The sequence below is a fragment of the bacterium genome (assembly GCA_024226335.1).
Classification (GTDB): domain Bacteria; phylum Myxococcota_A; class UBA9160; order SZUA-336; family SZUA-336; genus JAAELY01.
Map to the genome: position 1 here is coordinate 1 of JAAELY010000316.1, position 57671 is coordinate 57671.

The following is a 57671-nucleotide window of genomic DNA, read 5'->3' on the forward strand; positions in this document are numbered from 1 at the left end:
AGCGAGAAGCGGGAGTCGCCGCCTGAGCAAGAAGGGTGATCCGATCGCAGATCCGTAGATCTGCAGAGGGTCGCGCGACGCAGCGCAGGCGGATGCATCGCGCTTCGCAGCCGCAGCCTCCCTGTGCAGAGGTTCCCTAGGGGCTCAGGAGCAGATCTGCGTTCCCGCGCAGGATTGCCCGGCGCCAATCCGGCCGGTCCTCGGTCACCATCAGAACCTTCGCCAAGCTCATGGCCAGGTGGTAAAACGGCCAGTCCGTGCCGAATAGCAGACGCTGGCCGTCGGCGCGCTCGACGATCTGCCGCAGGACCGTCACGCCCTGGCCGTGGATCTCGAACCAGCAGTTCGGGTAGCGCTCCAGCAGGGGGATCGCCCCGGCCACATCTCGGGCACCGCCGTGCCCGAGCACGAAGGGCAACCCGGGAAAGCGCTTCAACGCGGGCTCGTAGTGTCGGATCAGATTGAAGGGATGCGCGTATTCCGGCTCGATTCCCGCCCGGCCACCGTGAAAGAACACGGCGATACCCAGATTCTGGCATTCCTCGTAGATCACCATAGCTTCGGGGGAGTCCGGGAAAAAGCGCTGACCGGCGGGATGCAGCTTGATGATGCGGGCGCCGGCCGCGGCGTAGCGGCGCAGCTTCTCGATCGCTCCGTCATCTCGCGGGTGCACCGAGCAGCCCGGAATCAGGCGATCTCCCACCCCCGCGGCTTTGATCGCCGCGCCGAACCGTTCGGTCAGGTCATCGCCGAAGGGAAGCCCGAATGCGATCGGGTGGATTACGGCCTGCGCAATGCGCATCGCGTCCAGTTCTTCTATTAGATTGGGAATCGTGTGTGTCGCAGCCGCCGAGCTTCCGATGCTCAGCTGCGCGACGGCTCCCCTGCGAAGCGCCCACAGATCTGCAGCCGTGAAATTGGCGTTGGCATACACGTCCAGATCCAGCCGACAGCCGGGATCCTGGGCGTCGCAATCGAGGATGTGTCGAACGGGCGGTGTGGGGCTCAATAGATCGATCTCGGGCGCGAACAGCATGGACATTCCCAGATGAGCGTGCATGTCGATCACCGGTGGCAGGTCTTCGACCGTGCAGATCAGCCGGCCAGCGTCGTCGAGGTCGAACCACGGCATCTCCGCCAGGCCCCGGTAGCCGCGGTAGACTTGTGGCCCGTAGGGACCCGTCCCCGAAGCTTCCAACTCGTCTCGTCGATGCGCCTCGAGAGCCGCCGCGTCTGCTTCGCTATAGCGGTCGTCGTCGGCGCCGCATCCGGGGAACGCCAGGCCGATGGCCGCTGCGAGAATGGATTGATTGAAGGAACGCCGATCGAGTTCAGCAGCCATGGGGGTGCGATCTCCTCCGAGTATGCGCAGTCTGTATCGGTCCGTTTTATCGGTCAAGATGGAAGCCCACGGCGAAGGCCCAGGGCTGATTGCGAGATCGTCGCGTTCGATATCCACCCGGCTCCGACGCGACGTGCTGCGACGACCGGTCCATACTGTGAATGTGATGCAAGGTGAATTCCCGGCGCTCGCCTCGCTTCCCGAAGCGAACGAGCGCAACGTAACGGTCCGAGTCGATCGCAGCGGACAGCGCGCTCTGCGCAAACGTCATCCGTGGCTTTTTGAATCGGGTATTCGCGAACAGAGTCACGAGGGCCGGCCTGGAGATCTCGCGGTCGTATTCGATCGCGCGCGCAAGTTCCTGGCGATCGGTTTGTACGACCCGGGATCGCCGATTCGCGTGCGCGTTCTACACGCGGGCAAGCCCACTCCGATCGACGCTTCCTTCTTCTCGAGGCGCTTTGCCGAGCTGGCTGCCCGTCGCGCAGATCTCCAGCGACAGGGCACCGACGCCTACCGTCTGGTGAACGGGGACAATGAGGGCATGGCCGGTCTGGTCGTGGATCGCTACGCGCAGACCCTGGTCGTCAAGCTCTACACTCCTGCGTGGCTTCCGCATCTTCGCAGTGCTCTGCACGCACTCCTGCAGGTAACGGCGGCTGAACGCGTCGTGCTTCGACTCAGTCGGGACGTGAGTTCGCGGACGAGTGAACTCTACGGTCTGGCCGATGGCACCTTGATCTACGGTGCCGAGCTCGACGGACCTTTGACCTTCCAGGAGAATGGGCTGCGTTTCGAGTGCGATCCGGTGCGCGGTCAGAAGACGGGGTTCTTCCTGGACCAACGGGACAATCGCAGTCGACTCGAAACTCTGGTTCGAGGAGGAGAGTTGCTGAACGCCTTCTCCTATACGGGTGGATTCTCGCTCTACGCCGCGCGCGGCGGGGCGCGAAACATCATCAGCCTGGATCAGAGCGCTCCCGCCCTGGCGGCCTCCGAGCGGAACTTCGCACTCAATCGTTCAGATACGTCCATCGCGACGGCGAAACACCAGACGATGGAGGCTGATGTATTCGAGGCCCTGCCGCAGATGCAAGACGCAGGGAGACGTTTCGATGCGCTGGTCATCGATCCACCGGCTTTGGCGAAGCGTCAGGACGAGGTCGATCGTGCGCGCGCTGCCTATGCGCGTCTGGTCGCGAACGGAGTCGCTCTCCTGCGCCCGGGCGGCCTGCTGGTCATGGCTTCGTGCTCGGCGCGGATCGATCGCGAGAGCTTTTTTGAACTCGTGCACAGGGCTGCACACGATTCCGGCCGCCCAATCGATGAACTGGCGCGCGCGACCGAACCGATAGACCATCCCGTCGGTTTCTCAGAGGGAGCCTATCTGAAATGCCTGTTTGCGCGGGTGCGCTGATGAATGAACCTCTGGACAAATGAACCCACTGGCCAAGCCACTGCATCACGCCCTGTTCATCGCGAGTATCTCGCTAGTGGTACTGGCCGCTTCGAAGGACAGCCTGTTCCTTGCGGTGGACTCCGTGACGAAAGTGGCCTCGGGTACGGAACAGAACCTGCGTTTCCTGTCGGGTCGAGCGTTCACGAAGACCGGCGATGCCACGCGCTTCGACATCGTCTTTGCAATTGATGTTTCCGGCAGCACGGCCCGACAATCGGGTGCCGATATCGATGGAGACGGCAAGACCGGAGGCGGTTTCGGTATCGGGAGACTGCTCGGCGGCGATCGCGGTAGTGGTGACAATATTCTCGCTGCGGAGGTCGCCGCCGTACGCGGGCTGCTGGGAACTTTCGACCCGCGCACCACACGCGTCGGAATCGTTGCCTTCGCCGGTAGTGAGAACCCGGGCGAGAACCACGCCTGGATCGAGGTGAGTCTGACGTCGGACTACGCGGAAGTGCGAAGATCGCTCGAAGCGGTTCAGCTGGCCGGCTCCTCCGGCGGAACCAATATGTACGCCGGACTGCGAGTTGCGGGAAAGGCACTGCTCGGTAGTCGCCTGAGTGCGAAGCGAAGTCGCGCACAGAAACACATGGTTCTGCTGACCGATGGAATCCCTACACTGCCCAAGCCTGGCCGCGGCGGATCGGCAGATGCGGCGGATCCTTCGGATCGGGCGATCGCCGCTGCACGCAGTCTCGCAAAGCGGGGGATTCGCATCCACACGTTTGCCATTGGCCGCGACGCCGTAGCCAATCCGCGCGCGGCCGCCGAGGTGGCAAAGGCGAGCGGAGGCTCCTACGAAGGTGTTGCCAATCCGGCTGAACTCGGGCGCCTGCTCGCCCAGATTCAGTTCGCTTCGCTGAAGGAACTGCACGTGAGGAACCTGACCACGGGAGCGCCCGCTCTCGAACTCGTGCGCAACGCCGACGGGAGTTTTGCTGCGTTGCTCGAGATGGCGCCCGGTGTCAATCGCATCGAAGTAGTGGCGCTGTCGAGCGATGGATCGAGAAAGCGAATCGAGGTGAGTCAGGAAGTGGGATCGGGATCACTTACGCTTCGTCAGCAAACCGATCGGGCGCGCCTGCTCGCCGCTGCGCGCGCCAGTCGCAAGCTCGGTCGCCGCCGCGAGTTGGAAATCGGCATCGACCCGAATTCCCCCGAATGAGTGCAGAGATGCCAGCTCAGCTATGAGACCATGGAGACGTGTTCCCAACGTGACCGGGGAGGTCAGATGCTCGACGGGTACGAAAAGTCCGAGTTCGCCGCACCGATCGCCAGCGGAGATATGGTTCACCACGACGTATACACGCGGGGCAGCGGACCGGTCGTCGTCATTGTCCAGGAGTTGCCCGGGATCGGACCGGAAACCCTGAGTCTGGCCGACCGCTTCATCGAATCGGGGTTTCGCGTCGCCCTCCCGCATCTCTTTGGGCCACTTGGAAAGGTCTCACTCGTTGGAAATATGCTGCGTGTCTTCTGTATCCGACGCGAGTTTCATCTTTTCCAGAACAACGCCACGAGTCCGATCGTCGACTGGCTGAAGGCGTTGTGTCGGAAACTGCGAACGGACTACACCGTATCGGGCGTTGGCGTGATCGGCATGTGTCTCACCGGAAACTTCGCGATTTCACTGATGGCCGACGATAGCGTTCTGGCCAGTGTTGCCTCGCAACCTTCGCTGCCGCTCATGAACAAGCACGCGCTACACATGTCTGAAGCTGAAGTCGATCAGGTTCGGACCAGGCTCGATGAACACGGCCCCATGCTCGCATACCGTTTCGAAGGCGACGTGCTCTGCAAAGCCGACAAATTCGACGCAATCGACAGTGCGTTCAACGACGATATCGAGCGAGTGCGCCTGACGACCCTGCCGGGCAAAGGACACTCCGTGTTCACGCTCGACTTTGCCGACGCCGGGGAACCGACTCGCGTGGCACTCGAAGAGGTCCTGGCCTACTTCCGTGACAAGCTGGCCTGAAGCCGGTCTTACGACAGCCCTGCCCGGAAGTTTGCGAGAGCCGTATAGCCCGCTACTACGACGGTGAGAATCCGGACGGCGGTCGGATGCCTCAGGGGTTCGTATCCATCCAATTGAGCAGCTCACGAGCTTCGATCATTGAGAGTTCGGGCTTGTTCATCAGTTCCCTGATGCGCGTCGAGGTTTCTCCTGAACTCCGAGGAGAATCGTAGTTTCGCCCCAGACTGCCCGGTGTAAAGATGTCGAGCCGGGAATCGCCCCAGCCCGCGCTCGTCAGAACTGCACTGGCCGCCTCGGCATCGGCTGCGATCACGCGACCTTCGTGCAAGGCGATTCCCTGGGGGTAGTCGACGAGTACGCGTTTGTCGTCCAACAAGCTTCGGACCTGAGCGACTCTAGCGTCATCACCGACGATCACGACCACAACGGAGTCCTCTTCTTCCTGGATCGATGAAGACAGAACCTTCGGTCCAAGTGCAGCCAATGAGCCCAACGCCGTCGCCAGCGCGAAACCCCAGAAGAAAACCGTCATGCGACTGCGTGGGTGCACGACGAGGGGATCGGTCTGCCGACGATCAGACCTGAGAAGCGATGCAGCCGAGTTCGGAAGCAAGCCAGAGATTCTTTTCCATGCTTGGCTTGTACGCCCAAAACGCGCAGGAGGCTCGCAGACGGGCTACCATCCGGATCCCGATGACAAAGGCGACGACTTCGATCTATCGACGAGTTCTTCTGGACCACCCCAGGTCCGCGCTGACCGTACTGTGTTTGCTACTCGCCTTCTTTGCCTATCACGCCAAGGACTTCAAGCTCGATGCCTCGGCGGAGTCGCTACTGCTGGAAGACGATCGCGATCTGCAGCTCATGCGCGAGGTTGATGCGCGCTACGAGACGCAGGAATTGCTCATCGTCACGTTTACGCCAGAGGGCGATCTGTTCAGTGACGCTTCTCTGGAACTCCTCCGCGAGTTGCGAGATGCTCTTCGCTCCGCGGATGGCGTCGATTCGGTCATGAGTATCCTGGACGTACCACTGATCAACAGCTCCGACGTTCCGCTTCTCGAAATGGCCAAGAACGTGCCGACGCTGGAGTCTCCCACTATCGATCGGGCGCGTGCCAGATCGGAGTTGCACGACAGCCCGGTCTATCGCGAACTGATTCTCAGCCGAGATGGCAAGACCACGGCCCTGGCCCTCAATCTGGAGCGCGATCAGGAATTCGTCCAATTGATGGCGGAGCGCAACCGGCTTCTGATTCGCCGCGGCGCCTCAGGATCGGACAGCGAAGGTCTGGAGGATCTTCCCGCGGTCTCGGTCGCCTACAATCAGGCCCGCGAACTTCTCGCCGAGAGGCGTCATCATCAGATCGCGAACCTGCGCGAGGTCATCGAGCCGTATCGCTCCAAGGCACAGGTGCACCTCGGCGGCGTGGCCATGATCGCCGATGACATGATCACCTTCGTGCGCAATGACCTGATCGTCTTTGGCACAGGTGTATTCCTGTTCGTGATCGTCGTGCTGGCGGCGATCTTCCGAGAGGTCCGGTGGATCGTCCTGCCGCTGGTGAGTTGCGCCTACGCGGGCCTCGCCATGATCGGGATTCTCGGGCTTGCGGGCTGGCCGGTGACGGTGATCTCGTCGAATTTCCTCGCACTGATGCTCATCATCACCATCTCGATGAACATCCACCTTTGTGTGCGTTTCCGTCAACTCCAGTCCGAACAACCGGAGCGCGAGCACATCGATCTGGTTGCAGATACGATCACGCTCATCGTTTCTCCCTGTCTCTATACCGCGCTGACGACGATCATTGGTTTTGGCTCACTCGTATTGAGTCAGATCAAACCGGTGCAGGACTTCGGATGGATGATGAGTGCAGGGCTTGCCGTTTCGTTCATCACGTCGTTCACGCTCTTTCCCGCGCTGCTCGCCTTGATGCCCAAGGGCAAGACGGTGAAAGTCGATGACGAGCTTCCATTCACGGCAGCCTTTGCCCGCCTGGCGGAGCATCGCGGTGCGCTGATCTATTCGAGTACAGGTCTGCTCCTGCTGGTCAGCCTGCTAGGTGTATCGAAGCTGACCGTGGAGAACGCCTTCATCAGCTACTTTCGCAAGAGCACCGAGATCTACCAGGGCATGGAGCTGATCGATCGCAAACTGGGCGGCACGACGCCTCTCGATATTCTGATCAGCTACGAATCCGGCGATACCGCAGAAGAGATTTTCGACGATGAGGAGGAAGATGACTTCGACGACTGGGACGTCGGTGCCGCCTCCGGACCGGAGAACTGGTTTACGCCGTTCAAGATCGACGTCGTCAAGCAAGCCCACGACTACCTGGACGATCAGCCTGAAGTTGGCAAGGTACTTTCCCTGGCCTCCGCGATCCGTGTTGCAGAAGAGGTCAACGATGGAGAAGAGTTCGACGGTGTCCAACTCGCGGTACTGTATCGCAAGCTCCCGGCCGAAGTGCGGGAGCCTCTGATCGATCCGTACTTCTCATTCGAGCACAATGAGGCGCGTATCCAGTTGCGAATCATCGACTCGCTCGACGGGCTTCGCAGAGTTGCACTATTGCAACGGATAACGGATGGCCTGATCGAGACGCTGGGTCTGCGCGAGGGAGCCGTCACCGTTAGCGGAACTCTCGTCCTCTACAACAATATGCTGCAAAGCCTCTATCAATCTCAGATCTCGACGCTGGGCGCGGTCCTGCTGGGGATCGCTCTGATGCTACTGGTCCTGTTTCGCTCGCTGAAACTCGCGCTGATTGGAATCATTCCGCAGATTCTCGCGGCGACGTTCGTGATGGGCGTCATGGGCCTCGTCGGAATTCCGCTCGACATCATGACCATAACGATCGCCGCGATCACGATCGGCATCGCCGTCGACAATGCCATTCACTACATCTATCGCTTCCGGGAGGAGTTCGCGCGCTCTGGGGACTACTCCGAGACGCTGCGGATCTGCCACGCGACAATCGGCCGAGCTGTCTTCTACACCTCAGCGACCATCATCTTCGGATTCTCCATCCTCTCCTTTTCGAACTTTTGGCCCACGATCTATTTCGGCGTACTGACGGGTCTGGCGATGACCCTGGCGCTGGTCGGAGTTCTGACGCTTCTGCCGCGGCTGATCCTGCTCGTGAAGCCCTTCGGTAACTCGGCAACTGTTTCCTGATTTCAGTCGAGTGCTGCGAACAGTAGACGTTCAACCAGCGCACCGCCGAGCCACGAAGTCAGGGGAATGGCCAGATACAGGCCGAAGCGGCGTATGGCGGGAGCGTCGAAGGGCCACTCGCGCACGGAGATGATGAAGTCTCGATAGGCGAGAAGGTCCGAGAGTGAAACGTCGCTGGCTCGTTCGCGAATCGCCGATTCGGATAACGCGTCACCGTTTCCTCTGATCGCCGCGTCCACGCGTTCCAGTTCCGCTCGCTTGGCTTCTCGCAAGCGCTCGTGAATCCCGCGCACGGGAAGCATCAATGCGCTCGCTCCGAGCAGTAGCGCAAAGACACCAGTGGTAGCGAACCAGGCTACGTCGACTGCATTGAGCGTGATCGTACTCGCCAGCACGAGCCAGACCAGTGCAGAACGCAGACCGTGGCGTGAAAATGGCGACAGAGCTTGCAGATCGAACAGGTCGAGGCGTCGTAAGTGCGCGGCGAGTTCAGAGAAGCGATTCGAGAAGCTCAGCGTCGAGTAGATGAGGATTCCCAGGTTCCATGTGACCCAGCCCCCGACGAGCCAAGAGAAGATCTGTTCGCCATTCCAGTACTCGCTCTGCAAGTAGAGTCCGGGATCCCGATCGATGGCGAGCGCGGTGAGCGGTACGATCGCCAGACCGGCGCAGCCCGCAAGCTGAATCGAGCGGGTGTCGAGCAGACAGAAGCGCTCCACCGCCGAGGGGGTCAAATCGATCTGGCCGCGCAAGGCATCGAAGTCGCGTTGTGCACCTTCCGCGAGCAGTTGTCGCGCGCCGGGAAGGAAGCCCGCCAGAACCGCGACCAGAATTCCAATGCGGGCCTCTCGATACTCCCAGAGCCCGGCCTCGCCGTTCAGGAACATGTCCAGACTTCCCTGGATCCAGGCGATGGTTGCGAAGATTCCGAGCATGAGCGCTGCGATCAGGGCACCAGTCCAGACGGAACCAATGCCCGCTCTGGAGAACAGCGCCACGCTCTTGTTTCGAGTTCCGCTCATTCCATTGCTCCTTCGATCATCCAACGCAGTCGGGGCTCCAGAAGCCAGCCAATGGCGATCAATGTTATGCGATCGACCTCTACTCCGTTACGGAAGACGATGTAGTCAGGGACTCCTGAAGAACCGAAGGCTTTTGAGAGCGTGCCTTCTCGGTCGAGGTGTACCATGACGAAGCGCGCCCGCCCCGAAAACTCCTCGGCCAGGGATTCGATGACCGGCAACTGCCGGCGGCATTTCCCTCACCACTCAGCGTAGAGATCGACGAAGACGATGCCCTCGCTGGCACGGATATCCGCAACCGCGGTCTCGGAAGGCAACGTCTCGAGTTCCTTCGCATTGGGAGTGCCGTTCGGAAAAGCCAGCGCAAGACAAACCAGAGCGATGTTGAGCAGCGTCAAACGGATGGGCGACCTCATGTTCTCACCGTGGCCGCCGCCGAAAGGCCGAGCAGGAATCCGACGAAGCCCAGCAGTTGGGCGAGATCGCTGAGCCACAAGACGACGATCGCAAACCCGGCTTGTAGCACGACGGCCCCATGAGGAACTTCATCTCCGCTTCCGATCCAGCGCGGCAAAAGGCCGTCGTCCGCCATGCGCGCATACACGCGCGGTCCCGTCAGGACCATGCTCGAGATCGACGTGAATAGCGCGAGCGCCATGACCAGCGACAGCGCGCGCTGTAGCGGGATTCCGGACCTGTCCTGTGACGGCAACGTTTTGGAGTCGGAGTCCTTCCCTGAGGGAAATCCCATGTACCAGGGCCGCAGCACCGATGGCCATCGTGCCGATCCACTCTGGTCGCAGCGTTGTTTCGAAGGAACTCGCGAGATACGCTTGAAGCCCCAGTCCTGCTGCCGCGATGGGTGCCGTGAAACCACCGAGTAGCGAAACCCAACCCGCGAGAAAGCCCGCCAGTGGGTGCACCGTGACCGAGAGGAAGGTGTACTCACCACCGGACTCCGGCAGGCGCCGCGCAAACGCGCCGTAGCAGAGCGCCCCGGCCATCGCGAGTCCTCCACCCAGGACCCACGCCAGAAGCACGGCTTCGCGACTCCCGAGGTCGGCAAGCGCGAAGCCCGAAGTCGTGAACACACCCACACCGATCATGTTGGCGATGACGATTCCGCCCGCGCTCAGTGGCGAGATCTGAAAGTCGACCTGATCCTCTTCAGTCGTTCTCGGTCTTTCGGCTCTTGCAAGCGATTCGTTCAGGGCAATCACGGGCTGGCCTGTACTGGATTGAGCAACCCCTCGATCGCGAACTCGATCACGGTGCCTTTCGTACGGATCGGATCGAAGCTCTGCGGGTTGCGATCCCACTTGATGTGAACTGCCCAGGTCGTGCAGATCTCGAGCGAAATGCGCATCGACAAGCCCGGGTCGGTATGCCTGGGGATCTGTCCGGCGGCGATTCTGGATTCCAGGTAGGCGACCAGGTGATCGTTGTAGGCCCGGCGGCCGAGAACATTCCAGGCCCCGTCGACTTCGGGATGATCTGAGCAACGGTCCAGGAGCTTGATTCCACGGCAGTTGCGTTCCAGGGTCTCGTAGAGTTCGCGGAAGATGACATCGAGTTCTCTGTGGATGTCATCAGCACGAGGTTTCTCGAGTGCATCCATGAGCGACTTTTGCGTCTCGCGCGCGACTGCATTCTTCAGGAAGGTGGAGAGATCCCCCTGTCTGGGTGTCGAGATCGGGAGTTCGCTCGGAACCGCAACCGGGCGGGTGCGGGAGGATTGGAGCAGGCAGAGCGCGAACAGCGCTTCCTTGCTTTCGACGTACACATACAGTGTTCCTTTGGATACGCCGACGGCTTCGGCGATCTCGGCCATCTGGGTGTGCCGGAAACCGCGCGCAATGAACACCTCAGTCGCGTGCTCGACTAGCTTCTCGAAGCGATCTTCTGGGATCTGCCTGGCCACGTCAGTCTTGTCCTGGGTCGACTGCGGACGTCAGGTCTTCCGCATCGGGAGAAAAGACTTGCAAGCTCTCCATGGGCAGGAAATCAAACGAGGTTACGCGCTGGTAACCCGCGGATCGCATCTCGTTGTTCATCGCGTCGATGTTGGACCAGTGGCCTTTCGAGGCGAGCCAGCGAAATGGAATGGGAAGATCATCGCGCCCATCGAGGTGCACGACCCGCCCTCGAGGTGAGAGATCCTGGTGCAGGGCCGTAAAGTATTCGGGTCGGTCTTCGATGTGATGATAGGTCAGGGAAGTCATCGCCACGTCGATTGATGCATCCGGCAACAACGGATCCTCGTAGCGACCCAGGACGACTACGATGTTCGACAGCTCCCGCTCGGCGACAAAGGAGCGCAACTCTTCGACGAGTTCGTTTTCGACCTCGACTGCGTAGACGCGGCCGTGCTCTCCGACGGCTTCTGATAGCCGGACCAACCAGTAGCCGCTCCCCGCCCCGATTTCCGCGACCGTATCTCCGGGTTTCAAGCCGATCGCCTCGACAACACGATCGGGGTGTTGCCAACCATCGCGTCCCGACGTCACCACGCGCAGGATGTCGATTTTCGAGAGCGTTCCGCAGCCGCTCGTGAGCGAGGCCAGTACGAGGAGTAGAACGAAATCCCGGGGCGTGTTCATCAATGGATCTCCTGTGATTCTCTCTGAATCATAACTGACCTGGTCAGTCATTTACAGAGGAGATCATGGAATTGAATATAGATGAGCAAAATCAGCTATTTGGAAGATTCGTCGGGTCATCCGAGCGATGCGCAGCGCGGATCGGTAGCATGTGGACCGGGAGTTCCCTCTGAAATCCGTTGAACGCAGACTCGCGGCGATCCTCAGCGCCGATGCCGTGGGCTACACGCGCCTGATGGCCGATGACGACGAGGCCACGGTCCGTGCGATCACGAGTTCGCGGGCGCTGATCTCCGAGTGTGTCGAGCGTTACGGGGGGCGCGTGGTCGATGCGACGGGGGACAATCTGCTGGCGGAGTTTCCCAGCGCGCTCGACGCCGTGCACAGCGCCATCGATATCCAGAAGAGGATCGCAGGGCGTGACGATGGGGTTTCACCGGAGCGCCGCATGCCTTTTCGCATCGGCCTGCACATGGGCGACGTGATGGTCGACGGTGAGCGCGTTTACGGCGACGGTGTGAACATCGCAGCTCGGCTCGAGAGCCTGGCCAACCCCGGTGGCTTGTGTCTTTCGTCCACTGTGTACGAGCAGGTCCGCGGTCGACTTGCTCACGAATTCGATGATCTTGGACTGCGGGAATTCAAGAACGTTCCGCATCCCGTGCACGTGTTCCGCGCCCAGATCGGTCCCCATGAAGCAGATGGAGCCTCGAGTGCGTACGAGCTTCCGGCGATCGCGGTGCTGCCTTTCGACAATCTGTCTTCGGCCAGCGATCAGGAGTTTCTGGGAGATGCGATTGCTGCGGACTTGATCGCGTTGCTGTCCGCATGGCGCTCATTTCCGATCATTGCCCGCAACTCCAGCTTTACTTACGGAGGTCGATCGGTCGATCTGAAGCAGGTGAGTCGAGAACTCGGTGCCCGCTACGTCGTTTCGGGGAGTGTTCGCGCCGCCGGGAACCGCGTACGCATCAGCGCGGAGGTTGCAGATGCGACCACTTCGCAGACGGTCTGGGCGGAAAAATTCGATCGCCTGCTCGAAGAGATCTTCGAACTCCAGGACGAGGTTACCGAGGCGATCGTCACCGCACTGAAGCCCGCGCTGCGCATGGCGGAAGCGGAGCGAGCCCGTCGTCAACCGACAGAGGACCTGGAAGCCTGGGCGCTGGTAAACCGCGCGTGGACCGAGTTGCAACGCGATATCTCGAATCGCGACGTGGCGCGCACCGCGCGTGATGCGACCGAACGCGCACTCGAGATCGATCCCGAATACGCACTGGGGCACGCAGTGCACGCATTCGCACACTCGTTGCTGATATTCGATTCACTGGGACCCGATTCCGGCGAAACCAACGAGAAGATTCTCGCGTCGATTCTCGCGTCGATTCGACGCGCGACTTCGATCGCGCCCGACGATCCACAACTCTGGCAGGTCCAGGGTGCCATCATGGGTAATCTGGGTCGCACCCGCGACGCGATTCGCGCGCACACTCGCAGCCTGGAACTCGATCCGAATAATGCCCAGGCGCTTGCGTGCCTCGGCGTCGCGTTGATTTTCGATCAACGCTCAGAGGAGGGCCTGCCTCACATCGAACGCGCGATGCGCTTGTCTCCCCGGGATCCGCTCTTGTACAGCTGGCTCGCCTATCGCGGGTTGCTCTGCATGGTCCTGGGACGTTTCGAGGAAGCGGCCTCCGACGCGCAGAACTCCGTCGACAGAACACCGAGTGCGACGGCCTGGATGACCCTGGCCACTTCGCTCGCAATTCTCGGACGGGTCGAAGAGGGTCGCGTCGCCCGGATCGCCTATGAGGAGATCGCTTCCAATCCGTCGGTCCGTATTCTGGAGCCGCAGATCCGTCTGCTCGCCCGCTCAGAGGAGGAGGCCGAGCGCCTCATCGAGGCCATGCACAAGGTCGGATTTCACGATTGATCACTCGTCGAGTGTCTCCAGGAGCGCCAGTCGGGCGCGTACCTGGGCGACCTGACGCGCAAACTCGTGTCCGGTGGGCTCGAATCCGGCCACTTCGATAAAGCGGCGATAAGCGGGTGCCGCCTTGTCCAGGTGCCCCAGTTGATCGAACAGGAAGCCCAGGTTGAACAGAGCTTCTGCGTTGGTCGTGTCGGCCTGAACGGCGCGTTGCAGATAGTCGAGTGCTCTCGCGTGGTCCCGGATCGCCAGTGCCGCCGCACCCGCTTGCCCGAGTGCGCGAGAGTCGGAATTGCGGATTGCGATGGCCCGTTCCAATGGAGCCAGCGCTTCAGCAAACATCCCCTGCTTGCCCAGATTCGCTCCGTATTCGTAGTGGGCTCGATAGCTCTCCGGGGATTTCGCCGCCGCGTCCCGATAGAAGGCGACCGGGTCCACCCACACTTCGTTGCGAGCGTTTGCTGCAAACGCCAGGGGGAAGGTCAGTGCGATCAACCCGAAGCACCCTCCCCAGCGGATTCGCGGAGGTGCTTCTGCGATGACCATTGCCACCAGCAGCACAAGGAAGGCCATGGACGGATAGAAGCGATGTTCGAAAGTGAGTTCGATCGGCAAAGGGCCGGATTCCACGATGTTGAACAAGAAGAAGCCGAGCGCAGCGAAGCCGTGGCGAGGCCTCTTCCAGGCAAGCACCATGGCCAGGGTGAGCAGGACGAGCCAGCCCGCGCTGGCCAGCAGGGTCGAGACTGGATCGAGCAGGCCTCGCGAAGGTTCGAACACGTGCTCGAGGTTCAAGCGCGACGGCGCAGGCCAGAGGAAAAGGGAAACGTAAAAGAAAACGACGCGCGTCTCCGTGAGGATTCGTTCGAACGGTCCGAAGTCCCTGTCTGGAATCCGGTAGTACTGGATCCGCTCGAACGCGGTTTCGAGCACGGGCAGTGCCAGTATTCCCAGTATCAGCGTTCCCAGCATCAGACCGATCCAGACCGGCGGTTGCCTCAAGCGTTCAAAAAGGGGCGCCAAACTCTCGTGCCAGGACTTCTGGTGAAAACACGCTTCGTACAACAGGATGGCCGGCGGGAGCATGACCGCGATCTCCTTGGTGCCGACGGCCAATAGTCCGAATACGAAGCTCAGCAGAAACCACGCCCTGTGCCCACGACCCTCCGGCGGGCGCGCATTTGCGTAGGCCGCCAGCGAAAGCAGAATAAGCAGTGTTGCTAGAGAGGCCATGCGTTGAACGACGTAGGTGACGGCCTGAGTCGCGAGTGGATGAGTCAGGAAGACCGCAACTGCCGAACCTGCGATCGCGGCCCGAGTGACTCGATCGCGCTCACGCCCAAGGAGTGTGAAGATCAGCCAGTAGAGAGCCATTCCGTTGCCCAGGTGCACGATCAGATTCGTCCGGTGGTAGCCACGTGCCTTCAGACCGGAGTGGAGATGATCCAGAGCAAAAGTCAGGTTGGCGACGGGGCGAGGCTTCAAATGGCCTTCCAGCAACGCTCGCCAAACGCTCTCGCTCGAGAGTTCGGTCATGTGCACGCCCGTGGCATGGACGATGTTAGGTGCATCGTCCATGTAGAAAGGCGCACGCAGCGCGGGTTCGTAGGCAAGTACGGTCAAAACGAGGCCGAGTACGGGCGCGAGCCCGGCTACGAGCCAGATGGACCGTCTGCCGGTCACCTGTGTTGGAGTCGAAAGCGGATGATCCACTTCAGGCAAGGATCTCTCCGCACGGACCGGGTTTCAAGTCCAGAAGTCAGGTGACGGGCCGCGCTGCCCAGCACTCGGGTTTCAGTCCCCGAGGCAGGTGCCGACGTCGCGCGCGGCCTGGACCCAGGCGTGATCAGTGGGTACGAGCTTCTTGACTCCCGCCACCTTGCTCAACGCGATGGGTCGCAGTTCATCGCCCAAGACCGCGAGCATGACGCCTGTCTCGCCATTGGCTGCCATCTTCGCGGCTGTCGTGCCCAGTCGCGTCCCCAGAACGCGATCCGTCGCGGAAGGAGTCCCTCCGCGCTGAAGATGTCCCAGTATCGTGAGCCGAGACTCCTGACCGGTCTGCTCCTCGAGTTGATGGGTGAGCCGAAGTGTGTGATCGGTGTGGTCGCGGTGGAACGCTTCGAGTTTTGCGCTGAGCTTCTGGCGGTCCCGCTTGCTCTCCGCCGTGCGTCTTGCCTCGATCAGTCCCGTGATTTCCTCGGACTGGTCCGCGTTCATGGCTCCTTCGGCGATCGCCACGATGCTGTAGCGTTTTCCAGCGCGAGCCCGTTCGCGCACTGCCGCGGCCACCTTGCCCACGTCGTAGGGGATCTCCGGGATCAAGATGACATCGGCGCCTCCCGCCAGGCCCGAGGCCAGTGCGAGCCAGCCCGCACGATGCCCCATCACTTCGACCACGATGATGCGTTGGTGACTGGTGGCCGTCGAATGCAGGCGGTCGATCGCCTCGGCTGCGATCTGTCGCGCGGTATCGAATCCGATGCTTGCTTCGGTGAATGCGATGTCGTTGTCGATGGTTTTGGGAAGAGTCAGGATATTGAGTCCGGCTTCCTGAAGCCGTAAGGCGTTCTTCTGGGTGCCACCGCCGCCGATGCAAACCAGACAGTCGAGTCCGTGTCTTTGGTAGGTGTTGACCGCATCACCGGTTCGGTCTTCGCTTCGACCGTTTGTCGGCATCTTGTGTGGCTTGTCGCGGCCGGTCCCCAGGATCGTTCCACCGTCCGTCAGGATTCCCGACAATTCATCCGACTCGAGCCGTACGAAGCGGTTTTCGACCAGACCTCGGAAGCCGTCCAGGAAACCGAGGGTCTCGATCCCGTGCGTGCCAAGCGCAGCCTTGCCGAAGCCGCGGATCGCAGCGTTCAAACCCGGGCAATCACCCCCGCTCGTCAACAGACCGACACGTCTGGCCATCGAAACCCCCAGGAATCAGTTTGCAGTGACTCGAGGTTTCGCGCCAGGGGTGGTGGGCGGAAGCGTCGCGGCTTTCCGGGCCTGACGGGACCTGGCCGCATTCGGGCCGACCCAATACGCGTCTGTTCTACTCCGCTCCGTCTTCTGAGGTATCGCCGCTGCCGTAGGTTCCCAGGTAGTGGGTTGAGAGTGGCGGGTTTTCGTCGAGCCTACGACTCGACTCGTAGATGCGCCGGTACTGTGTGTCCTTGACCTGCCAGCGCCCGTCGCGTTTCAGGTAGCGGTCGTAGTAAAGGGCCGTTCCGGTCGTGTGGAAGTTGTGCTCCAGGATCCACATATGATCGGCCAGATACCAGATACCGGTCGCTTCATTCTGGTTGAGAATCTGGATCTCTGGATGATGGCCGTTGTGATGCCCAATGGCCTGTTTGGTAAACGCCTTTGAGACGGCTTCGATGTACTCGGCTCTGCCCTGCAATTTCCACTCGTACGCGCCGCCAATGAAGTGAACCGAAACGTCCTCGTGGAACAAGTCGGCCATTTCCTCGAAGTTCGCTGTGTCCAGACAGCGGAAGTAGGCGTGCTTGAGCTGTTTGATGGCCTCGATATCCATCAAGGTCTGGATGCCGCGTCGCAGGTCTTCGATGCCATCACCAGAGAGATTCAGGGGCAGTCCTTTGGCTATTCCCATGGTCTCGCGGGTCAGCGGGGTGTCGGGTCGTTTGCTCATGGTCTACTCCTCCGGGCACTCGAGCAGTTCGATCACGCTCTTGCCCATTTCGGCGGGTGATTCGAGATAGGCGAATGCGATCGTGGGTCCGAAACGCTTGAAGAAGATCTTCTCGAAGCCGGCAGATTCGAGTTCCTTCAACTTCGCGTCGATCTGCGCAACACGGAAACGCACGTGATGAAGCCCTTCGCCGTGCTTCTTCAGGTGCTCGCTATGCGTGGTCTGCCCCGCGAGGACCTGGATCAATTCGATTTCCAGCGGGCCAGAGGAATTGACTGCGATCTTGAGCTTCACATCTGCCTGCACCCGGCGAACCGTGCAATCCGGCAGCGGTGTCTCGCCAATCTTGAAGGGACCGAAAAGGGCTTCGTATCTGGGTAGGGACTCCGCCATATCGGTGACCACATAGGAGACCTGATCAATCGCTCCCAGGCCGAAGTGATGTGCCGTACCCGCGTCCATTCCGACTTCTCCCATCGGGATTCTTCCCATCGCGCCGAGCATACTGCATTGCGCAGAAATCGATCGCCTCTGCGCGGATTCGGGCTTCTTGCACTGTGGGGTCGCGCTCGGGATCAGGCGTTGCGCGGGCGAGTGTCCAGGATGTATCCCATTCCCTTGACGGTGTGCAGGAGCTTCGGCTCGAAGTCGCGGTCGATCTTCTTGCGCAGATGCGCAATGTGCACGTCGATGACGTTCGAGTACGAATCGAAGCTATAACCCCAGACCTTCTCGATGATCATCGTGCGCGAAAGGACCTGGCCGGGGCTTCGCATCAGGTATTCGAGAAGTGCGAACTCCTTGCGCGTCAGTTCGATGATCTGGTCGGCCCGACGTACGATGTGACGACTCAGGTCAAGCTCCAGATCGGCCATCTGCAGTACTTCGCCGACGGGTGTCACCTGTGTCCGTCTCGAGATCGCATCGATCCGGGCCAGGAGTTCGGCGAATGCAAACGGCTTGGCCAGATAGTCGTCTGCGCCGAGATTGAGGCCGCGAATCCGTTCCGAGACTTCCGTACGGGCCGACAGGAAGAGCACGGGAGTGGGAATGCGGTCATCGCGAAGTCGAGTCAGTACTTCGAAACCGTCTATTCCGGGAAGCCCGACATCGAGGATGATCAGGTCGTAATTCCCGCTCAGGCCGCGCTCGAGTCCTGTTTCTCCATCCGCGGCGGTGTCGACGACATGGCCGTGTTCCTGCAGGCCCTTGTGAATGAACTCGCGAGCCGTCGCGTCGTCTTCCACATAGAGAACCTTCACACTCCAACCTCCGCGCTGCGTGGCAGCCAGACTGAGAGTGAGGTTCCCTCGCCCCGTACACTCGCAATCTCGAGCCGACCTCCATGGGCGACGGCGATTGCCCGCGCAATCGCCAGGCCCAGGCCGAACCCCGTTGAACTCGCCACGGAGTCCGCGCGTTCGAAACGATCGAAGATCCCCTCGATTCGTTCTGGCGCAATCCCCGGTCCCGTATCCGAAACCACGACGACCAACCAGTCGTTTTCGAGATGGCCTTCGATCTTCACCAGGTCCCCGCTCGAAGAATACTGAACGGCATTGGACACCAGGTTCGAGAATAGCTGGTGAAGCCAGGAAGCGTCCGCAAGAATCGGCTCGGCGGGGAGTGCAATGGTGTTGAGATGCACGCCCTTTTCTTCGGCGACGGGTTCGAAGAACTCTCGAACCGTTTCGACGATTTCCGTGATGAGCGTCGGCTCGCGACTGCCCGCATCCAACCCTGCCTCGAAGTGTGCCAGGCGCAGCATTGCGTCCACACCGGTGGATAGCTGCTGGACTCCGGAAAGGACTTGCTGGAAGACTCGGCGGTACTCCTGTGGTTCGCGTTCCTTTTCCAACGTGACTTCCAACTGACTCGACATGGCCGTCAGTGGCGTGCGTAGCTGGTGCGCGGCATTGGCATTGAAGCGGCGCATTTCGACCAGCGTGTTCTGGATTCTGCCGAGCATGTCGTTGAGTGTGGCCGCCAGCTGGTCCAATTCGTCTCCCGACCCGGATTCGGGTACGGATTCGTGAAGGCGTGTACCGCTGATGCGCCGCGCGGTATCGGTGATCTCCGCAAGGGGCCTCAGGCTTCCGCGCGCGAGCAGCCAGCCAATCGCAGCCGTCGTTGCCAGTACGATCGGGAGCGACCAGAGGAACACGTCGCGGATATTGCGCACATTGTTTGCGTAGCGTTCGGTGTTCATCAGGACCCGCACCGCTCCGCCCGGGACCCTGGCGGCCATCGACAGATACGGTCGCGACTCTCCGATGTTCACCGCCCGGAGCAGAGTCTGGCGGCGACCGTCGAGAACGGCCTGAGAGACCGGAGGCGTCCGGAGATCGATGGATCCCGCGAATACGAGTCGCTTCCCGCGATCCGAAACCAGCTCTACACCGAGAGCGAGTTCGGGGTCGGTATTTCTCGCCAACTGTCGCGCGCGCTCATTCATCCACCGGGTTGCCGATTCGAAGTCGCCCGCGACGACCTGGGAGGTGAAGTCCTGGGCCAGTTCGGTCGTCTGTACCTCTATGAGTAGCTTCGCTTCGCGGTTGACCCTCTGCGCGACCTGCGCGTAGACGAAAAGAGCCACAGCACTCAACGTCACCGAAACCGCTGCGGTGTACCGAAGCGTCAGCTTTGCACCGATCGAGAGTCGTCTGAAGCCGGGCACGGACTCAGACTAGCGAAACGGGCATGAAGCGCAGATGAAAAAGGCTCGACAAGGTCTGGATCCGGAAGCCCGGGCGACCGAGACTGTGTTTCCGTCCGAAACCGCAGAATCCCGCCACATCCAGAACAGAGGCATGCCTTGCCAAGACGCGCATACTTGCTCCTACTGGTCTGCTGGCTGCTATTTGCACCCGCGACCGCCGGCGCAATCGATTGGAAGATCGGTCGGACCCCTGATGTGTTTCGAACCCATCCGGATTCGATCACAACCCGGGTCGGCGGATGGATGGACGCTTCCTATGAGGACAATGACAGTCCCGGTTCGGCACGTTCCATCAACGTCAATCACCTGAATATCTTCCTGGACACTCGCTACGGCGAGGAGTGGCAGGTATTTGTCGAAGCGGAGTTCGAGCACGAAAGCGATCTGATCGGCTTTCCGCTGGAACGCGAGTACGAACTCGAGCAGGGGTATGTGCGCTACCGCCTCGGCGATGCACTCGAGGTCCGGCTCGGCCAGTTCAACACACCGTTTGGCTACTGGACCCCGGTCCACTGGACCATCGTGATGGAGACGATCCGCCCCCCACTGCACGAACAAGAGAGGATCACGCCCGAACAGCAACAAGGGCTGGGGCTGATCGGGCGTTGGTTCCCCCGGGATCCCGCCCCAACGGATCTCGAGATTCGCTACGCGGCCTATACCAGCTACGGAAACAGCTCTTCCTTGCTCCAGGAGTCGAAGACTGACGGCTGGTCCCTTGGTGGCGATTTGCGTCTGGGAATTCGCGAAGAGCATTTCGCTGGCGTGTCCTACTTCCAGCGACAACGCGAACTGCCAAAGGATCGCTCCGAACGCAGCATCGCGTTTTACGGTCAGACGCAGTTGACTTCCACGCTCCTGCTCAGAGCCGAGTACGTTCGCCAGCAACGCGATAGCAACACGGTTCCGGAGTTGTCGCGTGATATCAACATCGCCTATGCGAAGCTGCGCTGGCGTTTTCATTCGCGCTTCTATCTGAACTATCGTTTCAACTGGGGGGACGACGACTCGACGGGAATCGCCTTCCAGCGCAGGGTCAATACCTTCACTCTGGGCTATCAGCCGAAACCGTGGCTCCGGCTCAAGGCTGAGTATTCAGATCACGATTTTGACGACGCCCCGCGTCGTGATTTTCGCTACTGGGGCCTGTCGATCGGGACCTTGTTCTGAGCATGGTGAGCCTTCTTCACTTCGTGCGCTGCCTGCTCGTCGGGTCGATGCTCGCACTACCAGGTGCGGCCCACGCGGACGATGCGCTTGCGTTGATCATCCACTCAGAAGGCGCGGTGATCTCAGAGATCTCGTTACCTGCACTTCGTCGAGTCTATCTGGGAAAAACGACTCGGCATGCGGGATCTCGCATCGAGCCGCTCCATCTGCGCTCGGGTAGTTCGGCTCGTCAGGTTTTCACCCGCGCCGTCTTCGGCAAGTCGGAGCAGGAGATGCAGGACTACTGGATTCAACAAGCGCTGTCCGGCGGAGATCTTCCGCCTCGCGAGTTTGGATCTCCGGAGTCGGTCATCGAAGCGGTCTCACAGAAACCCGGTGTGTTGGGATACGTGCCTCTGAAGGCCTTGAATCCGCAGGCTCTAGAACGCGTGCGGGTATTGCGCGTGGGGAAGGGTGAGGCCGCCCCATTGCCGGGCGAGAACCGCTATCCAATCCGTATCGTCGAGCGTGACGCGCGCCCCCAACCCTGACCGGGCTTCTCCCTACCGACGTTGACTACGAGCTATCGCGCCAGTTCTTCGTCGATCGTTTCCACGAAAGCCTCGAACGGCTTGGCGCCACCCAGGAAGCGTCCGTTGATGAAGAAGGCCGGCGTTCCGGTTACACCTAGCGCCTGCCCGCTGCGCGCGCTGGCCTGCACCTGTTCAGCGAACTCATTCGAATCGAGGCATTGGGCGAACGGATCGGCGTCCAGTCCCAGTTCCGCGGCGAATCCCTTGAGCTGATCCGCGTCCAGCGACCCTCGGAGGTTCTCGAAGATCTTGTCGTGATAAGCCCAGAACTTCCCCTGTGCGTGTGCGCATCGGGCTGCTTCGGCGGCGGCTTGCGCCCGCCCATGGCTTGGAAGTGGATAGTCCCGATAGATGATGCGCACCTTGTCGCCGTACTTCTCGACCACCTGCTTGAGGGTCGGACCGACCCTCGCGCAGTAGGGTCACTGAAAGTCTGAATACTCGACGATCGTCACCGCAGCGGTCACGGGTCCGATGGCCGGCTCTGTCGGTGAGACGGGAACATCGGCGCGCGGCGGATCGAGGGAGATTTCCAGCTTCGCCTTCGCGCTCAGTCCGGCCAGAATTTCGTCTCGTCGCTCGACGACCCGATTGCGGAGCAAGAAGGCTTCGATGCGTCCGGCTACGTCTTCGAACTCGCGGCCTTCACCCGGTTTGAAGTTGGCATCGTAGAAAGTCCTTACCTCAGCTCCGGTCACTGGTGCGACGTGAGCCTCGATCTTTCGTTCGAAGAACTCGTCCGAAGTCACGCCTTCCTGGGCGGCGGCGGATTCGATCAAGCGTTCATTGATCAACTGCTCCAGAGCGCCCCGCCTGGCGTCGTACAAGCCTTGGTAAGCTTCCCTGTTGGTAGGGCTCGCGAATGCATCGAGTTCCTGCAGGGTGATCGGATTGCCGTTGAGGGTCGCCACGACAGCTCCCGAGGCCCGGGAATCCGCAGGACCGGACGATGGTGGTTTGCAGCCGCTGGCGGCCAGAAGGGCCACGGCAACCAGCGAGATCCCTCTCGCTGTAAGACCTGCAGAACGTTTGAGAATCGCCTGATCCAAATGCATCTCCTGCGCCGAGTCCGGCTCCGGCAATCTTAGCCGACGCTCACGGAGGCGCTAATGCGGGCCCGCCGCCTACCTTCGCGATCTCGTCGAGCGCGGACTCCGGATCGCAGTCGCACACGATTGCGTCGGATTGTCGGTGAGAGGCGCAGCGCCCGATCGGGATTCCCTAAATGAACCCTGTAGAATCGGGATTCCACTCTCAGGGAGGTACCATGCCAGAAGCCTGGATCATCGATGGAGTTCGTTCGCCACGCGGCCGCGGAAAACCCGGCAAAGGTGGCCTGTCTCATATCCATCCCCAGCAGGCGATGGCTCAGGTACTCAACGCATTGCGCGATCGCGTCGGTTTCGACGAAAAAGACGTCGAAGACGTGGTCGTCGGCTGTGGTTCCGGTAGTGGAGATCACGCACACGACATCGCACGCATGTCGGTGCTCGATGCCGGTTGGTCGACCAATGCGCCCGGCGTCACGATCCACCGCTTCTGTGGTTCGGGCCAACAGGCCGTCACGTTTGCGGGTACGGGGATCATGGCCGGGCAACAGGATCTGGTGATCGGCGGTGGTGTCGAGTTCATGTCGCGCTACGCCCCGATCCATGCACACGGTTTCCATGCGAATAACGAGCATCTCTTTGAGCAGCATCCGCAGGTGCCTCAGGGGATTTCCGCAGATCTGATCGCGACGATCGAAGGATTTTCGCGCGAAGACTGTGACTCGTACGCGGTGCAGAGCCAGGAGCGCGCGGCCGCGGCGATCGCCGATAAGCGCTTCGACCGCAGTCTGGTGCCGATCGTCAATCTGGATGGCACGCCTGCACTCGATCACGATGAGCATCCCCGTCCGGGCACGACCCTGGAATCTCTATCTAAACTGCCCGCGTCGTTCGAAGAGCTCGCTTCCAAGGTGCACAAGGGCTACGCGAAGAGCTTCGATGATTATTGCAAGCAGGTGTACCCGCAGGTCGACAAGGTGGAGCACGTGCACCACGCCGGGAACTCATCGGGTGTGGTTGATGGAGCCAGCGCAATTCTGCTGTCTTCACCGGAATACGCAAAGGCCAACGGATTGAAGCCTCGAGCGCGCATTCGCATGACCGCCGTCGCGGGAACCGAACCGGTCATCATGCTGACGGCTCCAGGCCCTGCCACGGAGAAGGTCTTGAAGAAGGCCGGAATGAGCGCCAGTGATATCGATCTTTTCGAAGTCAACGAAGCGTTTGCATCCGTAGTCCTCAAGTTTGCGAAGGATCTCGAAGTCGATCAGGACAAGCTCAACGTGAACGGCGGTGCGATTGCCTTGGGACATCCGATCGGCGGAACCGGTCCCATGCTGATCCAGACAGTGCTCGACGAGTTGGAGCGCCGAGATCTCAATATCGGGTTGGTGGCCATGTGCACGGGCGGTGGAATGGGAACCGCCACGATCATCGAACGCATCTGACTCTCAACGGGAGTCAGGAGGAGAGACCGTGAAGAACTTCCGAGACAAGATCGCAGTCATTACAGGCGCTGGAACCGGAATGGGGCGGCAGCTCGCGCTGCAACTCGTGGCCGAAGGCTGTCACGTTGCGCTCTGCGACGTGATCGTCGAGAACCTGGAGGAGACTCAGCGTCTGTGCGAGAAATCGGCGCTCGATGGAGTTCGCGTCAGCATTCACGAATGTGATGTCTCCGACGAGTCCCAGATGCAGAAGTTCCGCGACGGCGTGCTGGAACGGCACGACACCGACCATATCAATCTGCTCTTCAACAACGCCGGAATTTCAGGCGGAGGCAGTTTTCTCAATGACGACAGGGCGGACTGGGATCGCGCTTTCGGGGTCTGCTGGAACGGCGTCTATTTCGGTTCTCGCGCTTTTCTTCCGCTCCTGGTCGCCAGTAGCGAAGGACACATCATCAACACCAGTAGCGTCAACGGTTTCTGGGCTTCGCTCGGACCCGGGATCCCGCATACGGCCTACAGCGCTGCAAAGTTCGCGGTCAAGGGGTTTACCGAGGCGCTATTGACCGATCTGAAGCTCAATGCGCCGCATGTGAAGGCGTCCCTGGTCATTCCCGGTCACATCGGTACCTCGATCGCGATCAACAGTGGTCGCGTGCTCGGAAAGCCCGGTGCGCTGGAGATGGAGAGCGAAGATCTGGACGTCGTCCGTGAGCGCATGAAACAACGAGGAATCTCTCCGGATGCGTTTTCTGACGAGCAATTGCGCCAGCTTGCTCACCAGATGACGATTGATTTCCGCGACAACGCGCCGGTGTCGGCGGCCGAAGCCGCGACGATCATCCTCGACGGAGTGCGTGCCGAGAAGTGGCGGATCCTGGTCGGAGAGGACGCCCACGCGCTGGATCGCATCGTTCGCGAGGATCCCGAGGGCGCATATGACGGTTCCCTGTGGGACCGGATACAGGAAGAAGGCCATTTGAAGATCGATCTGGAAACGGGAGAGTAGGCCGCGGCTGCGCCGAGGCGGAAGCCGAATCAAGATGGATCCGCTCGACGAGCCAACCGGTACCCTCGGAGTGGACAGGGTCGCCTTGTCGGCCAAGCTCTTCTACGGCTTCGGGTCGATCGCCGAAGGTACAAAGAACACTTCGTTCAACGTCTTCCTGCTCTTCTACTACAACCAGGTGCTCGGACTCTCGGGCACCCTGGCCGGTTCGGCGATCTTCATTGCGCTGTGTTTCGATGCAATTACCGACCCTCTGATCGGTTCGATCTCCGACAACACGCGCAGCCGTTGGGGACGTCGACACCCGTTCATGTACGCATCTGCGCTACCTCTGGCGAGCTTCCTGTTCATGTTGTTCAACCCGCCGGAGCTCGGCTCCAGTGGGCTCTTCGCCTGGCTCTGCGTTTGTGCCGTCGGTGTGCGCGCTTCGATCACGCTCTATCAGGTGCCCAGTTCTGCGATGCTCCCCGAGATGACTCCGAACTACGACGAGCGCACCACACTGGTCAGCTATCGCTTCCTTTTTGGCTGGACCGGAGGGCTCGTAGCTTCGCTCCTGGGCTATCTCGTGTTTTTCGCGGCGACCGAGGAGTTTCCCGAAGGCCAGCTCAACCCGGCGGCCTACCCCGGCTACGGGCTGGCGATCGCGTTGATGGTATTTGTTGCGGTTCTGGTGTGTGCTCTGGGAACTCATCGCTTGATTCACACCTTCAAGGAACAACCCGAACGAACGCCATTTAGCCTGCGTCGTTTCGCCAGGGAGTTCCGGCAGGCGTTTTCGAATCGCTCCTACCTGATGCTGGTCATCGGATCTCTCTTTGCATCGGTAGCGGGCGGCTTCAATGACGTGGTCGGGCTCTACATGAACACCTACTTCTGGGAGTTCACGTCTGCTCAGATCGCAACCCTGGTTTCGTTCCTGTTCGTGTCGGTCGTCATCGCCTTTTCGACGACCCGTCCTCTGAGTGAGCGCTACGACAAGAAGAGCATGCTGATGAGCCTGGCCTCGTTCGCGATTCTCTTTGGGCCGACCACGGTCATCTTGCGACTGCTCGGCTGGTTCCCGGAGAACGGAGATCCGATTCTGCTGCCGATTGTCATCGCACACGCCGTCATCCTGGTCAGTGCCGTGGTCTCGATCGGCATCCTGCTCTCGTCGATGATTGCGGACACGGTCGACGAGAACGAGCTCGACACAGGCGATCGACAAGAGGGAATCTTCTTTTCGGCGATCACGTTTACTGCAAAAGCGACTTCCGGACTCGGAGGCCTGGTCGCGGGCATCGCACTGGATCTGATCGCGTTTCCCACCCAGGCGGCCGCCGGAGCCGTTCCGGCCGAGAAGGTCTTTTCACTGGGCCTCGTGGTGGGGCCGGGTACCAGCGTGTTTTTCCTGATTACGCTGGTCTTCATTGCGCGTTACAAGATCACCCGCCAACGCCACATCGAGATCCTCGCCGAACTCGAAAGGCGCGCGCAGGATTCTCGGCGAAGCGACGACACTCCTCTGGCCTCGTGACCTCCCCGCTGAGCTTGGGCGGCTGGTTTCGAGTTCTCAGACACCGCCTTCTTCGGCCTGCGCCCGCGCGAATGCCAGGATACGCAGTCGGATCCAGCCACTGAACGGTCGGATCACGCGCCAGTAGTAGCCGAAGCGCCGCCGGCTCGCGGCATCCGTACACGCAACCCGCGTCTCGGTCGAAAGACGCGCCCCGGTGCCCTCGGGCTCCGTGCGGAAATTCCAGGCGATCTTGGTGAAGTACGGTTCGTGGAAGTCTTCGAACTCGTGGGCTTTGAAGGGACGCGGTCCACTGCCCAGATTCCAGGGCTGGGCCAGCAGACCCAGCACGACCTCGCGTCCCGGTTCCTCGTCGAGTAGGACGAAACCCATTCCGACAAGACCGTTGATGCGCAAGGCCTGGGCTGGAAGGCCCCGTAACCGGAACAACGCCCGCACTGTGAATGAACGCGACAGATCCAGATCCCGTGTCGCTTCGAGCGCAGCTTCGGGTGTGGCCCCGACATGCGTCGAGTGGAACTCGGAAAAATCCGCCTCCGGGACAAACCGATCGATCAACACGAGGTAGAGCTCTCCGGCTTTCGCGCAACGAGTTTGTTGATCGGATGGCGATGGGGCTCGGAGTGCTGCTTCATCGAGACTCCCGTGTTTGTCGGGATACCCACTCGGGTGGCTTCATTGTGCGCTGGCTGTTTCGCTCGCGTCGAGGGAGTCGGATATCGCGGCAGAGGTTTGCCTCTGGCGCTGGCTGGCACGATAGCGCCGATTGGCGGCAGCGAGGGCAGTTCCGCTCAATCGCGCGACGCGCGTATCTCCAAACGGAGTTCCCATTCCGCAGTTGACGATCATCGCGACGGCCAGATCGCGCTGGGGATCCGCCCAGGCCCCCGAACCGCCGAAGCCGAAGTGGCCGAAGGCGCGGCGCGGAATGCCTCGCGTCGTGAAGATGCCGTGGTAACCGAGACGCCAGCGCATGTCGAAGGGAAGTACCGAGCGTCCGGCCGCTTCCAGCTGGGGCTCAGAAGCGCAATCCAGAGTTGCGGGCGAGAGCAGGCGAACGCCGTCGATCTCGCCGCCGCCTGCGAGGGCCGCGTACATGCGGGCCAGCGAGCGAGCGGTGAACAGGCCATTGCCCGCCGGAATTGCCACGCGAAGAGTCTCGGTTGCACCGAAGTCGAAAGTGCGGATTCCGCGCGGTGCGAGTGCGTCGAAGATGCTGTCGACGTCGAAATCGATACCGACGAGTCCCGCCAAGGGTCGCACTGCGTTCCAGCCGAGGCGCGCGGCGCTGCTCATTGCAGACAGAGTTGCGGCCACTTCCGGGCGCTCCAGGAATTCCCGGTTCGGTGGCCAGAGAAGCTGGGCCGCACGTTCCAAGGCGTCTTCGGGTGCACCGATGTACATCCCGTCGAGCGCGAGTGGGGTGGCGAGTTCATCGCGCACCAGATCGGAGAACGCACATCCCGTTATGCGCTGCAGGATCTCGCCCACCAGGAATCCGTACGTCAGGCCGTGGTATCCGGTTCGCGTTCCCGGCTTGTGGATGGGTGGTGTCTGCTCGATTGCGTTCACCATGTAGTCCCAGTCCAGCATTCGGCCCGCGTGATCGATCATCTGGCGGATGTGGTACAGGCCGCTTTGATGGGAAAGTACGTGTCGCACGGTAATGTCCCGCTTTCCCGACTGAGCGAACTCAGGCCAGTAATGCGAGACGCGCTGGTCGTAGTCGAGCAGACCGCGATCGACCATGATGTGGATCAGTGTCGAAGCGACACCCTTGGTCGTAGAGAAACTGGGGGAGAGCGTGTCCTGTCGCCACGGATTTCCCTGCTCGTCGCGTGTACCGCCCCAGAGATCGGCCACGCATTCGCCGCGATGGTACACGCAGACAGCAGCACCGCCCGCGTGGCTGCTCAGTTGCCCGCGCAGGGCCTCCGCGACGGGAGCGAAATCGGGATGAACGAACCCGTCTATCGCAACGGATCCGTTGCCCTCGAATATTGGCGCTAGCGTCGAAAACCAAGACACAGCATCGGTAGCCTACCGCGTGCGCGAGCAGAGTTCATCCCTTATCCGACTTCATCCTGCGATGCTGAGACGAGACGTCTCATGTGAGCCCAGGGTTCTTCTGAAGTCATGCAGAGGGCTCGATTTGACCCGAATTCTCATGCGCTCGGATCTGCAGTATCATCAGTGGCTCGGTAAGAAGCGGTGAAACATCAGGCAGGGGGAAGTGATGGAGGAACGGGGCGCGCCGATGCTCGACGTCGAAGAGGGTGACCTCGAGGAGGCTTCTGCTTCTGGTGTAAGTCGCCGTCGCTTTCTCCACCTCAGCGGCTTGACGGTGGCTGCATTGCCCTTGCTCCACTTCGAGAATCCGGTCGCGGCGGCGACACCCGGCTCGTCTGGCGCAATCAAGGCAAAACTTTCGACCTGGGAGGATCTGTATCGCGAACGTTGGACCTGGGATCGCATCGCCAGGGGTTCACACGGCTGGTTGAATTGCCGTAGCGCCTGCAACTGGAATCTGTACGTCAAGGACGGCATCGTCGTTCGCGAGGAGCAGGCGGCCAACTACGAAGCCTCCGAGCCCGGCATTCCCGACTTCAATCCGCGCGGCTGCCAGAAAGGCGCTTGTTACACCGAGGTGATGTACGGCGCGAGCCGGCTGACCGTGCCACTCAAGCGCGCGGGTGAGCGCGGCGAGGGCAAGTGGAAGCAGATCAGCTGGGACCAGGCGCTGAGCGAGATTGCCGAGAAGCTCATCGACATCTGTCAGCGTTACGGGGGCGAGGCGCTGGTTCAGGATCTCGGCCCGCACTTCGACCTGGGCGCGACCAATGCGGCCCGCAATCGCTTCTTCGCAATGTTAGGCGCTTCTCTTCCCGACGATTGGGCAGAGATCGGGGATCTGAACGTGGGGGCGACGCTATCCCTGGGCATTCCCCACATCGGGGGTTCTTCCGACGAGTGGTTTCTCTCGGATTTCCTCGTGGTATGGATGATGAATCCCTCTGTCACCCAGATGTCCGATGCACACTTCCTGTACGAGGCGAAGTACAACGGCGCCGATCTGATGGTGATCGATCCCGTCTATAGCGCGACCGCGATGCGCGCGGATCACTGGCTTCCGATCGAGCCCGGTACGGACGCCGCTCTGGGGCTCGCGACGGCACGCCACATCTGGGAGACCGGTCGTATTGATCTCGACTACGTGCGTGAGCAGACGGATCTGCCGATCCTGGTCCGTCTGGACACCGGTCGCTTCCTGCGCGACGTGGATCTTCGCGCCGGAGGTGCAGACGATCTTCTCTTTATGTGGGATCAGAAGACGAATGCCATCGCTGCTGCTCCCGGGTGTCAGGGCAACGACGATCGCACCAAGCTCTATCTGGAGGAGATCGAGCCGGTCATCGAAGGCCGCTTCGAAGTGGAACTCGCCGACGGCCGCAAGCAGGCGGTAGCACCCGTGGGCTCGCTGCTGCGCGAGCACCTCGCCCCCTGGACGCTCGAGCGCGCGGCGGCGGTGACCGGCCTCGACATCGAAGTCGTCAGGAATTTTGCAGAGGGTTTCGCGGCAGCCGAGCGTCCGATGGTTCTGTCGAGCTGGGGCTCCAACCGCTACCTGAACTCGGATCTCATCAACCGCACCAAGATTCTCTGTCTCTCGCTCAAGGGCGCAATCGGGAAGAAGGGCGCGGGCTATCACTCCACGGGCTGGGTCGGGATCGACGGCTTCGGCATGGTGGCGCAGGACCCCGGCGAGGGTTTTCTCGGCACGCTTCGCGGCATGGTGAAGATCTTCGGGAACGCGAAGGTGATCGGAATGCTGGTCGACCGGATCGCCGGCAAGAAGTCGCAAGCGCAGTTCACGCACCAGATCACACGTCACCTGACCACCGGTGAGGACTCCTGTCTGACCAACTCGGCGAGTCAGAACTACAAGTTCCAGGGGCTGGCGGACGACCTGGCGCGCGAAGAGGACCACCTCTACCCGCAGCCGCTCGCCGCTTACGTAGCCGAGTCCGAGGAGAAGGGCTGGATGCCCACTCATCCGGCGAATACCCAGCCGCGTTGCTGGGTCTCGGGCGGGAGCAACGTCCTGCGCCGTTCGAACCTGCCCCAGCGCATGCTCGAAAACCTCTGGCCGAAGCTCGAACTGGTGATCGACGTCAACCAGAAGCACACCTTCACGGGACTTCACGCCGACTATCTACTGCCCGCAGCGGGTTACTACGAAAAGCCGGGCATCAAGTACTCGGTCGCCTATGTCCCCTATCTGCATTATTGCGACCGCGCGGTGAAGCCGGTCGGTGAAGCGAAGGATGAGTGGGAACTCTACTCACTGCTCGCGCAGGAGATCCAGAAGATTGCGCTCGAACGCGATCTAGAGGCGACCCGGGGCTGTGGCAAGAAGATGGTTGATCTCAAGACTTTTGCCGATCGCTTCTCGTTTGACGGAGAGTACGGTCCCGACGACGTGGAAGCGGTCAATCAACGCATCATCGAGAAGAGCCCATCGGCCGAGGGGATGACGGTCGAGAGCTTGAAAAAGACCGGCATCGCCAAGTACCGCAGCGTCGGCGGGCAGGGGATTCAGGAGAATCTGTTCAACTCCGACTGGGCGGGTGAGGGCGTGATGCGTTCCCTCACGGATATGAGCGAACTGCGCTGGCCCTGGCCGACCTTGAGCGGACGACAGCAGTGCTACATCGATCACCCCTGGTTCATCGATGCGGGTGAGAGCTTGCCCGACCACAAGGAGAGTCCCAAGGCCGGTGGCGATCACCCCTTCCAGTTCATCTCCTGCCATTCGCGCTGGAGTGTCCACAGCGTGTGGCGCGATACCTCGATGCTCCTGCGTCTTCAGCGCGGGGAGCCGGTCGTCTATTTGAATCCGGCTGAAGCCCAGAAGCTCGGCATCGAGGACGGCGCCTGGGCGAAGATCCGAAACGACTACGGATCGATTCACATGCGCGCCAAGTATTCTTCGATGGTGCGTCCCAAGGTCGCCTACTACTTCCACGCCTGGGAGCCACATCAGTTCCCCGAGCACAAAAGCTACAAGTGGTTGATCCCGGGCTTGATGAAGCCGCTCCACTTCGCCGGTGGTGAGGGACACCTGGGCTGGTTCTTTGGTCACTTCGAACCCGGGACCCATGTCCAGGACACGCGCGTTGCCATCGAGACGTCGCCTGGGCCCGAAGAGAGCACGGTGGCGGTATGAGTCGCGAGCGATCAAATGGGCCACGTGTCGATGAGCGGGGAGACAAGCGATGAGCAAGACCGCAAAAACGCGGCAGGTTGCGATGGTGATGGACCTGAACAAATGCCTGGGGTGTCAGACCTGCACGGTCGCCTGCAAGAAGCTCTGGAATCGCGATACCGGCGCTGACTACGCCTACTGGAACAGCGTCGAAACCTTGCCGGGACAGGGCTATCCAAGTCGCTGGCAGGAAACCGGTGGTCGCGATGCGAGTGGCGCGGTCAAGCGCGGCGAGGTTCCGAATCTCGAAACGGGCTACGGACGGGCGTGGAAGTTCGATCAGAAGGCCGTGGTCAATTCTGATTCCAAACGCGGAGATGTCTGGTTGCGACCGGAGGGTGCGCCGAAGTGGGGGCCGAACTGGGACGAAGATCGTGGAGCTGGAAACTATCCCCAGGACAACCACTATTTCTACCTTCCCCGCATCTGCAATCACTGCACTCATCCGGCCTGTCTCGATGCCTGTCCGCGCGAGGCGATCCAGAAGCGCGAAGAGGACGGCATCGTGCTGGTCGATCAGGACCGCTGCCACGGCTACCGCTTCTGCGTCGAAGCTTGTCCCTACAAGAAGGTCTATTTCGACACCGAACGACAGGTCGCAAACAAGTGCATCTTCTGCATGCCCCGCGTGGAAGAGGGAGTGGCACCGGCCTGTGCGCGTCAGTGTCCGGGAAGATTGCGCTTCGTCGGCTACCTGGACGACGAAAAGGGTCCGATCCACAAGCTAGTCCGGCAGTGGAAGGTCGCCTTACCGTTGCATCCCGAGTACGGGCTCGAGCCCAATGTCTTCTACGTTCCACCCATGAGCCCGAGTGCCATGGACGCCAACGGCCGGCCGACCGGTGAACCGCGTATCCCTACGAAGACGCTCGAGGGATTGTTCGGACCCCGTGTGCGAGAAGCGCTGGCCACCGTCGAAGCCGAACGAGCCAAGCGCAAGCGCGGCGAGCCGAGTGAGTTGATGGACATCTTGATCGCTTACGACTGGAACGAGAGCTTCCAACTCGGCGCGGGTGGGGCGGCCTGGCCGGACGAGGGGAAAGCCTGATGGCCAGCAAGTCGCAGAAACTCGAATTGATTGCGGCCCCCACAGGCATACAGCCCGGTGGTTATGTGGCGAAGGCCTATGCCGGCCGGGATGCCGCGCCGATCACGCCCCACCTCGACCTGGAAGTGGCGCGTCCGCCGGGAACCTGGCGCCTGCGCCTGCGCTGGCCCTGTCCGGAGCCCGTGCGCGACGTGAGTGCGGACCCTTCGCTCTTTCCGGACGCGGCCGCGGTTTTCGCGCCGCAGCACGAAGACTCGGCGTGGGTCACGATGGGTGCGCCGGGCAAGGGAGTCGACGGAGTGTTGTGGCGCGCCGACGGCCAGAACCTGCATGCGATCCGTGCCGAAGGGCTGGGGAGCATGAAGCGCGACGCCGCACCGGAAGGCTGGCGTTTCGCTGCGAAACACGAACGCGGCTTCTGGCAGCTCGAGCTCACGTTGCCTGGCTGGGCAACACTCGACGGATCCGGTCGTCTCGCCGCGGCCATCTGGCGCGGCTCGGCACAGGATCGAGGCGGGTTGAAGTCGGTTACGCCGGGCTGGACGGAAGTGGGCTGAAGGTGGAGCCCGGCCGCGAAGCGGCACTACCCTTCGTTGCGTGGGCGCGCATCTGGAGCCCGCTGGCCAGTGCGGAATACCGCGAGGAAGCCTGGCAGGCCCTGTCCCTGCCCGGGAGGTTTGCGGACTCCGAGAGTGCTTTCCTGAGCGCCTTCTTGATTGGGTTGCCCGCTCCCGATGTGCCGCTCCTATTGCACGCCGCGCTGGGTCGCGAGGGCGGAACCGTTCGAGAGGACTGGATGCGCGTCATCCACCACCTGGAACTCCGCTGGAACGAAAAAGCCTTGCCGCCGGATCATCTAGGCGCCGCCTGTGATGTACTGGCCTGTGCGATCGAGCGCGGGGAAGACGTCCTGGTTCGCGAGTTGCGCGAGCGCTATCTCGAGCCCTGGTGCGCAATCGCGAGTGAACGCCTGATCGGGAAGGACCCGAGCATCGCCGGTCTACCAGAGGTCTTCGCGAGTTATCTGCGCTCAACCGAATAACGCAGGTTCGCTATTTGTTATGTCTACTCATTGCGCCGATGACTCGCTCTCTTCGGCGTCAGGAACGCCCTTGAGCAGGGTCGGCAGCTTTGCGTCGATCTCGTACCAGGGAGCTTTGAGTTCTGTCCAGATGTGCACGACGGGTTTCGATCCCGGATCCGTATCGAGACTGCCAAGGCGAAGGATGATCTCCGAAGCATCGTCCCGGGTCGCCACGAGTTGCGAGCCGCAGCGCGGACAGAAGAAGCGCCGCTTGCCCGGAGACGACTCGTAGGATGCGAGCAGGTCTTCACCTCGTATCCAGCGAAATCCCTCCCGTGGAACCCGCGCGGTCGTCGAGAATGCGGCACCATGAGCCTTGCGACAGGTCGGGCAGTGGCAGTTCCCGAGCGGACCGATCGGGCCATCGGAGGCGTAGCCAATCTGGCCACACAGGCAGCTGCCTTCGAGTCGCCCGCCTTTCAACTAGGATCCTCGCGCGGTAGACGCTGCTCGACCGCCAGTAGCGGCGGTAACGGTTCGCTGCGCCCGGATTGATACCAGTACGCAGTGCTCGAGTAGTCATTGGCCAGCGCGTTGTCGTGGCCGGTCTCGATCGTCACACGAATCGATTTTTCGAACGCGATCGGGTCTTCCACGTGAAAACGGTACATCGAGTTTTTGCCGCCCCAGGGCCAGGCTTCGTCGCCGCTGTACACGGTGATGCCGTGGTAGGGGGCGCTAAATTCCTGTTTCGGACAAAAAGCGGTGTTGAAGTAGTCCTCGGTTCCGGTCCCGTGCAGGCGGGGCGGCCAGGGTTCATCGTCGATGAAGATCATGTCATCGCCCTCGCCGTACCAGTCGTTGACCTGTCGTTCGAATACGTCGATGTTCATGACACAGCCGACGTAATGCCCGCGTCCGCGCACGTCGAGGATCGTGTAGTTCTGCTCACCCGTCAGATTGCCGTCGCGCCAGGGACCCATCAGTCCGAAGCCCGCACCGACCGGGCGTTCATCACTATAGCCGTAGTCGCTGCGCGTGTAGCTCCTCTGAACCGAAGTGCCCGCACTCGGATTGGAACGCGTCCAGATGGCGTGAAAACGCGCAAGATCGTCGTCGATCTCGTCGTAGGATTCGTAGTCGATGTAGTAGTAGAAGATCAGCAGGTTCTCGCCCTGGTACTCGACTTCGAAACGCGCGCCTTCTGCAAACGGCATCGGGAACCAGCAGTTCATCGACTTTCCGTCCTGAGGACTCATCTGTAGTGGAAGCGAACAGAAATTGCGGCGCAGCCCGAAACCTACGCCAAAGAAGTCACCCAGTGGCACCTCGATACTCGGCGTACTCTCTCCGTCCCAGTACATGCGCAGAATTGCGCGGCACAGATCATGGGGTTCCGTGGGGAAGGTCATCATCGTTACCCAGATGTGCTTGACGCATCCCGCACCGGAGATCTCTCCCAGTTCGCGTGTCTCCCCACCCTTCAAGCGGATATTGTCGGCGTTTCCTCCGGTGCGATCCCAGGAAGACAGGCGACCGCGGCGATAGCGCCGCATCCGCGCAAGATTGGCGAGCGAACCAGATCCCAGATCCATCAGATGCCTCCGGTAGAGAGTTTCAGTTTCGGATGATGCCGCATCTGCGAGCGCTTGCGGTTTCGGGCGCCGCGCATCAATCGCTGCTGTCCATTTCCATGAACGACCAGCCGAGCCCCGGCACCTCCGCCTTCAGCCTCGCTTCCAGCGCGTTGATGTGACGTACGGCTTCGCCCAGTGGAAGCGAGCTGTCGAGTCGCACCTTGGCGGCCAGCATGAACTGCGAACCGACCTGGAGTGTGATCACGTTGAAGACTTCGAGGATCTGCGGATCGTCAGCAATTCCCTTCGAGATGGCCGCTGTGACTTCGGGGTCGGCCGAGCGACCGATCAGAAGTTTGGCGACCAGGGATCCGATGAAGGCGGCGACCAGCACCAGCAAGGCGCCGATCGCTAGCGAGCCGTACGCATCGTAGACGGGATTGCCGGTGATGGCGGCCAGAGCCACGAAACTGAAAGCGACGACCAGACCGAGCAGCGCCGCGAAGTCTTCGCCGAAGACCACGACCAGTTCCGAACTGCGCGAAGATTTCAGCCAGCGCCACACACTCATCGATCCGCGGATCGCGTTCACTTCGCGCATGCAACCGGCCATGCTCACGGATTCCAACGCGATCGATACGCCGAGTACCAGAAGTGCGATCCAGGCCTGCGAGATCGGCTCCGGTTCGTGCAGCTTGTGCCAGCCTTCGTATAGAGAAAACAAGCCACCTATGCTGAACAGCAAGAGCGCAACGATGAAGCTCCAGAAGTAGGTGACCTTGCCGTAACCCAGAGGGTGCTCTTCATCGGGTGGTTTCTGGGCGTGCCGCAAGCCTAGAAGCAGAAGAAGCTGGTTGCCGGTATCGGCAAAGGAATGGATGGCCTCTGCCAGCATTGCGCTTGAGGCCGTGTAGAAGGCTGCGACCGATTTGGCCAACGCGATTCCGAAGTTCGCGAGCAACGCGAAGAAGATCGCGCGAACCGGGTTCCCACCACCCGCCATGAACGCCTCCCGAAGTAATCTGGCGCGCTGCACTGTAGCAACTCGCGCACGGATTATGGGCTAGTCTTCGCACTGCGTGATAGAGCAAGACGATATTCAGGAACCCTATCGGCCCAGACGGATTGCCGTCGTCGGTGCCGGTCCCATGGGTGCGTCTTTTGCGGCTCTCGTGAGTCCGCACTGTCCCACGGTGCTGGTGGTTCGGGATGAATCCCGGGCCAGGCAGATTCGCAGCGACGGTATCGCGCTCGAGGGGGCCCTCGAAGCCCGGGGACACCCGGACGTCGTCGCTTCAATTGCCGATCTGGCGGACATCCATCCGATCGATCTCGTGTTCATCGCGACCAAGACCACGGCGATTCAGGCGGTGTGCGAGAGCTTGCGTCCGCATCTCGCGGAGTTGCCGTTTCTGATCTCGTATCAGAACGGTATCGAGTCGGGGCGTACGATCATGCAGCTATTGGGCACGCCGCGCGTGTTGCGGATGGTGTTGCGCTACGGCGCCGTACTCGAGGATCCCGACGCGAAAAGCGGTCCTTTGCGCGTGCGCGTCGGTCTGCACAAGCCGCCGCACTTCATCGGCGGCGAAGGGGAGAGCCTGAGCTTCGCGCGCAAGCTCGCTCCCTGGATCGATTCGACCGGACTCCCGATCCGCTTCACCGAAGACATCGAGCGCGAAGCCTGGCTCAAGGGTATCGAGAACGCCGCAGGCAATCCCGTATCAGCGCTCCTGCGCGCCTCGCTCGGAGAATTGCTCGAAGCGCCGGCGCGCGGATTGGTCGAACGCCTGCTCGAAGAGGGCGTGGCCGTGGCGCGTGCGGCGGGTCTCTCGATCGAAAGGGGCTATATCGAAAAGGTATTGCAAGTGATGGCCCACGGCGGGACGCACCTGCCGAGCATGGCCCAGGACGTACTCGCGGGCCGAGCGACCGAACTCACCCAGTTGAACGAACAGATCGCACGTCGAGGTCGAGAACTCGGCATAGCCACGCCCGCCCACGATGCGATCGTCGATCTGATCGGCACATTCGACTGGCGTGTGGCGCGACGGGCTTGAGAAGCGCGGATCAGCTTGCGATGGGCCCGATCAAATCTACGGCGAGCTTGCGCCGCTGGTGCACGCCGTCACCGTAGAGCGCCTGATTGTGCATGCTGCGCTTGAAGAAGAGATGGACGTCGCATTCCCAGGTGAAGCCGATACCGCCGTGTAGCTGCACCGAGCGATCTGAGATGAATGCGCCCGCATCCGAGGCGGCGCTCTTGGCCATGCGCGCCGCTGATTCGGCGCTATCGGCTCCGATATCGACGCAACACGCTGCGTTGTACAGAAGCGAGCGGGCTCGATCGATCGAGACCATGGCATTGACGAGCGGGTGCTTCACCGCCTGAAAGAAACCGAGCTGATGATCGAATTGCTTGCGGTTCTTCGCGTACTCGACGGTCGTCTGCAACTGCCACTCGTTGGTACCGCAGAGATCGGCACTCACGACCACCAGGATGGCCGGCCAGGCGGCGCGAAGAGCGGCAAGCCCGTCGCGGCTGATCACGTCTTGCGCGGAGACGCGCACGTCTTGAAACTGGACGCTCGCCTGATCGCGGGTCAGGTCGTGAATCTGATCGCGTTCCAGCGTCACGCCTGATGCATCTTTCGAAACGACGCACAGAACCAGACGCTCTCCGAGACGTGCACTGGTCAGCAGCACATCGGCCTTGAAAGCGTCCTGCACGAAACAAGCGCTGCCGTCGAGCACGAGTTGATCGCCTTGTTCGCGCGCGCTGACGCCACAATCGGCCAATTCCCAGCTGCCCGACGCGTCGCTGATAGCCAGTGATGCGCTTGCCCCATCGGCGATCCGGCCGAGCCAGACGCTCGCCTCTTTGGTTTCCGAAGTGCGCAATGCGAAGCTCGCGTTCAACGTCGCAACCAACGGAGATGGAAGCGCGTGCCGGCCGACTTCCTCGACCAGGCCCGCGATACCGGCGAGCGAGAAACCCACGCCACCGTCGGCCTCGGAAACGGCCAGCCCTGTCCAACCGAGTTCGACGATCTGTTTCCAGAGGCCTTCGTCCCACTGTGTGGGCTCACCCCTCTCGTAGACTTCTTCCGGGTCGCTGGCCACCAGTGTGCGCAGTCTGTCGATCGGTAGATGCTCGTCGAGAAAACTGCGCGCCAGGTCTCGCAACATCTCCTCTTCTTCGCCGAAACCGAAGTTCTTGGGAGCTTCTCTGTGCGCCATCGGATCGATCCCTTCTACTTCGATTTCGCCAGGCCGAGCACGCGCTCACCCAGGATGTTGCGCTGGATCTCGTTGGATCCGGCCGCGATCGTGTGTCCGAATGAGTTCATGTACGCGAGCGGCCAGTGACCGCCGTTCGGCGCTTTCTCATCCAGCTTGTACAATGTGGATTGAGCACCTGCGATATCGACACCGATCCGCGCGATGTTCTGGACCAGTTCGCTACTGACTAGTTTCTGTTGCATCGGAATCCGCATCGGATGATCCGTGAGCGCCGGAACGCGTGCGCGCCGATTGCCCTGCCGGAGGCCTTCCGAGACGATCGCCTGTTGAACGATTGCGTCACGCGTCATCGGGTCGTCAGCGGCACAGACGCCGTCGCGGCGACTTTTCCTGGCGAGATCGATCAGCTGTTCGAGTGGGTGTGTGGAGCCACCGCCCCCGCCTCCACCGGCGCCTTCGGCGGCACCTCGCTCGTGGGTCAGAGTGGTCATGGCGACGGTCCAGCCCTTGCCCTCCTCATCGAGGCGATTGGAGTCGGGAATGGCCGCGTCCTCGAAGAGCACTTCGTTGAAGCCGCTCTCGCCGGTCATCTTGATCAGCGGGCGTACGGTCACACCTTTGTGTCCTTCGATCGGACACAGGAAATAGCTCAACCCGTCGTACTTGTGATGCCGACTCGTGCGCGCGATCAGGATCATCCACTTCGCGAAGTGTCCGAGGCTAGTCCAGACCTTGTGACCATTCACGATCCACTCGTCGCCGCGTTTTTCCGCAAACGTCTGCTGGTTGGCCATATCGGATCCTGCGCCCGGTTCGCTGAAACCCTGGCACCAGATCTCTTCACCACTGAGCGCGCCCGGAATGAACTTGCGTTTCTGTTCCTCGGTGCCGTGAGCCAGGATCGTCGGCGCGGCCATGCTCAAACCGACGATGTTGATGAAGTACGGTGCGCCCGCGCGCCCCAGTTCCTGATTCGCGAGGCGCTGGCAGTCCGTGCGCCCGGCTCCGCCGTACTCGGTGGGGTAGTCACAACCGATCAGGCCGGCGCGATAACACGAAAGCTGCCACTCCTGTAGGTAACCGAGCTGCTCGACGGCCGACACTTCGATCGGGGAGATCGGCAGTCGCACGGGCGGCGGCGGCGGCATGTTCTTGCTCAGCCAGTTTCGTGCGTATTCCTGGAACTCGTTTTGCTCGTCGCTCAGCTTCTTGGAACTCATGAGTTCTCCTCTTCGATGCGGCGCAACAGGATCTCGACGATTTCTGGACCGTGGGATTCCTGCAGAAAGTGACCGGCATCGAGGCCGTCGAAACTGGCCTGCGGATAGAAGCTCGCCCATTTCCGGCCCCACTCCTCGGTGAACACTTCGTCGGCTGCTCCCCAGATGAAGTGCACGGGCTTGCTCCAGCTGCGCAAGGCTTCGAAGCAACGCGTCTGCTCGTCGGCATTGCCGCCTTCCGGATCGTCGAATGGCAGCGAAAGCGGAAAGCGCCGCGGTCCGGCTTTCGACGCGCGATCCGGAAACGGTGCTTCGTACATCGAAAACGCGTCCTCTGGACTCAGTGAACTCGAACCGGTGGGAGCATTGTTGCGGAAATGCTGGAGGACGAAACCGCAGCCCTGAATCTGGTCCATCCGGCCGCCTTCGTGCCAGAGCGCGTTCCAATTGCGAAGTGCAGCGCTGTATTCGTGCTCGGGTCCGTGGAGCCATGTGTTCATGATGGTGAGTCGCCTCAGGCGCTCGGGCATGTCGACGGCCTGGCGCAGTCCGATCGGTCCACCCCAGTCCTGGACGAAGATCGTGATGTCGGTCAGATCGAGACTGCGAATCAGGTGGCCCAATGCCTGACTGTGGCGTTCGATCGAATACCAGTCGTCATCGAGGACTTTGTCGCTCTTGCCGAACCCGATGTGGTCGGGAGCCACACAGCGAAAGCCCGCTTCTACCAGGGGTCCGATCATGCGGCGGTATAGATAGGACCACGTGGGCATGCCGTGTACGAGAAGCGCGACCGGACGGGGGTCGTTGCCTTCGTCCGCTCTTCCCTCATCCACTCTTCCCTCATCCAGATAGTGCATGCGCAGGCCTTCCCACTCCAGGTAGTGGGACTCGAAGGGATAGTCCTTCAATACGTCAAAGCGCTCTTCGGGGGTGCGAAATGATTCCGGCATTGTCCGGGCACTATATCCCTCGAGGGGATGGGCGTCAGAGTGGCTCGGATTTCGCGAGGCCGATCTCTATCCGCGTTCAGCGCGCACGACGCCTCCCGCAAGCGCAGTCGCAACCAGTACCGAGAACAGCAATCTGATCAGCCCGTCCAACCGCCGTCGATTACATGCACGGTTCCGGTTGTGTAGGAGGATTCATCCGAGGCCAGATAGACCGCCAGTGCGGCAATCTCCTCGGCTCGACCGAGGCGACCCATGGGTTGTCTTTCGATGAATGCGCGCCTAGCTGCATCGGGATCCTCGGCGACGGCGATGCGCTCGTGAAGAGAGGGTGTCTCGACCGTCCCCGGACAGATCGCGTTGCAGCGCACACCATCTCGCACGAAGTCAGCGGCAATGGATTTCGTCAATCCGATCACGGCGGCCTTGGTCGTGCCGTAGACGAAGCGATTGGGTGCACCGGTCACGCTCGAGGCGACCGAAGACATGTTCACGATTGAAGCGCCGCCGGCTTCACGCATCGCCGGAAGAAAGGCGCGGATCATGCGATAGACCGACTTTACGTTCAGATCAAAAGAGAAGTCCCAGTCGTCCTCTTCGCAGTCCTGGATCGTGCCCTGGTGAACATAGCCCGCGCAGTTGAACAGTACGTCGATTGCACCAAGCTCCTGTGCGAGCGCCACAACCGCGCCGGGATCCGTTACATCCAGCCCTCGTGTGTGTATTTGCGGTGCGTCTTTCTGCAGCGCTGCGACCCCTAGTTCGTTGATATCGGTAGCCCAGACCTCTGCGCCTTCACGTGCGAAAGCCAGAGCCGTTTCCCGGCCGATGCCCTGTGCTGCGGCCGTAACCACCGCGCGTTTCTTGCGAAGTCGATCGCTCACGAGTTCCTCCGATCTACGAGCCTATAGAAGTCGACGGCGTTGCCGCCCAGAACGGCCGCACGCTCTCGTGTCGAAAGCGTATCCAGGAGATCCAGGGTTGCGTTCCACCACTCGGCGTAGCCCCCCGCAAGATTGACGACTGGCCAGTCGCTACCCCAGAGCAATCGGCGCGGGCCGAAACAATCGAGCAGATGTTCGGCATACGGGCCGAGTTGCGCTGTGTTCCAATCGGCATGTGCCTCGGTGACCAGACCCGAGAGCTTGCAGCTCGCGTTTGAGTTACGCGCGATGGCGTCGATGTCGTGTGACCAGGCTTTGATTTTGCCTGAGTGGATTTCCGGCTTTGCTCCGTGGTCGATCACCACGCGCAGATCCGGATGCCGATCGAGGAAGACCCGCAGATTGGCCAGGTGCTCCGGGCGAACCAGCGCATCGAGGCACAATCCGAGGTCAGCTATCGAGCGCAAAGCGGGTTCGATCTCACGGCACAGCATCCAATCGGGATCCGGGATGTCCTGGATCATCGGGCGGATCCCGCAAAGACCAGGCTCCTGGGCGCGGAGTTTCTCGAGTTGCTCGACGGCTTCGGTCCGCTCCAGGTCTACCCAGCCAACGACGCCCGCAATCCAGTCCGTTGCCCGCGCTGTATCCAGTAGAAAACGCGTCTCCGCGAGCGTAGGTGCAGCCTGAACGACCACGCTGCCTTCGATCCCGCAGGTGTCCAGCAGGGGGCGGAGATCCGCGGGGCCAAAGTCTCGGTACAGAACCTCGAGTTCCGGCGCCAGCCAGTCGTAGTCGCCGCGCTCCAGTAGCCAGAAGTGCTGGTGGCTGTCTATGCGAGGGGTCGAACACATTGCGCCATAGATCATATACTTCGCGCATGGCCACGACGATCAGCGCGTTACGCGCCCTGGATGTGCGCTTTCCCACGTCTGATTTTCTGGACGGGTCCGATGCAATGAACCCGGATCCCGACTACTCAGCCGCCTGCGCGATTCTGGAAACGGATGACGCGACGCTGCGTGGTCACGGCCACACATTCACGATCGGCCGCGGAAACGAGGTCTGCGTCGCCGCGATCGAGGCGCTGCGGCCGCTGGTCGTCGGCTTGACGCTAGAGGAGATTGCCGAGCACCCGGGCCGGTTCTGGCGGCGCGTGACCGGCGACAGTCAGCTGCGCTGGCTCGGTCCCGAAAAGGGCGTGATCCACCTCGCGACCTCCGCCGTCGTGAATGCAGCCTGGGATCTGATCGCCAGGAGGGCCGGAAAACCACTGTGGAAGCTGCTCGTCGATCTGACTCCCGAGCAAATCGTGGAGGCGATCGACTTTCGCTATATCAGCGACGCACTCAATCGCGAAGAAGCACTCGAGATCCTGTATCGCGCGGCGGATACGAAAGCGGAACGCGAGGCGGAGTTGCTTCGCGATGGTTATCCCGCGTACACGACCTCGGCCGGTTGGTTGGGTTATGACGACGAGAAGATCCGCCGCTTGAGCCGCGAAGCCGTGGCGAATTCCTGGACGCATATCAAGATCAAGGTAGGCTCGGATCTGGAAGACGATGTGCGCCGGGCGCGCATCATCCGAGAAGAGATTGGCCCAGACTGCCGACTGATGGTCGATGCGAATCAGGTCTGGGACGTGGAGCAGGCGATCACCTGGATGCAGCGCCTCGCCGAGTTCGATCCCTGGTGGATCGAAGAACCCACCAGCCCCGACGATGTCCTGGGGCACGCGCGCATTCGCCGAGAACTGGCACCGATCGGCGTGGCTACGGGTGAGCACTGCCACAATCGCGTGATGTTCAAACAGCTTCTACAGGCCGAAGCAATCGATTTCTGTCAGATCGACGGCTGTCGACTGGGCGGACTGAACGAAGTCCTGGCCGTACTGTTACTGGCTGCGAAGTTCGGCGTTCCGGTCTGTCCGCATGCGGGTGGGGTAGGGCTGTGTGAGTACGTGCAGCACTTCTCGATCTTCGACTACATCTGCGTCAGCGCGAGTCTGGAAAATCGGGTGATCGAATACGCGGATCACCTTCACGAGCACTTCCAGGATCCAGTGATCATTCGCAATGGCCGCTACGTTCCACCCGAAGCACCTGGATTCAGCGTTGCATTCAAGAAACCTTCACTCGAAGAGTACCGCTTCCCCGACGGAAGATTCTGGACCCGTCGGTTAGCTGCCGAGTGAGTAGGTCGCGATCTGAAGTGAGCACGGCTTCAGCTGCAATCTGCCATCATTCGTTCCTTCGCATTCATGCGGAACGATGCGCTCCGGGTGTTCGGCCGTGTTGGTCGTCCGGGGATCCTCGGCGCAGAGTTCCACGATCTGCGGTGCGGGGAGGGGAGTCGTGCCCGCGAGTTCGATGGTCAGGCAACGCTCGCGTTCGAGGTCGCGGGACAGGGCGGCCACGGTCAACTGGCTGCCGTCCTCGGAGATCGTCGCCACAGCGTCGACCAGGGGAATATCCCGCGGGATCTGAGCCCGGGGGACGCCGATCCTCTGGTTGACTACCGCAGAGTACGTTTCGGATTCCAGCGCCGCGTCGAGCACGACGGGCTGTAGCCCGAAGCGCAACTGCTTGAAGGCGTGGAAGATCGTCTGACGCACGAGCCCGTCGGGGTGAGTCAGGATCGGAGCAATCACGTTTACCGCCTGTGCCAGGCTTGCGAGTTTGACGCTCTGTGGGCGACGCAGCATCGAGAACAGAAGGCTTGCAACGACCACAGCGTCCGACTGGTCATAGACTTCTTCGATATTGGGAAACGCGAGATCCTTGTACCAGACGTTCCATTCATCGACCGCGATCGCCATGCGACGGCCGCCGATGCGGCCGTGGTATGCCAGGGAAATCGCCGCTTCGGCTTCGTCGAGTACCTCGTCCAGGAGCAACGAACTTCCGAGATGTCCCGCCAGGTCTTCGTGTCCCACGTACAAGTGAACCGCAAGAAAGTCGACGGAATCCCGCAGGGCGGAGCAGACTTCGAAGTTCCAGCGCGGGTCGGCGCCCACCGATCCGCTCGCGATCAACTGGATCGAGTCGTCGACCAGACGCATGTGCTTGGCGGTCTCGCGCGCCACGTCGATATACTGTTGGGGCGTCTTCGTCCCGATGTTCCAGGGACCATCGACCTCGTTTCCCAGCCCCCAGAGGGTCACGCCCCAGGGTTCGGCAAAGCCGTGGGAGCGACGCAGATTGGCGAAGTGCGTATCGCGATCGGTGTTGGCGTATTCGAGCCAGGCCGCAGCCTCGGTCGAGCCGCCCGTTCCGAGGTTCACACACAGATACGGTTCGGTGTTCAATTCGGCGCACAGGGGTAGAAATTCATCGGTGCCGACTTCATTGGACTCGACCTGTTTCCATGCGGGGGCGAAACGCCGTCGACGTTCCTTGGTCGGCCCGATGCCATCCTGCCAGTCATAGGTGCAGTTGAAGTTCCCGCCCGGATAGCGAAGCCCCGTGAAGCCGATCTCGCGCACCGCATCGAGCACGTCCTGTCGGAAACCATCGGCGCGGGCGAAACGGGATTCTGGGTCGTAGAAGCCACCGTAGACGTTGCGCCCCATGTGTTCGACGAACCCGCCCCAGACACGCGGGTCGGTCTGACCGAGTCTGCGCTGGCTGTCGAGTCGCAAAACAGCATCATCGCCCATCGCGGAACTCCCTCCTGCTGAATGCCCCGCCAAGAGAATACCCCATGCTGGGCGTCGCATCGTTGCAGGCTCTGGCGCCGATCCTGCTCCTCTCTACTATAGGCATCCACGGAGGTAGGAGCGTGCGGGATCGAATCGAGGGTTTCTTCGAATCCTGGGGCTATTTCATCATCCGATTCCGCTGGTTGGCGATCGCCGTGGTGGTCGGATTGACGGCGTTTCTCGCCTCGTATCTTCCCTCGCTGACGGTCGACAACTCCACGGAGAGTTTCCTGCGCCCGGATGATCCCTCCGTCGTCCTCTACAACGATTTCCGTGATCAGTTCGCGCGCGACGATCGTATTCTCGTGGCGATTGTCACCCCCGATGTCTTCAAACTCGAATTTCTCGAGAAACTCCGCGCACTGCATCGGGATATCGAAAACGAGATCCCCTACCTGCAGGAAGTTACGAGCCTGCTCAACGCACGCTCGACACGCGGAGAACACGACGCGCTGATCGTCGGCGATCTGGTCGAGGTGTGGCCGGAAAATCGGGCCGAGGTGCTCGCTCTGCGCGAACGGGTGCGCGCTAATCCCCTGTATCGCGACGTCCTGATCTCCGCAGATGAAACTCTCACGGTCATCTCGATCAAGCCGTTCACCTACTCGACCCTGGGAGAAGAGGACGCGCTCGCAGGTTTCGATGAACCCGAGTTCTCAGAAACTCCCGCCGAACCCCAGTACCTGAGTTCGGCGGAGAACCGAGCTATCTACGATTCGTTGATGGAAGTCGCGGAGCGTCATCGGAGCGCCGAGTTTCCGATCCATCTCGGCGGTGCCCTGCCCATGACCGAGAATATCAACGAGCATATGGGGCAGGACGTATTGCTCTACGTGAGCCTGGGGCTTCTTGCGATCTTCCTGCTTCTGATGGTCTTGTTCCGACGGGTCATGGGTGTCGTGAGCCCTCTGATCGTCGTGGGACTGTCGCTGAGTTCGTCCCTGGGTTTCATGGTGATGCTGGGAATTCCCGGTTCGAGCGCGGTGCAGATGCTGCCGATGTTCTTGCTCGCGGTCGGGGTCTGTGATTCGGTCCACATCCTGACCATCGTCTACCAGGAGTTGCATTCCGGGAGCAGCAAGGAAGACGCGATCGCCTTCGCAATGGGGCACTCCGGGCTCGCCGTCCTGATGACCAGTGTGACCACGGCGGCTGGGATGGTGTCCTTTGTTACTGCGGAACTGGCACCGGTCGCTCATCTGGGCGTTATTGCGCCGATCGGTGTAATGCTCGCTCTCGCCTACACATTGGTGCTGCTTCCCGCGCTGCTCGCGATCGCGCCGAGTCGGAGGACACGGAAGACGACCGGAAGGGGAACGGGAGAAGTCCTCAATCTCTTTCTGACCAGGACAGGTGGAGTGGCCACCCGCAACCCATGGAGAGTACTGGGCTTCGCTGCTGCACTCATGGTCTTGTGTTTCGTCGGAGTTGCGAAGCTGCGTTTTTCGCATAACTCGATCGAGTGGTTCCCTCCCGGGGATCCGCTGCGCGAGGCGATGCTGATCATCGACGGAGCCCTCGATGGCACCATTACACTCGAGGTCATCATCGATAGCGGCAAGGAGAACGGACTGCACGAACCCCGGACCCTGAAGCGGATCGAGTACGCCATGCGCTACGCGCAGGCGCTGGAACGCGGTGAAATCTCGGTTGGAAAAGTGACCTCAATCGTCGACGTGGTCAAGGAGACGCATCAAGCGCTCAACGAGAACCGATCGGAATTCTACGTGGTTCCCGAAGCGCGGGACGTGATCGCACAGGAACTCCTGCTATTTGAAAACAGCGGGACCGACGATCTCGTGGAGCTCGTGGACACCGAGTTTCGCACGGCCCGCGTAACAGTGCGAGTTCCCTGGGCCGACGCCATGCTCTACCCGGTATTCATGAACGAGCTCGAGGTGGAATTCAAGAACATCCTGGGCGGTCTGAGTTTCGAGATGACCGGGTTGATGGCCCTGATGTCGACGATTTTTCGCGGTTTGATGATCAGCATGGCGCGGTCTTATGCCTTTGCCCTGGCGATCATCGTTCCCATCATGATGTTGCTTCTGGGCAGTGTGCGCATGGGAATGCTGAGCATGATTCCCAATTTGATGCCCGTCGTTGCCACGATCGGCCTGATGGGCTGGCTCGACATGCCGCTGGATGCGTCCACGATCATGATCGGTGCGATCATCATCGGACTTGCCGTGGATGACACGATCCACTTCATGCACAAGTTTCAGCGCTACTACGCAGAAAGCGGAGATGCCTCGCTTGCGGTGCAGAAGACCCTTTCGACCACCGGCGCCGCTCTGCTCTTTACGACGCTGGTGCTGAGTGCAGGTTTTCTGATCATGTCCCTGTCGTACCTGGTGAACATGACGAACTTCGGGATTCTGCTGGCGTTTGCGACCGTAGTGGCCTTCCTGGCCGACATCATCGTGGCGCCTTCCCTGATGGTGCTCGCAGCGCGCTGGAAAGAAGCGTGAACGCTTCTGGCGCTGCGCGAGGCCCCCGCCCTCAGTCGCCTTCTTCCTGGAGCTGAGACAGCATTGCAGTTCCGGGATTGCGCTGCTCCACGACGTCGCGCATGCGTTCCTCGATACCGGCGACGAGTTCGGGCTGTGAGGGGATCACGTAGAATTTCTCGGTGCGGATCGCTTCGACGATTGCTTCGGCGACCTTGGAGGGCGGATAGCCATCGTCGATTCCGGCCTTCAGGAATTGCTCGATCAGTGCGCCGCCCGGCGTAGCCTCGGATTTTTCCGGATCGCGTCCCTTGTCTCCGGGCTGGTTCCGACCTGCATCCATGATGCGCGTCTGGATCAAGCCCGGACACACGACCGACACCTTCAATTTGGAACCGAGGGAATCGAGTTCCTTGTGCAGACCTTCCGAGAGCGTCACGACTGCGTGCTTGGTGGCGTTGTAGATGGCGAGAAAGGGAGCGGATGTGAGCCCGGCCATCGAAGCGGTGCTCAGGATGTGTCCTTCGTCGCCCTGTTTCTGCATCAACGGAACGAAGCTGCGAACGCCGTGGATTACGCCGAGCAGATTCACGTTGAGCACCCAGTGCAGCTCTTCGAGTGAGTTGTCCCAGAGCGAACCGGTCACGATCACGCCCGCGTTATTGAACACGACGTGCACGCCACCAAAATGCTCGAATGACTTCTGGGCCAGGGCTTCGACCGCACTGGCATCGGAGACATCGGTGATCATCGCCAGGGTTTCGATCCCCGCACCCCTGAGTTCGGCTTCTGCCTCTTCCAGCGCCGCGGCTTCGACATCGGCAAGTACGATCTTCATGCCTTCGGCTCCCAGAGCCTGCGCAGTTGCGAAACCGATTCCACTGGCGCCGCCGGTGATTACTGCAATGCGGTCGCGGAGTTGCTTCACCTCAATTTCTCCTCTAGGGGTACTCATTTTCCCGTGCAAATTCGCCGAACAATACCAGAATTCAAGGAATTCGAAAAAGGGAAGAGAACTCCACCGCCCCGAGAACCAACCGGAGCCTCTTGCACCGCACTTGCACACAAGCTGCGCATTAGCTCGAAAATGCCGTGGCATCGAGACGATGCCTCTGGCAACCAGAGGACTGTCACGACTTTCCGAGGAGACGTTCATGAGAGACATGCCTAGACTTCGAACCCATTTCTACCGAGTGGCCATCGCCGCACTCCTGGTCGTACCGGTTGCTGCAATCAGTCTTGACACGCAGTCGGCTGAGCCCGGCCGGGTCTCATTGGGAGCGTTGTTGCGCGTGGATCCCGGATCCACTCCCCATGCCTATATCGAGGTTGATCCAGGCGTTCCGATCATCAGCATCGCCGTCGAAGGCGATGGCGTCGTCTACGGTCCCGTGGAAGAGATCGGACCCAACTACTACTGGGCGGAAGCTCTCGATGCACCGGCTGAAAGCTGTTACGAGGTTCGGGCAAGCATCGTGTTTGGCAGCCCGCCTGTCGTGGATGACAACGTCTGTCTGTCTTCGCTGACGGTCAAGCACGTTGGAACCGGTGAGGTCTTTGTCGAGGACTTCGCAGATGGCAAGAACACGTGGACGTCTTTCGAAGCTTCCGATGGCTCGATCGGGGAGTTCCATACCTCTTGCTCCCAGTGTCTGCTGGTCGACCAGTTCGATGAGAGCGGTGAGTTCCAGATTCTCGACCTGACTGCAGGTGGCAAGATGATCGCCAAATGCAGTGGCGGCAGTTCCAAGGGCAAGAAGGGCAAGGGCAAGAAGGGCAAGAAGAGCAAGGGCAAGAAGGGCGAGGGCAAGAAGAGCAAGGGCAAGAAGAGTTCCCCACCCGCGCCCATCGATGTCGAGCTGAACCTGACTTCGACTCACTGCAACGACACCTGCCAGCCGCCGGGTGGTGAGTGGGATTTCTAGGAGTCTATCGGAGCCGCTGATCTCGGGAAGCCGAGTTCAGGGCTGATTCGACAACGCCGCTGCGGATGCGAGGCACGTCCACGCACACCGCAGCGGCGTTTTCCGTTTCTGGTTCCAGCTAGGCGGCTATAGTCTCTGCCGCAAATGTCCCGAAAAGCTGCAGCCCCCACATCGGCTTTTCTGCCGACAACGGCGGAAGAGATTCGCGCACGAGGATGGGACGCACCCGATGTGGTGCTCGTCTCGGGCGACGCTTACGTCGATCACCCGTCGTTCGCCGCGGCCATTCTTGGGCGCTGGCTCGAGGCCAACGGGTATCGCGTGGCAATCCTGGCGCAACCCGACTGGAGAAGTGCAGAAGCCTGGCGCACGCTCGGTCGACCGCGGTTGTTCTACGGCGTGTCCGCGGGCAATATGGACTCGCTCGTCAATCACTACACCGCCAATCGCAAACGGCGCAACTCCGATGCCTATTCTCCCGGCGGAGAGGCGGCGCTGCGCCCAGACCGCGCGACCGCGGTCTACTCGCAGCGCTGTAGAGAAGCTTTCCGCGGAGTACCGGTGATTGCGGGGGGTGTCGAAGCTTCGCTGCGGCGCATTGCTCACTACGACTACTGGTCCGACAAGGTCTGGCCGAGCATCCTCGCCACCTCGAAGGCGCACCTGCTCGTATATGGCATGGGCGAGGAGCCGATATTGGAGATCGCACGGCGCCTGGAGCGGGGCGGAGATGTCACCTCATTGCGTGATCTGCGCGGTGTTGCCTATCTGCTCGGCAAGAACGAAGCACTGCCGGCCCATCGCTGGGACGACGCCAGGTGCCCCAATGAAGATGTGCGGCTTCCCGCCTTCGAGACGGTCCGCGATGACAAGCGGGCTTTTGCGCAGGCGACGCGCAAGATGCATCGCGAGACGAATCCACTCAACGCACGCCGACTCCTCCAGTCGCACGGTGAGCGTACGCTCGTGGTCAATCCGCCCTCGCTCCCGCTCAGCGAAGCCCAGATGGATGCACTCTACGGTCTTCCGTACACGCGCCAGTTGCATCCGCAATACCGGGCTGAAGTACCGGCGTGGCAGACGATCAAGGAATCGCTGCAGATCATGCGCGGTTGCTTTGGAGGCTGCACGTTCTGCTCGATCACTCTACATCAGGGGCGAACGGTCCAGAGTCGCAGCGAACGCTCGATCGTTAGTGAGGTGGAGAAACTCGTCGCTTCACCCGGCTTCTCGGGGCATGTGAGCGACCTCGGTGGTCCGACTGCCAACATGTATCAGATGGGCTGTACGCAGCCGGAGGCCCAGGCCATGTGTCGGCGCCCCTCGTGCGTTCATCCAACGGTCTGCAAGCTTCTCGAAACTTCGCACGAACCCACGAAGAAGCTGATGAAGGCAGCGCGGGAGACTCCAGGGGTCAAGAAAGTGCACATCGCATCGGGCATCCGCATGGACCTGGCCCGCGAAGATCCCGAATACCTGGAAGATCTGGCCAGACATCACGTCGGAGGTCATCTGAAGGTGGCTCCCGAACACGTCTCTGCTCGCGTGCTCTCTTTGATGAAGAAGCCGACCGTGGACAGTTTCGCGCAGTTCGCGGAAGGTTTTGAATCGGCTTCAAAGCGGGCCGGAAAGCAGCAGTATCTGGTGCCTTACTTCATTTCCAGCCACCCGGGTTCCGGCGTCGACGATATGATTGAACTCGCGATCTTCCTGAAACAGCACGGCTACAAACCGCTTCAAGTTCAGGACTTCATCCCGGCACCGATGGATATTGCAACTTGTATGTACTGGACGGGCATCAATCCGTTTTCGATGAAGCCGGTCGAGACGGCCCGCAATCTGCGCGACCGCAAGGTGCAGCGCGCATTGCTGCAGTTCTTCGCTCCCGAGAACTACTTTGTGGTGCGCAAGGCTCTCGAAGATGCCGGACGCCACGATCTGATCGGCGGGGGGCCGGAGTGCTTGATCTCGCCCAATGCACCCCGGGAGGCTCTCGAAGGGCGTCATCGCTCGGCAAGTGGAGACGAGCGCAGGCCACGCGAGACGCGACCGGGTTATCGTCGCACTTCCCGCGAGGCCGGTCGTCGCTCGCGCAAGCCCGACGGAAACTAGTCGTCCATGCAGAGCTCGCGCAGATGAGTTCTTCAGATCCGAATCGATCGGGCACCCGGGATGTCACAGCCTTGCGCAGGGGTTACGACGCGGTTTCGGGGGAATACGCGGCGCGCTTTGCCGATGAGCTGGCGCACAAGCCGTTCGATCGCATATTGCTGGAGCACTGGCTACGGCAGCTTCCAACAGACGGTCCCGTAATCGACATCGGTTGTGGACCGGGTCAGATCACGCGCTTCCTCTGGCAATCTACTCGATCATCCACATACCTCGCGAGTTGGTGCGGGATGCTCTGCGCGAGTTCCGCCGCATCCTCGCACCCGGTGGCCGACTTCTGTTGAGCTTTCACCTGGGAGACGACACGACACATCTGGAAGAGTGGATGGGGTTGAGCGCCGACCTGTACCACTAACCAGTATTATGACACGTCCTGTGTCATGATGTGGGACCCACGAGGAGGTTCCCACGAGTCTGGTCCTTTACGGCGTGCCGCTTTCCCCCTTCGTCCGCAAGGCGGAATTCGGGAGCGGCGTTTTCCGGGTCGGGGATTCACTATCGATCGCGGATATCGCAGTCGCGGTGCAGCTTACGCAACTCGAACTGGTGGTTGGTAGACCAGACGCGAAGCGCTGGCCCAAGATGGTGTCTCATCTCGAACGAGTCAGCGGCCGTCCCAGCTTCGGACCGAATCTGGAAATTTGTCGCAAGATCGTGAAGGATCCGATCGCTCTTACTAGCGACACGACAGGCGACGGGCAGCGTGCCAGGCAGAGCAACTTCTGAGCAGCGGCTCAGGGTGTATTGCAGCCTGCTCGCGCGGTGTATTGGAGTCTGCTGGTCGGCACTGGGCCTTGCACTCGGCCTGCGTTTTGAAGTTGTTTCCGTTGACGTCCCACTACGTCATAGGTATGTGGAGCCTGGAAGCGCTCGATCCAGTCACGCAACAAGGGTGAGCAACATCGGTCTCAAGCCATCTATCTTGCGGAGTTCCGGGTTCTCGAACGTGAGCGGGATCTGCGCTCAGGGTCGAGCATTCAGGACGCAGGTCTTCCGGGCCACACCGCCATCCTTGTTTGGATCTCCAGGATGCCCGTGTCGAGGGCGAGCATGTACAATCCGGGAAGCAGAGGGCTGCCGATGAGTTCACGACTCAGTTCACAACTGGGTGCGGTCGAGGAGGGCATTGAGGGTTGAGTGAATCAGTAGCGAACTGGGATAGCGCGATTGCTGATGTGACGGGTCCGGGCGGGCAATTTGAGATTGTCGAGTCAGAGATCCGCGGAGTGCCGGTCAAGGTGTTCAAGAACACCCCGACTTCCCTGAGAGATGCCTTTCAGGTCGCACGCTCGCGTTCGGATGAAATCTTTCTGGTCTACGAGGAAGAGCGAATCACGTTCGGTCAGGTGATGAAGGCGATCGACGAGCTTGCGGCGGGACTCGTCGAGAACTTCGAAGTGAAACGAGGGGATCGAGTCGCGATCGCCATGCGAAACTACCCGGAATGGATCATCGCTTTTGCGGCGATCACATCCGTCGGCGGGATTGCGGTCTGTCTCAACGCCTGGTGGACTGCGGAAGAGATGGCCTACGGGCTCGAGGATTCGGGTTCAAAGGTACTGGTCGCCGATCAAGAGCGATTGCAACGGGCGGAAGCCGCGCTGGAAAAGTTCGGTGTTCAGGCCATTGGCGTCCGCACCTCGGGAGATCTGCCCTCCGGCGTCACTCGGTACGAAGACGCCGTGGTCAAGGGAGCGTCGCTACCCGAAGTGAAGATCGAGCCGGACGACGATGTGACGATCCTCTACACGTCGGGGACCACCGGTTTCCCCAAGGGTGCCGTCTCTAGTCAGTTCGCGGTCATGAGCGCACTTTCCGCATTCAGTTGCCGGGCGATGACGAACCTGACGATCAGTCCGCCCAAGGAGAAACATCCCTATCCCACGAGTTTCATTTTGTGCGTACCGTTGTTTCACGTGACCGGTTTGATACCGGTGATGCTCAGCTGTTTTCTGGGTGGCTTCAAGCTGGTGATCATGTACAAGTGGGATCCCGAGCGGGCTCTCGAACACATCGAGGACGAGCGTATCACCACGTTTGTAGGCGTGCCGACGATGTCCTGGGATCTACTCGAATCACCGGAGTTCGAGAGCCGGGATACGAGCAGTCTTCTCAGCGTCGGCGGTGGGGGAGCGCCTGCGCCACCCGAACTCGTGAATCGCATCGATCGCGGATTCGCGAAGGGACGCCCCGGCATGGGCTACGGGATGACCGAGACCAACGCCTACGGTCCTCAGAATTCGGGGGACGACATCATACGCAAGCCGCGAAGTGCGGGGCGCACGGTACCCGTCATGCAAGTGAAAGTTGCAGATCCGGCCGGCCAGGAGGTCGCGCGGGGTGAAGTCGGCGAGATCATGTTCAAGGGGCCTAATCTCATCCGAGGCTACTGGAACAAGCCCGAGGCTACAGCCGAGACCTTCATCGACGGCTGGTTGCGCAGCGGAGACATCGGCCGGATGGACGAAGAAGGCTTCGTCTACGTCGAAGATCGGGCCAAGGACATGGTGATCCGGGCCGGCGAGAACATCTACTGCGCGGAGGTCGAGGCCGCGATCTACGACTACCCGGGAATCTACGAAGCTGCCGTGTTTGGAGTGCCTCACGAACGCCTCGGTGAGGAACTCGCCGTGGCGATCGTACTCAAGAAGGGAGTCGCTCTCGATCCCGAGGATCTACGGACGCATCTGGCGCAGCACATAGCGAGCTTCAAGATTCCGAGCATCGTCGAGATCAAGAAGGAACAGCTTCCCCGCAACGCGTCAGGCAAGATCCTGAAGCGAACCCTGCGCGACGACTGGGTGAGCCGCCAGTCGGCTTGAAACACATCCCACTATCCCGGGCTCACCTCCGGCCTTCTCGTCGGGCGAACCCGATGGGTTTCAGTTGCAAGACCACCAGCAGAAGCTGTTCCCGAAAGCGACGATCAGATGACTGGATCGATCGGGGTGGGTCGGTCGACTCCAGATTCGATCGTCTCGGCGGCCGACAAGCACAGATCTTCGCGCCACATGTCCGCATACACCTGAACACCCGTGGGCAGACCGTCCTTGACACCGGTGGGCAACGCCACCGAAGGCAATCCCAATACATTGCCCGGAGTGATGAATCGGACCGTGTCCAGCAATAGTTGCAGGCCCGTTTCCGGTTCGAGGTCCGCATCGACGGGCCACGGCAGTTGAGTCCAGGTCGGTCCAACCACAACCGGGTAGTCGACGAAGAACTCCGACCAGAGACGCGTAAGGCGGGAGCGCGTAGCGTGGATCTCGCCATTGGGTATGTGGCGACTATCGTAGCGCTGGCACAGGCTCATCAGACTTTCATACAAGGGCTTTGTGACGATCGGATGGATGATCGGCACAAGCGCCGAGAAATCGATCGCGAGGGTTCGGGCCCAGGTTTCGCTCACGAGTTCCAGTTCTGGCGGCTCGGCTTCCTCGACTTGCCAGCCCGCATCGGCCAGTACGCGTCCGGCTCGTTGGACCTCGGCAATCGTAACCGCCGGGATCTCACCGCCTTCAATCTTCGTGACCAGGGCCGCCTTGCGCACGGGCGGTTCGGGACCTTCCAAAGGTACATCGACCGATCGCGGGTCGCGGATGCTGCGCCCCGCGAGGATAGACAGGCCGAGTCGCAGATCCGCTACCGTCCGCGCCATCGGTCCCTCTACCAGCATGGCTTGCGCCGCCATCCCGGAATCCATGGGTTCAATCGAACCCGCGTGCGGAATCCGGCCCGTCGTCGGCTTGAGCGAAGTGATGCCGCAACAATAGGCGGGGTTGCGCAGCGAGCCTCCGATATCATTGCCGAGCCCGATGGGCGTCATTCCTGTGGCGAGCGCTGCCGCTTCACCGCCACTCGATCCGCCCGGCGTCAGTCCGGCGTTCCAGGGATTGAGCGTTGCTCCGCGCAACGGGTTGTCTGTAGACAACCTCAAGCCGAACTCCGGAAGATTGGTTCGCCCGAGCGGAATTGCACCCGCGGCCTTCATACGCGCGACGATCGGCGCATCGAACATCGGGAACGCGTTCTCGAACGCCGGTACACCGTTGGTGGTCGCCGAATCCAGACAGTCGATGTTCTCCTTGATCGTAAAAGGAACGCCGTGCAACGGACCATTGGCGGTACTTGCGTCCGCCCGGTCGGCTGCGGCGAGTGCGGATTCCCTCAGCACAACCGTTACCGCATTGACGTGAGGATTCACGTCGTCGATGCGCTCCAGGTGGGCCTCGACGACTTCCCGACTCGACACGTCGCCCGAGGCGATCATGCCCGCTAGTTCACTTGCGTTTCGCTCGTAGAGTTTGGCCACGAAAAGTCCTCCTCCGATCGATTTCCCGACGATCAGAGTCGATTAGAAGGCAAACCTGCGGGAATGTAAAACACCCACTCCGCCCCGCTCGACGAATCGTCCCCGAGCGTCAACGGGCTTCGGGATACTCCGGTTGTCGCCAAATCCGCGTTTCAGTTCAGTGCGGGCAGCACTTCTTCGGCGATCAAGCGCAGGCTTTCCCAGGCCAATTCGGGCGGACAGCCTCCGCACAGTGGTTGGAGAGCCAGCGGCTTGCCTGTTCGAATCTGCTGGACGGCCGCGTCTGGAGTCACGATTCGGTAGGCGCCGTTCTCTTCACGCAGTTCCTCTACGGAACTGGCGTCTGACTTGCTGATCGATGGACTCTTCGAGCCCATCCAGTCGGAGTACATCTGCGCGTCGTGGAGCAGGAATGGGCCGATCTGCTGCCACGCAGCATCGACGTCGCGCGCAACGAAGAGACTCGTGGCCATGCTGCGATCCGGGATGATAACCATGCCCGGTTCGTGGCCTGCACTCACGGCCGCGTCCCGATAGACCTGTGCGAGACCGGGAGCTCCGCCCTCGGCCATGAAGCCCAGACCGAAGCGGCCTGCGCGGCGCGCGGCCGCCTCGCTACCGCCCCCGTAGAGCAGCCTGGGTCCCGTCGGGGTGTACGAGCCAGGCGTTACGTGTACGGGCCGCCCCTGATATTCGAAGCGTTCCCCCGCGAGTGCGCGCTTGAGCGCGTCCAGCTTTTCGTCCATCAGCTTGCCGCGCCTCCTCATCTCGACGCCGAACATGGCGTACTCCTCTGCGCGATAGCCGAGACCGATGGTGTACTGCACGCGACCCCGACTCACGATGTCCAGAACGACCATGTCTTCGGCGAGTTTGATCGGGTCGTACAGGTTCAAGAGCACGGCGCCTACCATGATGGGAGCAGAAGTCGTTCGCGCCGCAATCGCAGCGGCGAGGATCAGCGGGGAGGGCAGGAAGCCGTCGGGTGACGCGTGGTGTTCGGAAACCTGTATCAACAGGCAACCGTGCTGCTCTCCCCATTCGGCCATCTCGAGGGCGGTCTGGTACAGATCGGCAGTTGTTGCCGGCCCATCAATCGGTGCCCGCATATCGAAGCGCAGGATCAGCATGAAGTTCTCGGAGAAGCGGGCTCAGGCTGTGGCAGCGAGCCCGAACAATGCGAGACAACAGATGAACCCCGCACCGAAGCTCAGCGAGCGCATGGGTGCGTTGTCCTGGATATAGAAGATCGGATGC

The 57671-nt window shown here is 61.0% G+C and carries 54 protein-coding genes (1 of these 54 running past the window's edge); 22 read left to right on the top strand and 32 right to left on the bottom strand.

Annotated elements, in window-relative coordinates; translation table 11 throughout:
* Positions 1-136: 136 nt before the first annotated feature.
* The gene (locus tag GY725_16365) at positions 137-1342 is read right to left on the bottom strand and encodes an amidohydrolase family protein (protein MCP4005765.1); all 1206 of its coding nucleotides are present in this window, start codon (positions 1340-1342) and stop codon (positions 137-139) included.
* A gap of 166 nt (positions 1343-1508) precedes the next feature.
* Between GY725_16365 and GY725_16370 the strand changes: the two genes are divergently transcribed.
* The 3 genes from GY725_16370 (at position 1509) to GY725_16380 (ending at position 4782) form a co-directional block, all read left to right on the top strand.
* On the top strand, positions 1509-2759 hold the full coding sequence (locus GY725_16370) for a class I SAM-dependent rRNA methyltransferase (GenBank protein MCP4005766.1): 1251 nt from the start codon (positions 1509-1511) through the stop codon (positions 2757-2759).
* A 19-nt stretch (positions 2760-2778) separates the two neighbouring features.
* A complete protein-coding gene (locus GY725_16375) occupies positions 2779-3969 on the top strand; it encodes a VWA domain-containing protein (GenBank protein ID MCP4005767.1) in 1191 nt (396 codons plus the stop codon).
* A 66-nt stretch (positions 3970-4035) separates the two neighbouring features.
* Complete coding sequence (locus GY725_16380) at positions 4036-4782, top strand: dienelactone hydrolase (GenBank protein MCP4005768.1); 747 nt, start codon at positions 4036-4038, stop codon at positions 4780-4782.
* A 91-nt stretch (positions 4783-4873) separates the two neighbouring features.
* On the opposite strand, the gene GY725_16385 is transcribed toward GY725_16380, so the two are convergent.
* Positions 4874-5332, bottom strand: coding sequence for a hypothetical protein (locus GY725_16385; GenBank protein MCP4005769.1), 459 nt, complete (start codon positions 5330-5332; stop codon positions 4874-4876).
* A gap of 143 nt (positions 5333-5475) precedes the next feature.
* Between GY725_16385 and GY725_16390 the strand changes: the two genes are divergently transcribed.
* Positions 5476-7962 (top strand): MMPL family transporter, encoded by a 2487-nt coding sequence (locus tag GY725_16390; GenBank protein ID MCP4005770.1) that lies wholly within the window; start codon positions 5476-5478, stop codon positions 7960-7962.
* A 2-nt stretch (positions 7963-7964) separates the two neighbouring features.
* Here GY725_16390 and GY725_16395 read toward each other — a convergent pair whose 3' ends face one another.
* From GY725_16395 to GY725_16425, 7 genes are read right to left on the bottom strand one after another with little or no spacing between them, the layout of a single operon-like run.
* Positions 7965-8984, bottom strand: a complete 1020-nt coding sequence (locus tag GY725_16395; GenBank protein ID MCP4005771.1) for a hypothetical protein — start codon at positions 8982-8984, stop codon at positions 7965-7967.
* Positions 8981-9205, bottom strand: coding sequence for a hypothetical protein (locus GY725_16400; GenBank protein ID MCP4005772.1), 225 nt, complete (start codon positions 9203-9205; stop codon positions 8981-8983). Before GY725_16400 ends, GY725_16395 begins: the two co-directional genes overlap by 4 nt.
* Positions 9206-9223: 18 nt before the next feature.
* Positions 9224-9400 (bottom strand): hypothetical protein, encoded by a 177-nt coding sequence (locus GY725_16405; protein MCP4005773.1) that lies wholly within the window; start codon positions 9398-9400, stop codon positions 9224-9226.
* Positions 9397-9576: a hypothetical protein gene (locus tag GY725_16410; protein ID MCP4005774.1), complete on the bottom strand. Its 180-nt coding sequence runs from the start codon at positions 9574-9576 to the stop codon at positions 9397-9399. Before GY725_16410 ends, GY725_16405 begins: the two co-directional genes overlap by 4 nt.
* A complete protein-coding gene (locus GY725_16415) occupies positions 9530-10204 on the bottom strand; it encodes an amino acid permease (GenBank protein ID MCP4005775.1) in 675 nt (224 codons plus the stop codon). The genes GY725_16410 and GY725_16415 overlap by 47 nt, the downstream gene beginning before the upstream one ends.
* Positions 10201-10905, bottom strand: a complete 705-nt coding sequence (locus GY725_16420; protein ID MCP4005776.1) for a TetR/AcrR family transcriptional regulator — start codon at positions 10903-10905, stop codon at positions 10201-10203. Before GY725_16420 ends, GY725_16415 begins: the two co-directional genes overlap by 4 nt.
* 1 nt (position 10906) lies before the next feature.
* On the bottom strand, positions 10907-11584 hold the full coding sequence (locus tag GY725_16425; GenBank protein ID MCP4005777.1) for a methyltransferase domain-containing protein: 678 nt from the start codon (positions 11582-11584) through the stop codon (positions 10907-10909).
* 151 nt (positions 11585-11735) lie between these two features.
* Here GY725_16425 and GY725_16430 point away from each other — a divergent pair, with 151 nt between their 5' ends.
* Positions 11736-13517: a hypothetical protein gene (locus GY725_16430; protein ID MCP4005778.1), complete on the top strand. Its 1782-nt coding sequence runs from the start codon at positions 11736-11738 to the stop codon at positions 13515-13517.
* On the opposite strand, the gene GY725_16435 is transcribed toward GY725_16430, so the two are convergent.
* The 6 genes from GY725_16435 to GY725_16460 form a co-directional block, all read right to left on the bottom strand.
* Entirely contained in the window at positions 13518-15236 is a 1719-nt protein-coding gene (locus tag GY725_16435) for a hypothetical protein (GenBank protein MCP4005779.1), read from the bottom strand. It abuts the gene before it with no gap.
* 72 nt (positions 15237-15308) lie between these two features.
* Complete coding sequence (locus GY725_16440) at positions 15309-16430, bottom strand: 6-phosphofructokinase (protein ID MCP4005780.1); 1122 nt, start codon at positions 16428-16430, stop codon at positions 15309-15311.
* A 127-nt stretch (positions 16431-16557) separates the two neighbouring features.
* Positions 16558-17160, bottom strand: a complete 603-nt coding sequence (locus GY725_16445; protein MCP4005781.1) for a nuclear transport factor 2 family protein — start codon at positions 17158-17160, stop codon at positions 16558-16560.
* A gap of 3 nt (positions 17161-17163) precedes the next feature.
* A complete protein-coding gene (locus GY725_16450; protein ID MCP4005782.1) occupies positions 17164-17637 on the bottom strand; it encodes a hypothetical protein in 474 nt (157 codons plus the stop codon).
* Positions 17638-17735: 98 nt separating this feature from the next.
* Positions 17736-18422, bottom strand: coding sequence for a response regulator transcription factor (locus GY725_16455; GenBank protein MCP4005783.1), 687 nt, complete (start codon positions 18420-18422; stop codon positions 17736-17738).
* Positions 18419-19837 (bottom strand): HAMP domain-containing protein, encoded by a 1419-nt coding sequence (locus GY725_16460; protein MCP4005784.1) that lies wholly within the window; start codon positions 19835-19837, stop codon positions 18419-18421. Before GY725_16460 ends, GY725_16455 begins: the two co-directional genes overlap by 4 nt.
* 138 nt (positions 19838-19975) lie before the next feature.
* Here GY725_16460 and GY725_16465 point away from each other — a divergent pair, with 138 nt between their 5' ends.
* Together GY725_16465 and GY725_16470 are read left to right on the top strand one after the other, a co-directional pair.
* Positions 19976-21049, top strand: a complete 1074-nt coding sequence (locus GY725_16465; GenBank protein MCP4005785.1) for a DUF481 domain-containing protein — start codon at positions 19976-19978, stop codon at positions 21047-21049.
* A gap of 2 nt (positions 21050-21051) precedes the next feature.
* Positions 21052-21579 carry a hypothetical protein gene (locus GY725_16470; protein MCP4005786.1) on the top strand — a complete coding sequence of 176 codons (528 nt, stop codon included), beginning with the start codon at positions 21052-21054 and terminating at the stop codon, positions 21577-21579.
* A 32-nt stretch (positions 21580-21611) separates the two neighbouring features.
* Here the strand turns inward: GY725_16470 and GY725_16475 are convergent, their stop codons facing one another.
* Both GY725_16475 and GY725_16480 read right to left on the bottom strand, forming a co-directional pair.
* Complete coding sequence (locus GY725_16475; GenBank protein MCP4005787.1) at positions 21612-22007, bottom strand: thioredoxin domain-containing protein; 396 nt, start codon at positions 22005-22007, stop codon at positions 21612-21614.
* Between the two features lie 36 nt (positions 22008-22043).
* Positions 22044-22532, bottom strand: coding sequence for a hypothetical protein (locus tag GY725_16480; GenBank protein ID MCP4005788.1), 489 nt, complete (start codon positions 22530-22532; stop codon positions 22044-22046).
* A gap of 356 nt (positions 22533-22888) precedes the next feature.
* Here GY725_16480 and GY725_16485 point away from each other — a divergent pair, with 356 nt between their 5' ends.
* The 3 genes from GY725_16485 to GY725_16495 are packed head-to-tail and all read left to right on the top strand — an operon-like array spanning position 22889 to position 26646.
* Entirely contained in the window at positions 22889-24118 is a 1230-nt protein-coding gene (locus GY725_16485; GenBank protein ID MCP4005789.1) for an acetyl-CoA C-acetyltransferase, read from the top strand.
* A gap of 28 nt (positions 24119-24146) precedes the next feature.
* Positions 24147-25127, top strand: a complete 981-nt coding sequence (locus tag GY725_16490; protein ID MCP4005790.1) for an SDR family NAD(P)-dependent oxidoreductase — start codon at positions 24147-24149, stop codon at positions 25125-25127.
* 34 nt (positions 25128-25161) lie between these two features.
* Complete coding sequence (locus GY725_16495) at positions 25162-26646, top strand: hypothetical protein (protein MCP4005791.1); 1485 nt, start codon at positions 25162-25164, stop codon at positions 26644-26646.
* A gap of 36 nt (positions 26647-26682) precedes the next feature.
* On the opposite strand, the gene GY725_16500 is transcribed toward GY725_16495, so the two are convergent.
* Both GY725_16500 and GY725_16505 read right to left on the bottom strand, forming a co-directional pair.
* A complete protein-coding gene (locus GY725_16500) occupies positions 26683-27207 on the bottom strand; it encodes a hypothetical protein (protein ID MCP4005792.1) in 525 nt (174 codons plus the stop codon).
* Between the two features lie 114 nt (positions 27208-27321).
* Complete coding sequence (locus GY725_16505) at positions 27322-28674, bottom strand: beta-lactamase family protein (GenBank protein MCP4005793.1); 1353 nt, start codon at positions 28672-28674, stop codon at positions 27322-27324.
* Between the two features lie 208 nt (positions 28675-28882).
* On the opposite strand from GY725_16505, the gene GY725_16510 reads away from it, so the two are divergent.
* From GY725_16510 to GY725_16525, 4 genes are all read left to right on the top strand, one after another.
* The gene (locus tag GY725_16510; protein ID MCP4005794.1) at positions 28883-31873 is read left to right on the top strand and encodes a molybdopterin-dependent oxidoreductase; all 2991 of its coding nucleotides are present in this window, start codon (positions 28883-28885) and stop codon (positions 31871-31873) included.
* Positions 31874-31955: 82 nt separating this feature from the next.
* Complete coding sequence (locus GY725_16515; GenBank protein ID MCP4005795.1) at positions 31956-32960, top strand: 4Fe-4S dicluster domain-containing protein; 1005 nt, start codon at positions 31956-31958, stop codon at positions 32958-32960.
* Positions 32960-33517, top strand: coding sequence for a hypothetical protein (locus GY725_16520; GenBank protein MCP4005796.1), 558 nt, complete (start codon positions 32960-32962; stop codon positions 33515-33517). Before GY725_16515 ends, GY725_16520 begins: the two co-directional genes overlap by 1 nt.
* Positions 33518-33519: 2 nt before the next feature.
* The gene (locus tag GY725_16525) at positions 33520-34002 is read left to right on the top strand and encodes a hypothetical protein (protein ID MCP4005797.1); all 483 of its coding nucleotides are present in this window, start codon (positions 33520-33522) and stop codon (positions 34000-34002) included.
* Positions 34003-34029: 27 nt separating this feature from the next.
* Here the strand turns inward: GY725_16525 and GY725_16530 are convergent, their stop codons facing one another.
* The 3 genes from GY725_16530 to GY725_16540 form a co-directional block, all read right to left on the bottom strand.
* A complete protein-coding gene (locus tag GY725_16530) occupies positions 34030-34467 on the bottom strand; it encodes a GFA family protein (protein ID MCP4005798.1) in 438 nt (145 codons plus the stop codon).
* Positions 34464-35579: a DUF2961 domain-containing protein gene (locus GY725_16535; GenBank protein MCP4005799.1), complete on the bottom strand. Its 1116-nt coding sequence runs from the start codon at positions 35577-35579 to the stop codon at positions 34464-34466. The genes GY725_16530 and GY725_16535 overlap by 4 nt, the downstream gene beginning before the upstream one ends.
* Positions 35580-35655: 76 nt before the next feature.
* Positions 35656-36564, bottom strand: coding sequence for a cation diffusion facilitator family transporter (locus GY725_16540; GenBank protein ID MCP4005800.1), 909 nt, complete (start codon positions 36562-36564; stop codon positions 35656-35658).
* Between the two features lie 76 nt (positions 36565-36640).
* Here GY725_16540 and GY725_16545 point away from each other — a divergent pair, with 76 nt between their 5' ends.
* The gene (locus GY725_16545) at positions 36641-37621 is read left to right on the top strand and encodes a ketopantoate reductase family protein (GenBank protein ID MCP4005801.1); all 981 of its coding nucleotides are present in this window, start codon (positions 36641-36643) and stop codon (positions 37619-37621) included.
* A 10-nt stretch (positions 37622-37631) separates the two neighbouring features.
* On the opposite strand, the gene GY725_16550 is transcribed toward GY725_16545, so the two are convergent.
* The 5 genes from GY725_16550 to GY725_16570 all read right to left on the bottom strand — a co-directional run bounded on the left by GY725_16550 (position 37632) and on the right by GY725_16570 (position 42712).
* Positions 37632-38750, bottom strand: coding sequence for an acyl-CoA/acyl-ACP dehydrogenase (locus tag GY725_16550; GenBank protein MCP4005802.1), 1119 nt, complete (start codon positions 38748-38750; stop codon positions 37632-37634).
* 65 nt (positions 38751-38815) lie between these two features.
* Positions 38816-40024, bottom strand: a complete 1209-nt coding sequence (locus tag GY725_16555; GenBank protein MCP4005803.1) for an acyl-CoA dehydrogenase — start codon at positions 40022-40024, stop codon at positions 38816-38818.
* Positions 40021-40977 (bottom strand): alpha/beta fold hydrolase, encoded by a 957-nt coding sequence (locus tag GY725_16560; protein MCP4005804.1) that lies wholly within the window; start codon positions 40975-40977, stop codon positions 40021-40023. Before GY725_16560 ends, GY725_16555 begins: the two co-directional genes overlap by 4 nt.
* A gap of 137 nt (positions 40978-41114) precedes the next feature.
* Entirely contained in the window at positions 41115-41858 is a 744-nt protein-coding gene (locus tag GY725_16565) for an SDR family oxidoreductase (GenBank protein MCP4005805.1), read from the bottom strand.
* Complete coding sequence (locus GY725_16570; GenBank protein MCP4005806.1) at positions 41855-42712, bottom strand: amidohydrolase family protein; 858 nt, start codon at positions 42710-42712, stop codon at positions 41855-41857. The genes GY725_16565 and GY725_16570 overlap by 4 nt, the downstream gene beginning before the upstream one ends.
* A 26-nt stretch (positions 42713-42738) precedes the next feature.
* Between GY725_16570 and GY725_16575 the strand changes: the two genes are divergently transcribed.
* Positions 42739-44052: an L-fuconate dehydratase gene (locus tag GY725_16575; GenBank protein MCP4005807.1), complete on the top strand. Its 1314-nt coding sequence runs from the start codon at positions 42739-42741 to the stop codon at positions 44050-44052.
* On the opposite strand, the gene GY725_16580 is transcribed toward GY725_16575, so the two are convergent.
* Complete coding sequence (locus GY725_16580; protein MCP4005808.1) at positions 44038-45516, bottom strand: alpha-L-arabinofuranosidase; 1479 nt, start codon at positions 45514-45516, stop codon at positions 44038-44040. The genes GY725_16575 and GY725_16580 overlap by 15 nt on opposite strands.
* Positions 45517-45638: 122 nt before the next feature.
* Between GY725_16580 and GY725_16585 the strand changes: the two genes are divergently transcribed.
* Complete coding sequence (locus GY725_16585; protein MCP4005809.1) at positions 45639-48029, top strand: MMPL family transporter; 2391 nt, start codon at positions 45639-45641, stop codon at positions 48027-48029.
* A 31-nt stretch (positions 48030-48060) separates the two neighbouring features.
* Here the strand turns inward: GY725_16585 and GY725_16590 are convergent, their stop codons facing one another.
* Positions 48061-48936 carry an SDR family NAD(P)-dependent oxidoreductase gene (locus GY725_16590; protein MCP4005810.1) on the bottom strand — a complete coding sequence of 292 codons (876 nt, stop codon included), beginning with the start codon at positions 48934-48936 and terminating at the stop codon, positions 48061-48063.
* A 226-nt stretch (positions 48937-49162) separates the two neighbouring features.
* On the opposite strand from GY725_16590, the gene GY725_16595 reads away from it, so the two are divergent.
* From GY725_16595 to GY725_16615, 5 genes are all read left to right on the top strand, one after another.
* Complete coding sequence (locus tag GY725_16595; GenBank protein MCP4005811.1) at positions 49163-49933, top strand: hypothetical protein; 771 nt, start codon at positions 49163-49165, stop codon at positions 49931-49933.
* Between the two features lie 144 nt (positions 49934-50077).
* A complete protein-coding gene (locus GY725_16600; protein ID MCP4005812.1) occupies positions 50078-52045 on the top strand; it encodes a YgiQ family radical SAM protein in 1968 nt (655 codons plus the stop codon).
* A 211-nt stretch (positions 52046-52256) separates the two neighbouring features.
* A complete protein-coding gene (locus tag GY725_16605) occupies positions 52257-52457 on the top strand; it encodes a class I SAM-dependent methyltransferase (protein ID MCP4005813.1) in 201 nt (66 codons plus the stop codon).
* Positions 52458-52531: 74 nt separating this feature from the next.
* A complete protein-coding gene (locus GY725_16610) occupies positions 52532-52828 on the top strand; it encodes a hypothetical protein (protein ID MCP4005814.1) in 297 nt (98 codons plus the stop codon).
* Between the two features lie 407 nt (positions 52829-53235).
* Complete coding sequence (locus tag GY725_16615; protein MCP4005815.1) at positions 53236-54924, top strand: acyl--CoA ligase; 1689 nt, start codon at positions 53236-53238, stop codon at positions 54922-54924.
* A 104-nt stretch (positions 54925-55028) separates the two neighbouring features.
* On the opposite strand, the gene GY725_16620 is transcribed toward GY725_16615, so the two are convergent.
* From GY725_16620 to GY725_16630, 3 genes are all read right to left on the bottom strand, one after another.
* Complete coding sequence (locus GY725_16620; GenBank protein MCP4005816.1) at positions 55029-56414, bottom strand: hypothetical protein; 1386 nt, start codon at positions 56412-56414, stop codon at positions 55029-55031.
* Positions 56415-56566: 152 nt separating this feature from the next.
* Positions 56567-57544, bottom strand: a complete 978-nt coding sequence (locus GY725_16625) for an LLM class flavin-dependent oxidoreductase (protein ID MCP4005817.1) — start codon at positions 57542-57544, stop codon at positions 56567-56569.
* A gap of 21 nt (positions 57545-57565) precedes the next feature.
* Positions 57566-57671: the 3' end of a hypothetical protein gene (locus GY725_16630; GenBank protein MCP4005818.1), read on the bottom strand. It continues 287 nt past the right edge of the window; only the last 106 of its 393 coding nucleotides appear in the window; the start codon falls outside the window, past its right edge — the gene reads right to left on this strand; it ends in the stop codon at positions 57566-57568.

Coding starts and splice junctions, on each gene's coding strand:
- GY725_16450 (MCP4005782.1), bottom strand. CDS start 17,637: ATGGGAGAAGTCGGAATGGACGCGGGTACGGCACATCACTTCGGCCTG.
- GY725_16380 (MCP4005768.1), top strand. CDS start 4,036: ATGCTCGACGGGTACGAAAAGTCCGAGTTCGCCGCACCGATCGCCAGC.
- GY725_16375 (MCP4005767.1), top strand. CDS start 2,779: ATGAACCCACTGGCCAAGCCACTGCATCACGCCCTGTTCATCGCGAGT.
- GY725_16425 (MCP4005777.1), bottom strand. CDS start 11,584: ATGAACACGCCCCGGGATTTCGTTCTACTCCTCGTACTGGCCTCGCTC.
- GY725_16625 (MCP4005817.1), bottom strand. CDS start 57,544: ATGCTGATCCTGCGCTTCGATATGCGGGCACCGATTGATGGGCCGGCA.
- GY725_16515 (MCP4005795.1), top strand. CDS start 31,956: ATGGTGATGGACCTGAACAAATGCCTGGGGTGTCAGACCTGCACGGTC.
- GY725_16550 (MCP4005802.1), bottom strand. CDS start 38,750: ATGTTGCGAGACCTGGCGCGCAGTTTTCTCGACGAGCATCTACCGATC.
- GY725_16495 (MCP4005791.1), top strand. CDS start 25,162: ATGGATCCGCTCGACGAGCCAACCGGTACCCTCGGAGTGGACAGGGTC.
- GY725_16370 (MCP4005766.1), top strand. CDS start 1,509: ATGCAAGGTGAATTCCCGGCGCTCGCCTCGCTTCCCGAAGCGAACGAG.
- GY725_16580 (MCP4005808.1), bottom strand. CDS start 45,516: ATGGGCGATGATGCTGTTTTGCGACTCGACAGCCAGCGCAGACTCGGT.
- GY725_16535 (MCP4005799.1), bottom strand. CDS start 35,579: ATGGATCTGGGATCTGGTTCGCTCGCCAATCTTGCGCGGATGCGGCGC.
- GY725_16600 (MCP4005812.1), top strand. CDS start 50,078: ATGTCCCGAAAAGCTGCAGCCCCCACATCGGCTTTTCTGCCGACAACG.
- GY725_16485 (MCP4005789.1), top strand. CDS start 22,889: ATGCCAGAAGCCTGGATCATCGATGGAGTTCGTTCGCCACGCGGCCGC.
- GY725_16555 (MCP4005803.1), bottom strand. CDS start 40,024: ATGAGTTCCAAGAAGCTGAGCGACGAGCAAAACGAGTTCCAGGAATAC.
- GY725_16405 (MCP4005773.1), bottom strand. CDS start 9,400: ATGAGGTCGCCCATCCGTTTGACGCTGCTCAACATCGCTCTGGTTTGT.
- GY725_16510 (MCP4005794.1), top strand. CDS start 28,883: ATGGAGGAACGGGGCGCGCCGATGCTCGACGTCGAAGAGGGTGACCTC.
- GY725_16595 (MCP4005811.1), top strand. CDS start 49,163: ATGAGAGACATGCCTAGACTTCGAACCCATTTCTACCGAGTGGCCATC.
- GY725_16470 (MCP4005786.1), top strand. CDS start 21,052: ATGGTGAGCCTTCTTCACTTCGTGCGCTGCCTGCTCGTCGGGTCGATG.
- GY725_16390 (MCP4005770.1), top strand. CDS start 5,476: ATGACAAAGGCGACGACTTCGATCTATCGACGAGTTCTTCTGGACCAC.
- GY725_16540 (MCP4005800.1), bottom strand. CDS start 36,564: ATGGCGGGTGGTGGGAACCCGGTTCGCGCGATCTTCTTCGCGTTGCTC.
- GY725_16445 (MCP4005781.1), bottom strand. CDS start 17,160: ATGAGCAAACGACCCGACACCCCGCTGACCCGCGAGACCATGGGAATA.
- GY725_16520 (MCP4005796.1), top strand. CDS start 32,960: ATGGCCAGCAAGTCGCAGAAACTCGAATTGATTGCGGCCCCCACAGGC.
- GY725_16365 (MCP4005765.1), bottom strand. CDS start 1,342: ATGGCTGCTGAACTCGATCGGCGTTCCTTCAATCAATCCATTCTCGCA.
- GY725_16560 (MCP4005804.1), bottom strand. CDS start 40,977: ATGCCGGAATCATTTCGCACCCCCGAAGAGCGCTTTGACGTATTGAAG.
- GY725_16575 (MCP4005807.1), top strand. CDS start 42,739: ATGGCCACGACGATCAGCGCGTTACGCGCCCTGGATGTGCGCTTTCCC.
- GY725_16395 (MCP4005771.1), bottom strand. CDS start 8,984: ATGAGCGGAACTCGAAACAAGAGCGTGGCGCTGTTCTCCAGAGCGGGC.
- GY725_16440 (MCP4005780.1), bottom strand. CDS start 16,430: ATGGCCAGACGTGTCGGTCTGTTGACGAGCGGGGGTGATTGCCCGGGT.
- GY725_16570 (MCP4005806.1), bottom strand. CDS start 42,712: ATGTGTTCGACCCCTCGCATAGACAGCCACCAGCACTTCTGGCTACTG.
- GY725_16410 (MCP4005774.1), bottom strand. CDS start 9,576: ATGGCGGACGACGGCCTTTTGCCGCGCTGGATCGGAAGCGGAGATGAA.